Raw genomic sequence first — 49,659 nt, 5'->3', positions numbered from 1 at the left:
CGGAAGATAGTTTCTCCATCGATTTGCCAGCAGCGGCGTTGTTAAGGCCCATGTTACGGTGAGTGTTCAAAGCTGTAATATTGTGGTTTATACGCATTGTAATTTCCTCCTTGAAATGGTTATTTAGTCCCACATCCATGTGGTAAGCTTTATGTAGTTGCCCCAATAAGCCCTATGTCTATTATCGGTGTTATTCCGCAATTGTTTATAGCTAAATTTATTCTTTTTTCATTTTTTTGAACTGATTAATGAGCTCGCTGGCAGTAATACTCGATTTTTCTGCGTTTTGATTCATGCTCTCTACTGAAACATAGAGCTCCTTACGCAAGATCCCTACTTCTCCCGGTGCTTTTATCCCAATCCTCACCGTATCCCCCGTTAGCTCCAATATGCTTATTTCAATATCATCACCTACGAGTATTGATTCGCCTTTCTTTCTCGTCAATACAAGCATATCATTCTCCCCCTACCGATACGCGTTTAGAAAACAACGGTTGATGAATAGAATAGCCGCCATTCGGCAATATATACTGCATGCCTGTACGATCCGTTGTATTAATAATAATAGGCGCAGCCAAATTCATCGTTGCAGCAGCCAACTCACCCTGGACATTGATTATGTTATAGACCTGAATCTGTTCCTTGCTATGTAGACTCATCGCTTCTATCAATTGTTCTGGCAGGTCAAACTGATATTCATGGAAAAAATCAAAAGGAGAAGCGATAATAAAGGCCAGGGCCCCCTCCTCCACTGACTGCAGATAATGGAATGGACTCTCCTCTATAACGACAATCGTATAATTCTGATATTTTTTAAAACCTGGCATGCCTCCAGAAAAGGTAATCACCTTTTCTTCTTCATATTCCAATAAACCAAATCTGCTTGTTTCGAATACCATGATGTTCACGCTCCAATTATGTATTTACTAATAGAAGAAGCTACAGCATCGTTACCGATTCCATAGCTTCATTATATACCATATCGTTATTTCATCTATTTGAGCCGCTTATACTACCGTAAAAAATCGACCAAGGATTTACTAATGACCTTCGCACCCACGGAAAGAGAAGCCTCGTAAATAGTTTGACTCGTTGTAGAATCAATCAGCACCTGCTCCAAATCAGCATCCTCAACTTTAGATTGCATATCCGTTAGGCTAAGCTTGAAATCCGCTATTCTGGCTTGCATCAATTCAACGCGATTGGCCTTGGCTCCGATTTGAGCACGGCCATTTAACATCCTATCGTAGCTACTCTCAATATTCGGAATTTCAGAAGAAATACCATTGTAATTTCCGTTATTTAATTGAGTGGTAATGCGATCAATAACTGCAAATACATTATCTGCTGCATTAGCGGCACCGAATACATCATTGCCTGTAAGGCTAATTCCTATCTTCACGTCAGTACCCACTGAATAATTAACAGATGTATTATCCGTTACGATCGCTTTTGCATCAAAAAGCGGATTAGTCGTATCATAAGGTATTCTATCGAACATTTCTCCGTTAAATATATACTTTCCGTTCATTTTACTATTGGCAATATCAATCATTTGATTTTTCAGCTCTGCAACTTCACTTTTCACAGCATCAAGCGCTTCTTGCGGATTGGTACCGTTAGAAGCCTGCGCTGTTAATTCCTTCAATCGTTGCATGATATCCCCAGCCTGGTTGATAACTGTATCCGTAAAATCAAGCCATGATGCAGCCTGGCCTGTATTTTTCTCGAATTGCTCGTTACTTGACAGCTCTGACCGATAACGCAAGGAGTAAGTAATACCTACCGGATCATCTGATGCTTTGTTTAGCTTAAGTCCTGATGATGCTTGCTGCTGAATAGAAGCCATCGACTTTAAGTTCGTGTTGATGTTGCGGGAAAGCTGCGAGTGCATCATTCCCTGCGTAATTCTAAGCGCCATAACGAAGCCTCCTGTTTATAGATATATACGATCGAATGATATAAAGTAAGCTCGTTAGATATTCATAGAAAGATTAACGGCCTACTGTACCTGTGCCATTAATCAACTTATCCAGCATTTCGTCAAAAGTCGTCATAAAACGTGCTGCAGCCGTGTAGGCATATTGATATTTAATCATATCCGACATTTCCTCATCCAATGAAACGCCGCTAATCGACATCCTACTGCTATCTACTTGAGCCAATTGCGCTTCTGCATTCGCGTTATCCCGCATGGCTGCTTGGCTTTTGACCCCCAAAGCACCAACTACGGCGCTATAGAAATCACCAACTGTAGCAATCTTCACTGTTCCGCCCGATGCAGTCTCATCGAATGAAAACTTCGAATCCGATAATTGTCCCATCAGAAGAGCTAAGCTATTATTACCTTTTACTACTGTCGCTACGCCGTTCACCGCAGTTGTTCTCATCGAAGATGCAATTTTATTGGAATCGACTGCAATGCTAGCATTCAACTGTATGCTTGCAGCCGTAATCGTAGTCGAACCATTCTTCATTGTAAAAATATCTTCGCCTACCGTCGCTGGATCCGTTAGCGTGTAGCCGAGCTTATGGAGACCATTAATACCTTTTACGATCATCACTTGGTCTGTTGCGGTAGGAGTCGTTGTTCCCGGCAGAACGGAGCCAGCAGGTATCGTTACTTCGACGTCACCATTTGCAATGGTATTTGCTAGTGTGTCCAACTGTTGTAAAAACTCGCCTACATCATTCAACGAGGTATACATACCATGCACTTTACCGCCTGTTAATGTCCCACCGGCGAAAGCCGTTGCAAGCGTTGCAGGAGTCAATGCCGTGGAAGCCTCTCCCTCTACTAGCGGAGCTCCTCCCATTGTAATCGAATAGCCATCTGCTGTTTCCACAACATTAACATTCACAAGATTGGAGAGCTGGTCAGTGAGATAATCACGTTGATCCCGTAAGTCATTTGCATTATCGCCGAGCGACTCAATTTTTTTAATTTGTGCATTCAGCGACGCAATTGAGTTTGATAACGTATTTGCTTCCGCTGCTGTTGCATCTATATTCGAATTCAGGTCATCTTGCAAGTCAGTCAGCTGACCGCTCAAGCCATTGAACGTATCAGTCAGTGCCTGTGTGCGTTCTACCAAAATCTCTCGGGCAGTTACGTTCTCTGGATCTTTACTTAAATCAGACCATGCATCCCAGAAACCAGATAACACCGTTCGGATACTTGTTTCCGATGGCTCGTTAACAAACGACTCAAGCTTGCTTAACGTGTCCGCTTGTATGGCAGTGCTGCCTGCAATATCAGATTGCTCACGATATTGAGCATCCAAAAAAGCATCCCGAATTCGTGTAATCGACGTATATTCTACACCTGTTCCCAATTGTCCTGGGGCATTTGATTTAGACATGCCATACGCTTCAATTGGTCTCGTAGCTACCATAGTGACCTTTTGTCTAGTGTATCCAGGTGTGTTGGCATTTGATATGTTATGGCTAAGCGTACTTAAAGCTACCTGTTGGGTGATCAAGCTCCGCTTAGATGTTTCCAAGGAATGAAATGTTGAGGTCATCGGCTTGCCTCCTTCTTAAGCTCTGCTGTCAAAAATTTTATTCCTTCTATTGCCGGCTTGTTGATTCATTGGATGCTTGTATACGAGATCCTCATTGGGGTCATCCACCATTAAACCAATCGAAAAATCTAAGAAATCAAGAGACTGCTGGATGAGCTGCTGGTTCAAATCGTTGGTTTGCTTTAACTCAGTCAACAATTTGGCAAGCTTTCCATGCATGAGCGTGAGCTCTTCTTTCTCATTCGGAATGGTAACCGCTTTTATTAGCTCTGAAAGTACGCCGCTTCGGATTCGAAAACCGATTTCTTTAATGTAACGAACCGTAAGAAGAACTCTTTGTTGCTCTAGCTTTTCCGCATTTGCAGCCAGTAACTTTTCCTTCTGGGTAAGAACATTCAAAGGAAGTACATCATTCTTCATAATTAGAGCCTTTTTCTTTATCTCTATTTCAAGAAGCTGCTCATAGAGCTTGTACTGCTGCTGAAGAGTATCTATGATTTGAGAAACAGACATTCTTCTTCACCCGTTCTATTCTGATTGTTTTTTTCCGAGATAAGGAAGAAGCTTCTCAGCGATTTTCCCCGCCTCCACATGATATGTGCCTGATGTTACTGCGTTCTTCAGCTCTTCTATATGCTTGATTCTGTCCGCTCCGCTTGCTTTGCTCGTCGTGAGTAACTCCTTAGCAGCAGCAGAAATTTGCACCTCATCCTTCTGTTTCGCTTTATCCGAAGCACCTACACGAGCATCCTTTTGCTTTTGGTAAGGATTAACTCCACCGATCCGATTCGTCTCATTTATTTTCATCTTATCCACCTCATTCATCTACAGGAACTAAAAAAGCCGATTACCTTTACAAGTATTATCGGCTTCAGTCAAGTGAAATTTTATAGGCAAGGAAATATTAGCAAAAACTCATTTATTATCTTTGTACCTGTCGAGCCCTTTATATACGCCAGTCGGATTATAGGCGCCCTTAAGATCTTCTTTTCTTGCGATATCCTGAAACATCTGCTTTTTGTCTTTCTCAATTCGCTGGCGGCAGTTTTCGCACAGATTTTGCTCCCGAATCAGGTTGCCACATGACTCACACGGGTACGACATATTCGGTGCGTTCATAATTGAGATACGGCCTTCGCGTATAAACTTCGTTATTTGCTTGACGGATACGCCCGTTGCATCTGCTACCTCTGTTATAATAGAACCTTTGAATTCACGCAAATAGTTTGCGCAAAGTTCATACTCTTTATCAATATCACGCACGCATGACGGGCATACGTCTCTAAAGTTTTTGGCAAAAAGCTTTCCGCAGCGAGGACAATTATCCAAGTTCATCGCTCTGAGCCCTCCTTTTATGGTCAAACAAATCAGTTATTACCATTATTCTAATCGAAAGCGCCGACATTTTCACTATGAATCTATTTGCATGAGTTTGGGTCATCATATATTCAGGAGCGTGCCCATGTCAAAACATAAATCTCAATCGGTAAAACAGCAGCCTTTAACAAAGCCTGCGAACACGCTTCTGCGGTGCTTCCAGTCGTATAGATGTCGTCTATCAAAAGAATCCGAATTATACAGCTGCTATGAATGGCCTGCAGATGAGAGTAGTCCTTCGGCTTTTGAAGAGTTGCCATTTCAGCTGCTTGCGCATTAAACAGAGATCGCGTGTCACGCTGCCTTTCTGCACGGCTTTTGAAGCTTTGCTTCTCTGTATGGCGCGAACGACTCAACAGCCGCAAGAGCGGGAGGTTAAATCGTCTTGCTATCCCGCCTGCCAGCTGCTCAGCCTGATTAAAACCTCGCTCGATCTCCCGCTCCGAGCTGACCGGTACATAGGAGACAGCGTGCCAGCAATCGGAGAAACTTGAATTGAACTTCATATTCGGGCTGCGGGCGATACTTGTCCTCTGCATGATTTCAACCGTCATTGCTTCAAAAGCGGGCAGAAGCATGTCGGCAAGCAGCGGGGCTAGCCGTTCATTTCCGCGGTATTTATATAAAGCAAGCATTTCCCTCATCGCAGGGCTGTAATGAACCGCGCTGCGGTTGAATTGGAATGCGCCATGCGGACTGCGGATGCAGTCCTCGCATGGAACTCCCCGCCCGCAACGAGTACAGGCGATGCGGGTAAGCCATGGAATTGCGGAGAGGCATGCTCCGCAAAGGGACTGCCGAAGCTGAGGAGTCAGCTTCGCTTGGTCTATGCTGCCCGCGCCGCGAGCAGCGTATTGCGGTTTGCCGCATAGGAGACATGCGGCAGACGTTGGCGCGAGCAGCTGCGCGCCTGCGGCGAAGGCGGATTGCAGCCGCCTGAGCCAATCTAGAGGCGAGACGGTCATCGGTGCGAGCCTCCTTTGCCGCTGGGGAGCAGATAGCCCTGCTTGCGAGCCATGCGGTTCATGGTTTGGATGTGGCTGACGGCTTGCTGCTGCGGCCGATTGCGCTCCCGGCTGCAGAAATAGACGCTGCCGAAGGGATCATCCACCGATCTGCCCGCCCTGCCCGCCATCTGCACCAATGAAGCCTCGTCAAATAGACTTCCGTCTGCATCGAGGATGTAGACATCGCTTTTGGGAATCGTGACCCCTCTCTCCAGAATAGTTGTTGTGACAAGCACTCGAATATCTCTAGCGCGGAAACGTTGTACTTTATCCGTACGCTCTGCGTCCTGCGAAGAAGTAGCCGATACCGCTAAACAAAATAAAGCAGCCCTCAGCAGCACGGCCATCGGTTCTGTTTGTGCAATTTGCTGCACGAATACAAATAGCTGGGCTCCTCGGGAGAGAGAGTCCTGCAAGGCGGATAGCAGCTTTGCAGGCAGCCTCTTCTGCTGCAGCATTTGCTTTACTGTCGGCGTCTGGAGCAGCTTAGGCACTGGCAGCGGATGGCGATGATACCGCACTGGGACTCTTGCGTGCGGCAGCCTGCCTCGCTTGGCTGCCCGCTGCAGCTCGCTCGGCGGTGTAGCGGATAGTAGCAGCCGCGCCGCGCCTGGCGCGCAGCTTTTGTCAGCTGCATAGTGCAGAAGGGGATCGCCGGCAAAAGGAAATGCATCCAGCTCGTCGACGACGACTAGATCAAAGCCCTGATAAAAACGAAGCAGCTGATGCGTGGTAGCCAGCGTTATATCGCCGCATTCCCAGCGCTGCTCGCTGCCGCCGTATAAGGTAACCACGGCTGCGCTTGGGAACGCTTTGCGTATTCGGGGATCGAGCTCAATGACGACATCACGGCGCGGCGTTGCGATGAGCACCTTGCCGCCCCGCAGCAGAACGGACTCTACTAGAGGGAATATTATCTCGGTTTTGCCCGCTCCTGTTACGGCCCACAGAAGAAACTCTCTTGGTCCCTCCTCTCGCCCTTCTGGCTTATTATCCCTGCCCACATATGACGCCTCAACAAACTGCAAAGCTTTCGCTGCCGCTGCTGTCTGCGCAGGACTAAGCTGCCATTTGTCTAACCGCTGCTCATGGGACAGCACCCTGCGCCCCCTCGCATCGCTTCTCTCCGCTCCATGAAGACCCGGGCGCTGCCCTGTAACCAGCAGCTCGCATTCCCGGCTCCGCCCCATCCCAATGCACGCCGTGCAATAGGCGCACACCCTCCCGCACGCAGCGCATGCCGTGCGGTGCATGGCCGCCTCACCGCTCCCGCAGCGCAGACATCTGCGCTCGCGCCTGCGGCGTCCCTGCGCACCCGATCGCCCGCCATCCGCGGCGGCGATCGATCCGCCCAGGCGCACCTGCCCGAGCAGCGCGGCAAGCTGCAGCATTTCGCTCCAGCCTGCCGCGGCGCCGGGTCCGCCCGCGCCGGACAACAGGGCGTGCGCTTCACTGCGGAGCAGCGCACGTCCCTGCAGCATAGACGCGGCGCACTTCGCCCCCGCCGCGAGCCCTTCCAGTTCCGCTCGCATCCCCCTGCTTTCACCCCACTCTATTCTACCGCCCACTCCTCCCCGCTCCCCTCGTTCCGCCCACTCATTCACCGCTCCTCGTTCTCTTCGCCTCGCCAAAATGTCGCCTTCTTCGGCCTCTCCCTCCCAACCACTCGATTCTTTCCGCACCCACCGCTCCGCTAAACGCAGCAACCCATCCTCTCCCAGCTTCGCAAGTTTCTTTTGCTTACTGCCAAACCGCAGCCAGCGCCCGAGCCCTGCGTTCTCTTTCCCCTCCTGTGCTATTTGTTTAGCCTGCTTGGCACAGGCAATGAGCAGCTCTATCGCTTCATAGCCATCCCCACAGCTCGCTTCCATTTTCACCTTTACCGCTTCTCTTTTTCGTTTGCCTTGTTGACCGACAGCAGCTTTCACACCGCTCCGCTTAAACACGACAGACTCCCACAGCTCAACAGCCAAACAAGCATCGCCAAGCGGCAGCTCCTCCCTCAGCAGCCAGCCCCATTCTCCCTTATCCTTGTTCAGGCAACCAGCCCCGCCATAATGGCCATCCATCCAAAAATGCCTATCGATCGCAGCATGGATAGACATCTCTGCCTGCCAGCCTCCGCGTGTCATAACCACATAGATCTGAGCCTTCATTCCTTTTCTCCCCCTACGCTTTTCGGCTGAGCATTCAGCGTCTTTTCCATCCATTAAGGCTCGTCTACGCGCCTATAGCGAACAAAAAAAAGCACACCCGATGACGCGCAGCGCGTCATCGGGTGTGCTTCACCCAGAATATTCATTTGCAACAATCATATCCTAAAATGGCATTTTGGACAAATCCGCTGGGTTTTGCAAATCAATCAACACGGCATGGTCCGCTTGCGATACGACGCCTTCGGCTTGCAACAGCCACAATAGCTGAGTGCCATCCACATCCTTCGCCTGTGAGCGCTTACGATCTGAATTTTCGCTATCTGAGTCCGTTGCCTTGCTATGCACCTGAACCACTTTGCCGTCTCTGGAGAAGCGATCGACAATGGCCAGCGTTTCATCGGTTATCCCCTGATCAACAATGGTAAGCCGTATATCCTTGCCCATTCTCCTCGAAAAAGAAAACAACGACCGCATATACCATTCCATATTTTTTTGCCGAACGTCCGCCACCAGCACAAAATGCTTGCTAGCCTGCTTCCTTCCTCGCCAAATGCGAAAAGCCAGATGCACCGACAAAGCAGCCAAAGCATAACAGCCGATGACCAAAAGTAAAACCTCCAACATGGCGGCCACCTCCTCTTGGTGACACTATATGCCGGGAAGAGCCCACTGGTTCCGCCAAAAAGGACAAGATTTCAAAATGGGTGCAGCGCCTCAAAAGTCCTACTCTCAAGGTTATTAATAGTCAAATTCCGACAAAGAAACACCCTTGAGCAATTTACAATATATGTTATCATTTTATTACGTAGACTTGCATATATAAGATATGCGTGAATATGGAAAGGAAGCGGTGATTGACGCTTATTAGATTATCCAGGGAAGCGATGAAGTATAGTCTGTATGTGGACACTTGGATTATATGGAGCGAGTAGTGTAACCGGCCCTCTTAGACCCTACTACTTATCTAAGAGGAGAGTGAATCATGCGTTATTTCAAAAAACAAATGTCATTAAGCTTAGCCATTTTATTAATTTTTTCGCTTGCACTGGGTTCTATTGCCATGGCAGAAGGAGATAACAGCGGCAGCCCTTCCGGGGAAGAGCCTTCCACGGAGAACAGCTGCCAAACCTACTCCTCAGATAGGGAGCATATTACCGCTAGCCACGCCAACATCGTTGACAATGGCAACGGTACGGCGACAGCGACTTTTACCACGACGCAGGATTGCGTACGAGTCAGCTTCTCCTCCTATGCAGGTCCAGCGGATTGGAAGCCAGGTCCAGGTGAAACCACTATACCTTATCTCAAGCAAGTCCATTTCGATGGGCAATCCATCATATATCCGAAAGCAGGAAGCTATGCCATTACGGTCAATCTTCCCGCTTGTCAGCCTTACCAGCTTGATATTTACAGCGGGGACCTGCTCACCCAGCTAGGGGTAGGCGCTCACGGCAACAAGATTAAAGCTTGGAAGCTTAAGCTAACGAGCACCTGCGCAGGCAGCCTTATTATCAATAAACATATCAATAACATTGAAGGAGCGCCCCATGCCGGCATTGCCTTCGAGCTATGGAGCAATGACTCTCTATTCCGAACAGGAACGACAGACGAAAGCGGCATACTGGAGTTCAAGGATCTGCCGATTGGATCTTACGTCCTTAAGGAGTTAACATTAACCGGATTCACAACCGATTTGACCGCCAGCCAGCAAATTGAGGTTACAGCTGCTTCCAGTGCGTTAAAGGTTGTCATCAACACGCCGAAGCTGAAGCTAGATACTGCCTGCTCAGCCGATCCAGAAGCTACAAGAAGCTGGATCGTAACGAATGAAAGCAATATCGAGGTGCCGTTTATATGGGAAGTTCCCGGCTCGAATCAGACAGGCGACGGCAAAATTCCAGGCAACACCTCGGTAACCCTATCCACTTACGCAGTTCAGTCCCATTCAGGAACGTTTGTCAAAGCAGTCAGCACGAATCCGAATACGCTAACCATTTCGTGGGGCAATGAAAAGGAGCTATCGCTCGTAAACGATGGCGAGGCTTGTACAACGCCGACACCAACGCCGTCGACGTCGCCTACTCCTACGCCTACTATTACACCAACGCCTACAGCTTCTGCAACTCCTGACACTTCGCCTACACCATTCTCGACACCTGAGACTACTCCGACCGTAACGCCTTCATCAACGACAACACCGACGGTATCTCCAACGCCTGAGGAAACGGATATTATCGAAATCGAAGATGATGAGCCGCCAGTTGGAGGGGTTGACGATGGTCAGGAGATTGACTCCGCTACCGATACCATTGTTGATGTGAATGATGAACAAGTTCCGCTCGATACATTACCGAAGACAGGCGACACTAGTCCAATTCCGTATTATCTTATCGGCGCATTTGCATTGACAGCTGGATTCATTTCCATACGCAAACAAAAGCAGAGTAAATAACGCTTATTTGCAAACTATCTAGCTGCCAGCTCATTAGACACAGAAACCCCCGCAATCGAGAAGATTGCGGGGGTTTTCTCTATATGTAAATCTAAATGCGATTAAAGCTACAACGTAACCCAGCCATATTTAATCGACTGAATAACAGCTTGCGTACGATCATCAACTTCCATTTTTTGCAAAATGCTGCTCACATGGTTTTTGACTGTTTTCTCGCTGATAAACAAAAATTCGCCGATCAGCTTGTTGCTTTTTCCTTCGGCCATCAACCTTAAAACCTCAGCCTCTCGGCGTGTTAACGGGCTCTCATCGCCAGCAACGAATTTCACGCCCGGCTCTTGGGCTGCTGCTGCGCCTGAAACGATTCCCATCTCGTCCAAGTAAGTCATGCGGCGAAGCTGATTAATAAGCTTGCCCGTTACTTTAGGATGGATATAGGCATGGCCTTGAACGACGGAGCGAATAGCGTTGATAAGCGATTCTGCCTCCATATCTTTCAGCAAATAGCCGGTAGCCCCTTTTCGAAGCGTTTCAAACACATAGCTCTCATCGTCGTGGATAGATAAAATGATAACCTTTACATCGGGAAACAAGCTCTTCAACCGCTCAGTCGTCACGACTCCGTTCTCGATTGGCATATTGATATCCATCAAAACAATCTCAGGAATCGTATGATTGCAAAACTCCATGACTTGAATGCCGTCCCCGCACTCGCCGATAACTTCAAGATCGTCTTCCATATTTAGAATTCGTTTAAGTCCTTCGCGAAATAGCTGGTGGTCATCCGCAAGTAAAATTTTGATTGTATTCATACTGCTTGCAGGTCTCTGGATCATCAACATCTTACTCCTTTCTAGATTCGGCAGTAGTAGGTATATCTATTACAATCTTCGTCCCTCTACCAGGATTTGAGTCTATATCCATCCTTCCCTCAATCAGCTCAATCCGCTCTCTCATTCCAACCAATCCAAAATGTGCATTTCGGGTGGCATCCTGCTCGATTAACTCACTGTGAAACCCAACACCGTTGTCTTGTATAATTAGCGAAATATGCTGTGGCTGATAGTTAATCTCGAGCTTAATGTGAGAAGCGCTAGCATGCTTCAACGCATTCGTGAAAGCTTCTTGTACCAATCGGTATATCGCCGCTTCCATTGCTGAGGGCATTCGAGCGTCTTTGCCAATCAGCTCGAATACGGTATGTATTTTTGTTTTCTCTTCAAAATCCTGTGTAAACTTTCGCAGCGTCGGAACAAGTCCCAGATCATCCAAAGCCATTGGACGCAAATTGAAAATGATTTTGCGAATTTCCTCCAGCCCCGAGCGAACCTGCCCTTTCAAATCTACTAATTCTTCCTGCACCATCACAAATTCCTGCTTGATAAGCATTCGTTCTGCAATTTCTGTTCGAAGCACGATATTGGCGAGTGATTGAGCTGGTCCATCATGAATCTCTCTAGCAATGCGCTTGCGCTCTTCCTCTTGGGCCAATATGATCTTCAACCCTAGCAGCTGCCTGGTTTTGGCTGACTCGATGATTCGGGTAACCTGGTTCAGATCTCCCGCTAAATACTCAAGCACGACATTTATTTGCGACGCAATCGTCTCTGCGCGCTCAATGGAGTTCTCTACATTGCGTACACGCTTCTGCAAATCATCCCGCCTTGCCTTCAGATAGGATTCCTTCTCGCGGTATACCATCAGATCAAGCTGAATTTGCGTTGCCTTCTCATAGGCTGACTTAATGTCATCCTCCTTGTAGCGTACAAAATCCCGGCTAACCTCCGTCAGCCTTATCCGCGCACGGCGATATTCTTGCTCGAGCTGATCAACCTTATCAATCGTCTTCACTGTTTCTTGAAGCACGATTTCAAGCTCCTGCTCCAGCGATTCTAGCTCCGTGCGCGCTGACTCACATATTTCATAAATTTGATATTTGCTGTCTTCCATGACCTCGATTGCATTTTTAATGACTCGATTTATATCGCCTGTAAGGTGGTCCACTGTAGATCGGCAACCTTTCTGTATTAAAGGTTAATCTACTCTATCATACCACAGATGGGATATCTTTCGTCCATCGTTAATCGATGGTAATCTTTTTCGTTTTCCCGTCGTAGCCCACCTTTAGACCTAGTTTTTCCGAAAATAGGCGTACCGGTATCAAGGTGCGATTATTCCGAACAATGGGCGTCACCTCTGAGGTTTGCTTCGCGCCATTTAGAATAAGATCCTTTTTACCTAGTGTCATCTCCATCAGTTTATTGCCGCGAAGCACCGTCACCTGACCCGTCTGTCCATTGAACAAAAGCTGGGAGCCCATGGCGTCCGACACAAACCTAACCGGCACATAAGTGATCCCGTTAAGCACGAGAGGTGCAGAGTCCAGCTTCAACGTTTTCCCATTAACTGCAGCCGTCGTATTGCCTACAGTCATTTCGACCTTTGTCTTCGTATCAACCGTTACTGAAGGCGGATATTGGAGCTTCATATTATCTAGTCCAATTGAACCTACTGGCAGCCGCTCATCTTGGCCTTCCGCAATGGTAACCACATAAATTCGCTTAAGCTTTACGGGAAATTTCATCCCTGCCGATGATAAATTCACCTTAACGTTTTTCCATCCCGTGAAGTCAAGCTGCTTGGCTAAGTCTAGTAGATGTGCTTTTCCATCTGCATCAATGAACTCTGCACGCACCCAGTTCAGGCTGTTGTCACCGAAAAGATCTATCGTCATGGAGGTAGGCGAGCCCTCTATCGCACGGCCATTTGTATTAAACACGGCGTACAATGCCTTTGTTCCCGAGCCATTCGTGAAATCGTAATCCAATCGCAAAGCTTTGGGCGAGGCTTGTCCAGCAAAATCGGAGACAAGCTTCACACCGCCTGTCGTCGTATCCACAGGAGTGACCTGGGACGTGATCGGATAAGCTGTTTTTTCGAAATCCTCGAAGGTGCTGACCGCTTCCCCTTGCGTAAACGGAATCATGGCCGGATACCCGTCATAGCGGGCAATTGCATAACCGGTTGTTGTTCCGGCATTTACCGATTGTACGGTTATGTTGTCTCCAGAAACCGCTGCGGTAAATCCAATAAACTCCCATTTCACGGAGTCAGCGCTGAGCTTATGCGTGCTTCCGTTTTTCAGCTTAATGGTCAGCGGAGCTGTAATGGTCGCTCCTTTTGCCAATACGCCTGCCGTCGTGTCAATGGAGAGAGAGGCGATTTGTTCCTGTCCAATTACTTCAATATCCTGCTTGGTTGTAATCGCTCCAGCCTTCACGCTAAGCGTCGCTTTGCCCGCTTTCGCAGCCGTAAACTCATTGCCATTGAAAGTGCCGACAGCCTTGTCAGAGGTCCATACCGCCGATGAATTGTCTACATCATACGGATTGTAATAAGTATCATATCCCTTCAGCGAATAAGACGACTTTTGACCTATAAGCATCACGTTTGCACCGCTGACATTTATGCCTTTTAGTGTGCCTTTTGGAGCAGAAGTAAAGACGCCAATTCCGTTTGCGACACTTCTTTGCGTGGATCCATATTGCGTAGAATGGGCAAGCTGCAGGGCATAATTGCCAAGCGGACGTTCAATCATCGTTGTTGAGCCGCCGCCGTCCAGATTGACCCCTTTAAAAACACCCAGCTGCAGCATGACTTGCTGAAGCTCCTTTAAGCTTAATCCGGTATTTCCGTTAAAACGCTCGCTGGTGATCAAATATACTTTAGAGCCATCCTTTGAGTAGCCAACGCCCGTTCTGGAAGTATATGACGATCCGCTAACGCCTGTAATATCACGCGAGAACGGTGCGGCTGCACCAGCATTAACGAGCAGCGTATGACCGCCAGCCATCATCTCAAAAGAGGCAGGATCAGCCTTCGCTCCCGTTGTCTGGGATACGAGTGAGTAATCTGCTTTAATCGGCTGACCGATCTGCAAATGCTCCTTCACGTAAGTCGCGGCAGTGCCGTGCGTGCGAAGGATGTAGCCGTCTTCAGGCGCTTTGCCTGCGATTGCTGCGTCGATGGATATCTCTTCAATTATTCCGTTGCGTACAAGGACTTCCGTCGGCGTAGAGCCCGAATTTTTGGGCCGCTCGGTTCCTCCCCATGCACTCGTATAGATATACATCTTATTCACATGGCTGTAGCTTGAGCCTGATGTCTCAGGAACATACGCCGACTGGTTTACTCCCTCCAGCAGGAAGGTAGAGCCATCCGCCGCCGTAACCATGCCTTCGAAGGAATAGTTGTCGATCATCGGCTTCCGTTCCTTTGTTACCGAGAACGCGTACATCCCCTTCAGCTTGGATGGGCTTGACATAAACATGCCGCTTGCGATTTGGCCTCCCATCGGCGCGCCTTCATTGCCCATGACGAATACATCCGCATTGATGGCCGCTACCGCTCCGTTTTCCTTTGACATATTTAGTATCGTGTTGACTTGTCCAATGCTATTGTTTTTTCCGCTTATCGCATTTAAGGATACATACGGATTCGATAGATCGATTTCTATGACATGCACGTCAGTTTGAACCTTAGAGCTTCCTCTTGTTGTATGGAATACGTAGTCTAAGCGCTTGGCTCCTGCTGTAACAAACGATTGCTGTGACAATTTAAGCACTGGGTCGCTTGCCGCAGCCGCTGTTGTTGCGATAACGGACTTTTGCCAGCCTCCTGGCAGTAATGAAGCAACAGGCTGCGCCAGCAGCGCTCCGCCCAACATAACGATAATAATCCGTTTCCCCAAACCTTCTGACTGCCGTTCTTTGTTCTTTTGAGCCTTCTTAACCATTAGATTTGCAACTCTCCCATCCATTAATCTAATAGTTATAGACTACAAAAATGATAGAAAAGTTACGTCTGATAGAAGACTGCTATCGCTTTTTCTTGACTGATAGATATATGCTATGTAATAAAGATACAAAAATGCTCCATTCATCCGATCGATGAATGGAGCTTCCTCGTTTTGTTATGGGGTCAAAAAATTCACTTTCTGCAGAAGACGCATAATCATTATAGTGCCCTCTGCCCGTGTTGCATTTGTTTGCGGGCTTATCGTTGTTGCTGTTTTTCCACCAATAATACCAAGGTGGATCGACTTCGCAACGTCTTCCTTTGCCCACGCGCCTACCTTGCCGCGATCTGAAAACTTTTGCAAATACGAGGCGCTGGATTGTGGAAGCTGTACGGTAAGACCAGCTACTTTAGCCGCCCTGATCATCATAACCGCCATTTCTTGGCGCGTGATCGAACTGTTAGGCTTGAATGTTCCGTCTGTATTGCCTGCTATAATGCCTGCAGCCGATGCGGCTCCAATGTAAGCACCCATGACGGTATTAGTGTTTACATCCTTGAACTTGCCTGCTGCGGATCGGTTGCTGCTGAGGCCAAGTCCCTTTGCGATATAAGTGGCGAATTCGCCTCGAGTCATGTTTTTGCCTGGCTCAAACTTCGTCGCTGAGCGCCCTTCGACAATGAACTTGCGCGACATGATATAAATAGAGCTTGCTGCCCAGTGCTTGGACAGGTCCGAGAAGCTCGCGGCGTTCGATACGAGCGCGTATGCGCTGTTGCCTTTGCGCTTGAACGTAGCTGTTGTCTTGCCGCCGCTATTCACAAATACGGTCGGTACATAAGAGATCCCGCTGGTTGTCGGATCAAACCATACGACCGAGGCATTGCTCGAGCTTACGGCTTGATACGTTTGAAGCGTTCGTGACACATATCCATTGAAATCGTTAAGCGGCTTCTGAACAGACCCGCTCACTACCGTAACATCGAAATGATAGGGACCTGCAATTAAATTCGCATTTAAACTATTTATCTTGGCGTTAATGCTGCTCGTCAGCGTGGACAAGCCTTGGTCAATACGAATGAGCAGCTGGCCCGCAGACCCGTTTCCCCCAAGCAAGGTATTGATCTGGGCAATGTCAGTCGCGTTTAATTGCAGCTCATACGTTGCATCGCCGAACTGAACCGCGAATACCGACTTGGCGTTTATCCGGTAAGCCATATCAAGCGTGCTGACCGGCACTGATACGATGGCAGCGCGCTCCGTTGCTGGCACCTTAAAGGATACGCGCGGAACCGTAATGCCTGCTGTGCGTGCCGTCTGGAAGGCTGTCAATACGATATCATTCGATAAGGTATAACGGTTCGCTTGTACGCCTGCCGGAGACGAGTCCACCGTAACAGCGGCTGCTGATGTTTTTAAGCCGATTCCGCCGCCCTCTGACTCTTCGTAATCGCCTGACAAACCATCTAAAATGGTGGTCTGGTTCGCGGCACTTGCATTGGAGAAGCTGTTTATCGTATTGCCGCTATTCGTTCTAAGACCTGTACCGCTCGAATAATAGGTGATTGTAACGGTTTCTCCAACGCCAATAGGAGAAGCTAGCTTTAAGACTACTGTAGATCCCCCGATATCCACACGGGACACCAATCGAGTAGCATTATTCGCATAGACGAGAAACTGGGATGTTGACGGGATATATCCTCCGTTCAACGATTCTGCGAACGTTAATGTGATCGTAGTGCCTTTTGCAATGATTCCGTAAATGGAACCGTTTTGCCCGCCGCTGCTTCCGCTGCCGGAAGTCATATTCGTAAAGGAAGGCGCAGCATTTCCGGCAAGATCTGTGATTAACGCCATTGCTGCCAAATAGGAGACCGATACCACTTGCCCACTTGAAATAACAGAAGAAAGTGTCAATAATACCGTATCGCCAGAAATACTGACTTGAACAACCGAACGTACGATATTCTCAGCCATAACATTGAATTGGCCAACCGTAGGCACACTTTGTGCATTTAGCGCTTTGTTGTATTTCAAGGCAACGATATTCCCCGATACACTTATTGATTGCAAAGCCGGCTTCCCTGTGTCCGGCACGCTGTTTACGTTGTAATTGCTGAAGGCAGCCAAATAGTTGCCTGCCTTATCGCGTACAGGGTAAGAGCTCGGCGCATAGGAAATGGAAACATTCTCGTAGTTCTGAATCGATCCATTAATAGTTAGCAAAATATTGCTGCCCGTGCTCGCGATAGAAGTAGTCGCATAGCTCACATTGCCGGCTTTAACCGTAAACTGCATATAAGCGTAACTGTTTACCGCCAGCAGCTCTTTGTTGAAGTTTAGAGTTATTGCGCTGCCTGAAGCGGTGCCTCCTGTTACGACCGGCGGTGCAACATCGGTAGCCCCCGCCACATCTTGATTAGAGAAGCTCACGGCTTGATTCCCCGATTTATCTTGGATAAGCCCTACAGCAGCTTTCGAATAAGACAGTTTTACCTGCTGTCCAGATACGATTGGACTGGAGAGTGTCAGATATACGGTTTCTTCCTTTACTTGCACGCCTATAATTGAACGAGGCGCACCGTTTACGGTCGCATAGAAGCTTCCTGTCGAAGGCACGGCATATTCGTTAAGATCTTCATTATAGGAAATCGAGATCGTTGAGCCGCTCCAAGCAAACTTGCTTGCGACAGGCGCAACTATATCCGAGCCAAATGTTTGAAAGGTCCACTGATACTCGTTTAGGATTCCAGCAAACGTATTTCCAGCTAAGTCAGTGACAGAACTTGCATCAATGGATACATAATATTTCGTATTCGACTCGAAGGCTCGTGTTGGCGTTATGATCAACGCATTATTGTTGTTTCCATCTACATAGTAATTAGCAGGAATAGGCTGCAACAGATTATTGCCAATTGGATTAAAGGAGATGGACCCTGCGTCTCCTTTTTTAATTGCCTCGCTAAATGTTGCGGTGAAGGCTTGGGTAAGCCCAACGGATACAGCGTTGTTAACCGGCGTCAATAGAGACAGCGTAGGTCTAACCGTATCCTGTGACACGGTAAAATACCAAGATGCTTCTGTTAAGATGCCAGCATAATAATTTCCGGCTGCGTCTCGTATTGAACGGTTCCCGATTGTGACATAATACTTCGTATTATTCACAAATGCTTTCTCTGATTCACCGACAATCGCTTTATTCGCATCGATCGTTAACTGATACGTGCCGCCGCCGGTCACGCGCTCGGAAGTGATTGGAATCGACCGGAATAAACTGCCCGTTGCCGAATCCCGGATTTCAATGTTGCCGCTGCTCGGAAATACCGGCTCATTAAACGTAATTTGCAATAAAGAGCTGAGACTTGTAATTGAGCTGCCTGATGCGGGCGCAACGACAGTTACGGCAGGCGGCGTAGTCTCATTGCCTGGATCGGTGCTGAAGTTCCACACAGACGCTCCAGAAATGCCGTGGTACCATTGGTCGCCGCTTGGATCAGGCTGGGTAAAGGCACCTGCATCGATTAATACATAATAAGCCGTATTCGCTTCCAGATTAGTGCTTGGAATAATCTTAACGGTGTTGTTCTCGACGACGATTCTGGAGGAAAGCGCACTGAAGCGCTCGAAAGTCGTATTATTGCTAATTCTACGGATTTCGACATTTTTATTTGCGCGTGCTTGCACGTTTTTATCGAATGTTATCGTGAGCGCTGACTGAATAGGCACTGAAGTTGCGTTATCAGCAGGCACGAATGGCGCTGCTACATTCACTGGCGCCGCAGCTGTCGTAAAGCTCCATGAAGCTCCATTGTAAAGATTCCCGGCCGCATCTTGGAAAGCCGTGTTTGGAACTATAATTGTATACGCCGTGTTCGGCTGTAGAGCTGAAGGCGGCTGTATCACGATTTGATTGGTCCCGCTGCCTCTTACTGCGTTGGAAGTAACGGCAATCGTTCGATTGTCCTCCGTCGAGTTGATTAATACATTTCCGCTTGCTACATAGATGGGTTCATCGAATGTGATGATAATCGGTGTAGTAATGGCTGCCGAAGTTCCAGTTGGAGCGAGCGCCGTATGATTGGGCCTTGTCGTATCAACAGCCGCGACGGTTCTAAAATTCCAGCTGCTTGCGCTAATCATTCCTGCGAAGCCGGCTCCATTAGATTGATTAATGAATGCCCCGGCATCAACCAGGATATAGTAGTTCGTATTTAAAGCAAAATGATTAGTCGGGTCTATAGTGACGACACGTTGAGATGAATCAATCGATATGCGGTTTGAGGATAATGGTATGCTCTCCACTAAATTGCTCGTTGCATAATCATAAATGGAAATAGCCGTTGAGCCTGAGCCTTTACTAACATTTTCATCAAAAGTCATCTTAAGGTCGCCTGAGATGGATACATTAATTAGATCATCTGCCGGACTGAGGCTTATGACGGCCGGACCTGTTGCCGCTGCAGACGCTTGCTGCGGTTCTGATCCCCAGCCTGCAAGACTTAGTTGGAGCAGCAGCATAATGGCAATAAATGATGAAAGCTTGCTCGTTCGATTCATTTCAATTCACTCCTCAAAAAATTACATTCGTACCTTATTTGTCGGTTGTTTCACATGAAAAATTTAGGTTAAACTACTTTTTTGTACCGCATGAAAATAAAAAAAGCCGTGTACAAAGCAGACTAGCTACTTTGTACACGGCTTTTGGCGCCTGTAAAGGCCATATAATTATTATCCTGCTTATACGCCGCTTTGAACGCCAGCGTCTGCTTTAAGCTTCTCTGCTTTGTCTACGCGCTCCCAAGGGAGGTCGATATCCGTACGGCCAAAATGTCCGTAAGCAGCGGTTTGTCTATAAATAGGGCGACGAAGGTCAAGCATTTTGATAATGCCTGCAGGACGAAGGTCAAAGTTGCTTGTAATCAAGTCTACAAGCTTGTCTTCGCCGATTTTGCCTGTTCCGTAAGTGTCCACATTGATGGAAACCGGTTGAGCAACACCAATGGCATAAGCCAATTGGATTTCGCATTTGTCAGCCAGGCCTGCAGCAACGATGTTTTTAGCTACATAACGCGCCGCGTAAGCCGCTGAACGGTCAACCTTTGTAGGATCCTTGCCAGAGAATGCGCCGCCGCCATGACGAGCATAACCGCCATACGTGTCAACGATGATCTTACGGCCTGTTAGACCAGCATCGCCTTGTGGTCCGCCAATAACGAAACGGCCAGTCGGGTTAATGAAATATTTGGTTTCTGCATCAAGCCACTCTACAGGAACGACCGGCCTAATAACATGCTCAAGAATATCCTGTTGGATTTGCTCCAACGTAATCTCTTCCGCATGCTGCGTAGAAACAACGATCGTATCTACACGCAATGGCTTACCATCTGCATATTCAATCGTAACTTGCGTTTTACCATCTGGACGAAGGTATGCAAGCGTCTCGTTCTTGCGAACTTCTGACAAGCGACGAGCAATGCGATGTGAAAGCGCAATTGGAAGCGGCATAAGCTCAGGTGTTTCGTTCGTTGCAAATCCAAACATAAGACCTTGGTCGCCTGCGCCGATATCTTCGTTTTCTTGCTTCATGTCTTTGCCGTCACGCGTCTCAAGCGCTGCGTTAACACCTTGTGCAATATCAGCTGACTGCTCGTTAAGCGATGTCAATACTGCACATGTGCTGGAGTCAAAGCCGTATTTGGCACGTGTATAGCCAATTTCTTTAATGGTGCGGCGTGCAATTGCTGAAATATCAACATAATCTGCACGGCTGCTAATTTCACCAATAACTAGAACAAGTCCTGTTGCTACTGAAACCTCACATGCAACACGCGCATGAGGATCTGCTTCAAGAAATGCATCCAAAACAGCATCGGAGATCTGGTCACAGATCTTATCCGGGTGGCCTTCAGTAACGGATTCCGATGTGAACAAGTGGCGTCCTTTAACCGACATTCGTATCAACCTCCTACAACCTTAGTATGAAATAAGTGCGGACATTCTACACAAAAAATGAACCTTTTCCCGAAGGAAAAGGTTGTTTGACAACTCTTCTAAAACAGTATGATACCGAAAATGTCGCTTTGTGTCAATGGACGCCACGTTTTTAACCAGTTATTGGTATCCATTTAATACAGATTCAGCTTGAGCGATCAACCGTTTTGTAATCTCGCCTCCGACAGAGCCTGCTTGACGAGTAGATAGAGCAGACCAATGCACGCTATGTCCGCCGCCAGCGCCCGCTTGCTCTCCCAACTCTCCAGCAAATTCCGAATCAGCTCCGGTACCTGCAAAGGCTCCCGAAGTTAATCCAAACTCTGCGGCAATTTCATATTTTAATTGGTTTAATGCAGCTTTGCTTGTTGGAACGACTACTTTATTCGAACGACTCATGAATAACACCTCCATATGGATACGAACACAATCCTATTCTGCGCCCATCTCCATGTTTTGAAGCGTATAATCTATTGTCAGCTCGGGTAAAATGTAGCTTAATCATCCATATTATTGCAAAGTATAGCTGCCTTTAACTAATACGGTCAGTCCATTTTTCTGATTTGGGTCCGGCAATATGCCCCGTCCCGCGCGAGGGAATAACAGCAAGTGGTTGGTTGGAACCGCTTTGCCCTTTGTTAGATCCGTTCCGCCAGTCAAATCTGCTATTCCGCTTGCATCAGAGCTATACGCTATCGCTTTTCCAACGCGCACAATGACCTCTGTGCCTTGGCCAGCCATTAATGTTTTCCCCACGGGCACCGTTACAACTTCTAGCTGGGAATCGACAGCAGGCGTTGTTCCGCCCCCAGATGAGCCTCCGTTATTATTGCTAAGCAATGCGTCTACATAGCTCTTTGTAACAACTGGATCCTCCGCTGAGCCCGGAGTGAGCGCATTGGATTCTGCTTCAAGAGGCGAAGCAAAATTCACGCCGACCCACACTCCAGCTCCTATCAATACAGCCGCAACAATTCCACGTGCTACATTTTTTTTCACTAGTAACTCTCCTCTCTATCATGCGTCTCCTATTAGGATACTAGATTGAAGTAGGAGAAACCAGTTTTCTTATGAATAATTATTCAGCAATCCAGTTTGTTACCATAGACCATTGTGTGGGAACACTTGCTAGTAATTTTTTATTCCCGTTGAAGGTTTCATAAACGTTTAATGTATAGTTATCCCACACAGCTAGATCTTTAATTTCTTCTTTAATCTCACTATAATTTTCACCGATTTTCCACTTAATACTACCCTCAACATTACCCTCGAAAGAGATTGTTTTAGAGAGCAGAATTTGGTTCAAATCTTTTCGTTCCAATTCCAATGTAAGCTGCGATTGTGAATAGCTTGCATAATCATTATTTTTCTTAACTTTACCACCTATATCAGCATCCAAAATATGTCCATCCATAAATGCATTATAATAATTCATTTCAATTGTGTAAGGCCCTACCTCAAGCTGTTTGAAACTTGATGTTGCTTCTTTCTCGTTAGGAAGCGACAGTTGAACCGCACGTAAGTATCCTGTTGGTTCACCTGTCCCTTGAATCAATCCATTTTCATTGTAAGCCTCCCCTAAAACAAGCTTAATACCGGTTTTATCAATACCTTCAGGAAGTTCTGTCCACACCATCATTTGTTCTTTCTTAGTTGGATTAATAAGTACATTAGGTTTTTGAACTTTTGCATCAAAAATGCTCCCATCTGCTGTTTGGAAATAGCCTGACCATACTGGTAGCGCACTACTTCTATTTTGTTTATTTGTAACATCTACAAATACGACGAATGTATCATTTTTCGTGCCTGTATAAGTTCTTACATCTGTTACCTCTGCAGCAAAAGGTACTCCATTGCTTTGTTGTAAATACGTAGCACCTTCTGCTATAACAGAAATAGGTGTAACATTGGACTTCGTTACTTCAGCAACCTCAATTGTTGTATCATTTTCTTTTTCACTTAATTTCAAGTTAAATTTTTTCCATTGATACGCATAAGGAATCGAGCCCACATAGCTAACTACTGATGAACCACCGGGAGCAATACCGAGATCACCATTATTTTTAATCAGTTTAGTTGCAAGCTTTATATTTTCATCAATCGAGAATAAGCCCGTTAAATCTGGTAACGGCAAGTTTACTGATTCCTTATTTCGAATAACCAACTCAGCTACAACCTGATCTTGATTGTTTAGTGGTAAACGTTGAACATTTTTTAATTCAACCTCATAGGTTCCATCATCATTCGTAAATGAAGCTTTAGCAGTTGTTGTTGTTGTCGTTAATTTAAATGGAGCTTCAAGGATTACAATGGGTAACTCTGTTTTCGTAGTTTCAGCTGCACCTATGCCTTGTGTAACTACAAGTTTCCATCCACTTGTTGCTACGCTCGTCGGTATGTTGCCTGTTAAACGAACAGAATTCAACACGGTAGGTTCCAATGTAAGGGTTTCATCCGTTTTATTTCGTAATGCTAACTTATATAGTCCTGATGGTGTTTGCACATAATAGCTATACTGCGGGAGTGCAACGCCAAACTTCCCATTGTTGCGCGCTACAAGAGATACATTAAAAACGTAATTTTTATCTTTTTTGGTTGCATTAATTTGGTCAATTCTAACATTTACGTTTGAATTTCCAATCAAAATAGACTTGTATCCACCAGCTTTGACATGATTAGAAAATCCTTTTGGGAAAGAATATTGTGCTATCGACCTTTCATATCCTGATACGGCAAAGTCGAATTTTATTATATTTACTACTAACTGATCCAACGTCATTTTCGAGCTTACCTCGCTGTAAAAGGTTAACGTTGTAGTCGCCTTAGGCAAAACCTTCTTTTTCTTATCTGCGTCCAGCAAGGTTAACGTATATTTGCTTCCTCCTTTCGATTTTAAACGCGCCCAATAATCGACAAGGTTAATAGGTGTACTGTCACCGTTATAAAATGTAAAAGTAAAGCTTGCAGTTGAACCACTGGCGCTCGGCACTAGATTAGCATCTGTTAATTGAACATAAGATGCCTTCGATAGAGATACCTTTTTAAAAACGTTTGCTGTTGTTGTTGCTGCATGCGATTCAGGCATCGCCGTTACAAATACGATTAGGGCAATTAATACAAAAACGAGCTTATGAACTCTACTAAAGCTTCTTGGATTCATCTGATTCACTCCGTATCTTTTTGATATACATAATTAGACGTAAGAAACGTGCTTTAAGTTTCTTGTTTACATTAATTTGTTTCACATCAACTCCTTAAACCATAAATATTTAAACAGTCCTATTTAAAAATATAACTGCTCCATATGAACAGAGTATGAACAAAAGAAAGGCCGTCACATACGTGACGGCCTTTCTTTGTAAAGTTGATAATGAAGTTAAATTGGTAAATACTATTTCAACAATTTAACAACGACTACAGCCGCTTCAGTGTAAGTTCCGCCAACTACGTTGTCAGAAGCTACTACATAAAGGTTGAAGTCAGTACCGATTACTCCACCAACAACAGCAGAGATAGCACCGAAAGTATCGATGATCACTTTACCGTCTTTATCTACTGAGTAAACAGTAGTTCCAGGGGAAACAATGTAATCTTTAGCTGTTCCACCAACAGTAGCTTTGAATGTGCTGTTTGAAGAAGAAACATCTGTCAGAGCAGTTACATTCGGTGTTGCGTTGCTAGCACCGTTGTATTTACCACCAACAAGGTCAGTCAAAGTTACGATTTGGTGTTTAGCAGTTGCAGTAATATCATCGTAAGCAGTTTGCGTTACAGCAAGTGGAGTTTCAGTACCTTTTACATTCAATGTTACGAAGTAAGAAGTAGTTGAACCCGATGCAACAGAATATTTCGATACATAAGTACCACGTACAGTTGTTTCAGTGTTAGCAGCATCAGAATCAGATACCAATACTACCAAATCAGCATTTACGTTGTTACTGTTAAGAACAACAGCGATTACGTCATTTTTAGTAACTTTAGCAGCAGTTGCAACGGACACAACATTGTCACCACGATTCGAAGCATCCAAGTAAACTGTGTTGCTGTTTACATAGTATGTCGAGTTTGTAGTAGTAGCAATTGTAGTTGCAGTTACATCTTTAACAATTACGCCAGTAGCTGCAGAAGTAGAAGTTACTGCCGCTTTAGTAACTTTACCGTCAGAGTTGTAAGTCAACTTAACGATCGAGTTATCAACGATATTACCAGTAATATCTGTAGGTTTCAAATAAACTACAACATTTTTGTTTTCTTTAACTGAGAATACTTCAAGTTTAGTGAAACCAGGTTTCACTTCGCCATTCTCAATTACAGAAACGTTTGGAACAGCAGTTTCAATAGCAACTGCATAGTTGCTCGATGTATTAGCAGAAGCTGCTTTTGAACCAGCAATTTTACCATCTTTGTTCAAGAGCAAAGTGTACTCCGAGTTCAAAGTTAGAGCAGTAGCAGAACTTGTAGCGAACAAGTCTTCGTATACTTTACCAGAAACAGTGTAGTAGTATTTGCCGCCTTCAACTTTAACTTGCTCAACTTTACCTGTTACAGTTTCGCGAGTAGCTTCAAGGATAACAGCAGATGTTCCGCTCAATACGAAACGAATTACGTCATTTTCTTTCAGGTCTGCTGCAGATGCAACAACTCCGTTAAGTTTAACGCTAGTTGAATCTTTAATGCTTACAGAAGCATTAGTTGCATAGTTAACGCGAGCATCACGGAAAGAAGTTTTTGCTTCGTAACCAGTTACCAATTTGTCTTCAGTGTAAGTTACAACTGATACGAATTGAACTTGACCATCATCGTTCAAGAACAATGTAGCTTTTTTAGCAGCAGCAAGGTTTGTTCCAATTACTTGATTTACGAAGTTATCTTGGAAACCAAGGTACTTGCCAGTGCCTACTGTTGTGTAGGATTTGCTGTTTTTGTCAACAATGTAAGTGTTGTAACCTACAGTGTCTGCAGTTGCATCATTTTCAATTGCAACAATTTTGTCAGATGCTTGAGCATCAGTTACTGCAAGAACTTGTTTTTTGTCTTTTGTTTTAACAACTGTAACTGTGTGACCAACTAGATCAGCAAGAGCTTTTCCGCCAGTTACAACAAATTTGTCAGAAGTTTTAACAAGAGCGCCGTCAAGAGAAATTTCTTTGTCGCTAGTAAGTGTTGCAGCGGATACTACGGCTTTCGATGTTTCACCGATTTTAGTAACCAGTTTGTCACCATAAGTAACAACATCACCGTTAGTGCCTGTGTATGTTACTGTTTTAGCGTTAATTGTGTTAGAAGTCAATCTAGCAACAATACCGCGGTTAGCTGTTGTTCCAGGCGTAATGTCTAGGCCTTCGAACAAGCTGCCATCTTTAGTATCTTGTGCTGCAAGAAGGTAGTTGTACGGCCATGCGCCGGACAATTGGCTTTCTTTGTAGCCCAATGAACGAACTAGGATAGCTACAACCTCTTCAAATTTAACGCTATCGCTTGGACGGAATTTACCGTTGTAACCAACGATGTAACCTTTAGCAGCAGCTGCGTTGATGTAGCCAGTGTACCATTGGCTAGCTTTAACGTCAGTGAATGCTGGTTTAACGCTTGCCATCAAGTTTGCAGCACCTTCGTTACCAGAAGCGATAACGATGATTTTTGCAAGCTCTGCACGAGTGATTTGGTTCTCAGGTTTGAAAGTACCATCCTCGTAACCTTGGATAATGCCTAGTGCTGTTAGTTCTTCTACTGATGATTGTACTGGTTTACCTACAACATCAGAAGGTGTTGCTGCAAACGCTGGAACGGAAATTGGAAGCACTAGCGCTGTAGCTAGTACAAATGCTGCTATTTTTTTCTTCATAACCTTTATTTCTCCTCCTCTAAATACGTGCGGTTGTTGAGAGTTTTGTTTAAATAGTGAATTGCTCTTTTCCCTCATAGCCGATTCACCCCCTTTCCAGAGTTGAGCATAGATTTGATATAAATGATGTCTACGTTCATGATAAACCCATTTGTAAAATCATGTCGTAGAAACTTGTAAAAAAAAGTTATAAATTGCTAGAGTCGCGCCACCACTATAATATTATACAATGGGTGGGCCGTACCGTAAAGAGGAAGTTGTGAATTCATTCCAATTCCTTTCCAGCAGCAATAGGTCCATCGCATCAAACCAAGCAATTGTTACAACGTCATGTATTTAAACGCACGCTGTAGCGAAAAGTTGCGATGTTGCGGAAAATAATTTAAAAATTTATTTTTGCGGGGTTTGTGACTCATTAGACATAATGCCCGTGCCTACTGAGTACTTGGTTAGTATAGCTTGTTTTCATAGAAATCGTCGATGTCAAACATTTTCCATGGATAATGTTTCACGTTGCCCATAAACAAAAGCAGAACGGCATGTTGCCGCTCTGCTTTTGTTTATGTTACTGACTATAGATTTTAGGCAATTTCTTCAAATCAGCCATTACTCTTGCAATGATGATTGCAGCATCGCTGCGGAGCAGCTTAGCTTTAGGGTTGAATACAGAACCACCCTTCGGATTACTCGGATCAATGAGCGATCCTTGGATAAAAGCCTTTTTCTGAATAGCGATAACAGCTGGAATCGAATAATAATCAAAGCTGCCCGAATCCTTATAGGTTTTGTCTAGAGCAGCCTTGGCTTTCTTCGCATCTGTCTCTAGTTTAAGATTCAACGCTCTAGCCAGTACAACCGAAGCATCCTGACGGGATAAATCAATATCTTCATCGAAGAAACCTGGTCTTGTTCCGCGAACAAAACCAGCACGCGCTGCTGTCTCAATATAACGATAGTCATAGATGGCGTTCGCGTTGCTTGCATTGGTGATTGTCTCTGGATAGTAAGAGAAGTGCAAATCTCCGCCATAATTAAGCGGTGTATCCAAAGCACGAATGATCATACGAGTGAATTCACCTCGCGTTACATAGCGGTCTGCGCCGAACACGCCAATTGGATCGACTGCATTCATTACGCCTTTTGAATAAATAGCTTCCATTGCTTCTCGTGCATAAGGATGATCGTTAATGTCATTGAAGCCGCGTGTAAGCTTCACAGCGACATAATAACCGAATTTCGTGAAAGGAACGGTGATCGTATGTTTTTTATCGTCTACAACGCCACCGATATTTTCCCATGTGCTGTTGTATGGATCAAATCGGAATACGGTAATCGTTGTGCCCGCACTTTGCGATACGTTCGAATCATAAGTCAAAGTCAGTTTGCCTGGCGCAGTCGGCGCCAGCTCAAGTCCGAACTTATTCCAGCGTTTTGCGAAGCTGTCCGTTGCTTTGCCGACCACGTTAGGGAATGGGAATGGATCCGCTCCCGTCGTAACTGGGTCAAACGTAGGCGAGCTTGGGTCTGGATTATCGGCTTGTCCGCCATCTATCCAGAAGAGCGGGCTTGCTTTGATAAACTGTCTAGCTTGATCCTGGAAACGATAGCCGATATGAAGATTACCTTCGGCTATGCTGTTTGCTGAATAGTTCGGCGGTTGGCTTTCAAATTCATGGCGATCAACGATTCCATCATTAGGGTTAGCAATCGCGAATAGAATATCATTATCGCTATATACTTGTCCCGAATAATTCGTTGAAGAATTGTAAGATGGACGAACTAGCTTACTGTTCTTAGCAAATGCAAGAACTAGGTTACCGTCAAAAACTTTGTGCGAGCTTTGCATTTTTTCTAAGTATTGCGCACCTGGGATATTGGCCGGCTGATAAACAATATTAAAGAAATCGGTAATTTTATCTTGCCCGCGGGTAATCGTGAACGTAATCTTATTCGCTTTGTTCGGTTTTAATTCCTTAACCGTAATGCTAAAAGCATCAATATACTGCGGTGTACTTTGACTATAATCAATGAATTTGACTTTTTTAGCCACTTCTTTACCGATTAGCAGCGTTTCTGCTCCTGGTGAAGCAATAATGACCTCGGTATAGTTCTGATTTGTCGTACGCTCCTCCACTAATGGTGCAAGGATCGAATACGGAATCGATGTCGCATCAATTTCCATACGGTAGGTTGCACGAGGTCCTGCCTCACCGCTATTAAAGACTGTCATTACATATACTTGTGAACTTCCATCTTCAGGCATCTTTTGATTGATGATTTTGAAATAGAAGTATTGGCCGTCTACATCATAGAAGAAATCAATTTTAGCGTCAGGCGTGGATACGTTTTTATCGATATTATTCGAATCCAAACCAGAGTTATATGGTTGTGTCGCATATGCAGGCAAGGGAACGCCTTTTTTAGTCGGAGTAAATTCCCTCGTTAGATCCCACTTGATATCCGTGCTCCAGTTCGGTGAAGAAATCCTAACGATGTACTGCCCTTGCGTTGTGTTTAGATTGGTATGACCTGCAGCAAAAGTTGTCTCGCCACCCAAATCGATGAAGTCAAATGTTCCGTATACATTCAAGCGAGCTTCTTTGGTTGTATAGATGCTTCCTTGCTTAGGGAAATTCGCATCATTTGGCAATGGCGTTGATAGATTTGCACTGTATGGATACACGCCATCTGTGTTCGGGGCCGGAATAACTGGCAGATTGGTTGGCACCACGTTAAATTTAAATGTATTCTCATAGGTATTCTTCGTTGTGCGGAATACGAATTTCACTGTATTCTCGCCAGCTTTGTTCAAAATATTAAATATAGACTCCGTAGTCCCCGTAGGTTTAAACTTCGTTTGACTCACATTCGCTTCAAGTGGAATCTCTACATTATTAATATACAAGAAGACCGATTGTTGTGCTGTTGTCGTCGCTTTGTATATGACGTCCGATTGGTTGGCCACGTTAAACAATTGACCATTGAAAAGACCAAGCTTGTTCAATAATACAAGCGGAGCATCCCGAACCGAATCGTATTCGACTTTCATTCCTTCAACCAATGTATCGAACTTTACATAAGGTCCATACAGTAGTTTCGCAATTACTGTTTTCACTTCAGTAGAACCGGTTTTCAGTTTAAAGGATAAAGAATTCGTTCCAAAGGTTGGCAATTTATTAACTTCAATAAACGCTCTTAGAAAAGGCACGGATTGATTATTAATCGTACGGTATACAATTTCGGTGTGGCTATTTTGTGTGAAGCCTGCTGTAAGATCCGAAGCTGGCTTGTTATTTAGCAATAAAAGATCGGTATATGGCCCGCTGCCGTAATTCCCGATTAATACTTCAACGCCCATAGGCATTGCGTAAACATTCACACCGTCTGCAGGAATATCCGTGCTTTGAAGACCTTGGAGCTGACTTGCTGACGTCATGGATGGGTCATAGCCCGATAAGTAGTTGATATCGTAGATATAAGCTAAAGAACTGTTGCGAATAACAAATGTTTTCCATTCTGACCCCTGAAGAGCTGCTCCATTCGGAGCTAATAAACGCAATTGATTGGTTTGATCATAAGTTAGTGCCGGTAAATTATATTTGTAGGCTACTGTAATAAATTTTGTTGTACTATCGATGGCAGTAGGTGTAAACGTAATGGAAGAAGCAATCGGGCTGATAGTCGTAGAAGTGCCGGAAGTGCCAGAGCCCTGTTTCAATTCCATACTTAAAAGAGGTCGGAGATTCGCTGCTGTAACCGGAATCGTTGCACTTGGGTTCGTTCCAGTTAAATCATAAAGCGGCAGCGGCAATATAACATTGCCTGTTACTTGAATCGAATCAGCCGTAACTGCATTTGTGGAGAAATTCAAATTCGGCTCCAACGCAACTGACTGCGATGTTGTTGCCATTTTCAGATCATAAAAAGTGACCTCACCATTATAAAAAGCAACCTCGCGTGTCGTCTCCACGATTTGCCCGTTATTATGCACCTTCAGGATGATCTTGTTCAGACCCTTTTGGATACTAAGCAAAGAAGTGCTGAACCGGCTATCGCTCGATGTTGTCGAGACATTGAAATCATAACTTCTGTCATTAATGACAACCGTTATTTTCTGAGCGTTCGGCGCTTTACCAGAAATAACAATTTCACCGGTTTGTTGAACAAGCGGTGCTGTTGAATACAACATCGTTGGCTGGTCTTCTGGCATTACATAATCTTTGTTCTCGAAGGTAGCTTTAAGGTCATAAAGCATAGGGCTGTTGCGGTATTCAATATAGATGGATTCACTGACAGTAGACGCGCCGGCAATCCCTTTAAACGTAATTTTGTTCAAGCCTGGGAAAAGTGTGAGATTGGAGATCACGATGCTATTATCTCCCGTTGAAGTAGATATACCCGTTGTAATTTCCTCGGTTTTATTTACTTCTGTTTCTTTCGCGCCATTCCAAGTAATTTGCTTCACATTGTAGCTGATTGAGTTGCCTACTACGCCGTTAATCGTCCCCTCAATCTTTACAGACTGGCTCGATACAATACGTGCGCTACCCGGTGCTGCATTCTCATTGGAGAATAGAAAATAAGAACCTGCGGCATTCGCCACCTGCGACGAGCCGAACGGCGGCAACAATGTAATCAACAACGCCAACGTTAGTGCTAATGAAAGTAATCTTTTCAAAACAATGTTCCTCCTTTATGTATATAACGAGCATGGTATTAGAATGATAGTTGGACTGACGACTTAGCGGCTTACTTGTGAATAAACCTTCCTCCCTTTTCCTCTTTAGCCAGTTATCGGATGCTTTGCAGTTAGACGCGCTGACCGCAGAAAAGTTCTGTATTGTTGTTATCGGCTTCCAAGTCCTATTTTTTTAGTGAAATGAGCATTTAGACGCAAAAAAAGAGCTCCGTTTCCCATTAGGGATTCGGAGCTCTTTCTTATTTGGAACGGGATTCGGCATCAAGCTTCAGCCTGAGCCTCATTCGGCTTAAGAAATTGATAAGCGGCCTGCGCGTCTTGTCTACGATTCCGGTTACCTCCGCACCGATCTGCAGGAAAAACATCAGCATGCAGATGACGGCGAACGTAATCCAGTTGGCGGCACTCGATTGCACGACAGCCGATTGGACAATAGCAAGCGCGCCAAAGATGGCCGCTATTCCCCAAATAATCAAAACCGTACGGCGATGGCTGAAGCCTAAATCGCGAAGCCTATGATGCAAGTGACCTTTATCCGGTGCGAATATCGGCTTCTTGTTCACCCAGCGGCGAACGATCGCGAAGAACGTATCAAAAAGCGGTACTCCGATAATAAGCAGCGGCGTTACGAACGAAACGATCGTTACTTGCTTGAAGCCAAGCATCGACAGCGTCGCAAGGCTGAAGCCGAGAAATAGCGAGCCCGAATCTCCCATGAAGATTTTGGCCGGATGGAAGTTGAACACGAGAAACCCGACAATTCCTCCAAGAAGAAGCGTGCTAAGCAGAATAACAGGCTGGAAACCCATCAGCGAAGCCATGACAACGATGGTCGCTATCGCAATGCCGGATACGCCTGCGGCAAGCCCGTCCAAGCCGTCAATCAAATTGATGGCGTTCGTTACGCCGACGATCCATAGAATCGTAAGCGGAATGCTGATCCAACCGGCAATCGGCTGCATCGTTTCGCCGAACGGGATGTTCAGCAGGTCGATCTTCACATCGAAGACGAAGACGACCACGCAGGCTGCGGCGATTTGGCCGAGCAGCTTCACCTTCGCTGACAGCTCGAAGCGGTCATCGAACGCTCCTAGAATAATAATCATCGTACCGCCCACAAGCAAGGCGTTAATCATATTTGAATCTTGCGGTCTTAGAAGGCCATCCGGTATAAATGGCGATAAGAGAAAAAATGCGCCTACAAATGCAATATAAATAGCTAGACCGCCAAGACGCGGCATAATGCGCGTATGTACTTTGCGGTGGTTTGGTTTGTCTATCGCGCCAACTTTGAATGCAAACTTTTTAACAAGCGGCGTCATCGCAATGGCAAGAACAAGAGCGATTATGAACCCAATTGAATACAGCAAGCCTACCGGCATGTGTGCAACTCCCCTTTTCTTTCTACCGAAGTGAATTATACTCCGATTGAAAAAGAAACTCCAACCCCGTTTTCAACCAATTTAGCCGATTTTAACGAGAATATCATGGTGTAATCCGAGGTTTTGTTACGTTTTCTTTGTCGCGGAGCACTTTCACTACGAATTTCGGCAAAACAAGCATTCTTTTGTAGCGTTTCGGCTCTTGCGCCAAGCGGTAAAACCACTCCAAACGAAGCTTCTGAAAAATCATCGGAGCCCGCTTTAGCTTGCCTGAAACGACGTCAAAGCTGCCGCCGACGCCCATAATTAGCGGCACGCCGAGCTTTTGCTTGAATTTCACGATCCATGGCTCTTGCGTATCCGCGCCTCGCGCCACGAATAATAAATCAGGCGCTGCCTCGCGAATCTCCGCTACCACTTCCTCGTCCTGCTCTGGACCAAAAAAACCGTTCCGATAACCAACAATTTTCACCTGAGGGTATTGCAGCTGGAGCTTCTCGGCCGCGGCTTCAATAACCTCTTGCGAAGTACCCAGCAAATAGGCTTTCCATCTACGCTTCTCGCCTTGCTCAAGCAGACGGTGCATCAGGTCAAATCCTGTGACCCGCTCGGCAACTGGAGTTCCAACGTATTTGGCGGCCCATACAACTCCGGCTCCGTCGGGCACGATAAGATCGGCCCGGCGGATCATAGCGCTGTAGGCTGCACTCTCAACTGCTGACATAATCATGATCGGGTTAGCGGTAATCACATGCGTGATCTGTCTTCCCTCAATCGCTTCTGTTAAATATTGAACCGTTTCGTCCATGCTCGCCTTGGAGAATGGTATGCCGTATATCGGCACTGTGGGTAATTGTTTCGACAAGAGGAACTCACCTCGATAAAGTATGACGCAGATAGCCAACGATTTGTTGCGCCGGTTCTTGCGATTGTTGTCTCAATAGGTCGATCGCTGGCCCATGCTTCGCCTGCCATCCAGCTTTATCTGCAAGGAGGAGGCTTGCCGCTTCCGCAAACGCCTCCGGATCAAGCTGTTCCGTAGAGCCGATCGCCTTAAGTCCCAATCGATTCAGAAAATGATCGATTTTGGGATCGTAGGAGAGGCCAAGCATGGGAACCATCTGGCCTGCGGCGTAGATGAGCGCATGGAGGCGCATGCCGAGCAAAGCGTCGCAGCGGCTGACCTCAAGCAGCATCTGCTGCGGGTCGTCGCCGGGCGCGGCCAGCTCGGCGGTGGAACCGTTGCCGAGCCGGCCGCGCAGCCGTTCCATCACCTGCTCCGACGTTTGCGCGTCGGAGGGGGTGTGGAACGGCAGGAAGCGCAGCCGGACAGGCATGCGGTTCGACAGCGCGATCAGCGCTTCGGCGGCGCGGGCCATATCGGCGCCGTCGCTGCGCCAGTGGCGCAGCGAAACCCCGACGAGAGGCGGCTGAGAATCAGCTTGTCCCGCCGCAGAAGCAAGTGTACCAGCGGGAAGCGGCAGGCCCATAACGGGATCGGGTACGATGTCAATCTTATCCGCCTGCACACCAATTCGCGCCAGCAGCGCGGCAGACTCGGCATCGCGCACCGACACATATGCGCTTTTTCTCATGACGCCCTTGATCATCGGATCCATCCAACGGCGATTCACGGGCCCGATTCCTTGCGCATATACAAATGTCGGTTTACCGAGCAGCTGTGCCAGCTTCATGACTCCCGTGTAATAGGGTATCGTCTTCGTTCCGGTCGCATCCTGCAGAAGGCTGCCGCCTCCGCTAATTAAACCGTCACTGCCCTTGATGGCGTTCCATAGATCGGCAGGATGCATGCGGCGCACGCTTTCAACGCCATACACGCTGCTTGTCGAAGCCGGATCAGCCGACAGCACGATCGGCTGAATCTTGATTTCTTGAGCCGTGCCTTGCTCCTCTAACGCAAGCAATATCGACCTGAGCACCGCTTCATCACCGCTGTTGCGAAAACCGTAATAACCAGATATCACTAAGCGACGAACTTGCGGATGATTGCCGGTGCCCATTTACGAATTGCTCCTTCCACTAGCTGCCAAGCTAAGATCAAAATACATCCAATAATCATACCTGTACCTAAACCAAGCAGTACGCGAATCATTGAAATGTAGAGCGGCGTATGGAGATGCGCGAACGTATCGACCATCGAAAGCTGCCCAATCGAACCAATAATGATAAGCAGCCATGCTGCGCGGTATCGAAGCGACAAGAACAGGCCCAGCAGCAGCAAAGGATGCGCCAGCAAAAATTCTTTGAATCTTGGTCTCACCCCGAAGGTGGACTCCAAGAAGTGTCGAATGACCAGCTCTAGCGAAGAAACTTGACCGCCATTACCCGTACGCGACAAATAGTAGTAGCCAACGATGCCGACTACGCCTGCAACAATAATCCAAGTCAATGTAATCGGCTTCGAAATAAGCCACTTCACTCTGCCCACCGACATTTGGCTGTTGTAGAGCAGAACATAGACGGCTACCAGCGCGATTGGCGCAAGATGAAGCAGACTTACACCGCGGAACTGCTCCAATACTAAATTATAAGTAATGTTATTCAACAAACCGAATACAATAGGTACGGCCGTAAGCGATATTAGTGTCGCTACAATAAACCAATTCAGTGCGAGGCCGAAACGACGGCCGGTAGACAAAGTCGGGAACAGCCACTTCATACGGCTAGCGCTCTCATATACAGCACCTGGCTGCTGAGGCGTCTGGCCTTGCTTGCTGCGGCCGATCGACCAATTCGCCCCCCCAACCACGCGGCGATCACCAACGGTGCGGGAGTATATCCGATTCATAACCCATACGAGCGCAAGGGTTGGAGCAGCTATAGCCGCGCCTAGTGCAAGTCCCTGCTCCATTAGCGAGCTGTTCAGCTTGTATAAGCCGGCGCTTCCGAATAGTCCAATAATAAAGACAGGAATATAAATACCCGGAAGAAACGCTCCGATTAATAATGCAATCAATGCGATAGCACCAGCAGCAACGATCGCCCTAACCGGCTTATTCCAGGACGGCTGTTCATAATCGAATGCTTCAGGCGTGCCGGGATTGAAGCCTGCCTCAGAAAGCCGTTCAACTATGCCGTTTTTCTCGTTCATCGCTTCAGCAAGCCTGTCCAGGGAATGGACGATTTTGGCTTTATCCGTATTCGACTGCGTCGTGCCATTCAAGAAAAACATGCGAATATTGCGATCCTTCGCTGCCAATAGGAATCGATCGGCAATGGCCTCCGGAGTCATCGTCATGCCGTCGTTCTCTGACAAGGAATAAAGTCTGACTACATTATAGTTTGTAATATAAGCTAATTTATTTAAGCCTTCCTGCGGTTTTTTCAAATTTTCTATAGCCGCAAGGCCAAGTTCGTATTTTTTGAGAAGCTCGCCGAATTGATACAAGCTGTTATCCATCGCCTGATCCGATGCGCCTTTTACTTTATCGCCATCAAACAGGACTCGATTCACGCCGTACGACTTCAATCTCGCAAGCATTGCATCCGTTGCATCTTGATCATAAGGCTTCACACGATCTGAATAACGCGGCAGTATGCCTAAGCCTGCATCATGTATAGCTCGCAGGGACATCGGGTCAAAATCCATCGTTTTCATAATCGCTTCGGCAATTGGAATTTCAACAACCATGCCGTTGCGACCGCCATATGACCAATCGCTGTACACGGCTTCAGAACGATCCAGCGCTTCGCGCACGATCGGACCAATCATCTCTTCCTCTTCAGGACCGCTAAATAAAATATAAGTAAAGTTTTGGCCTACCTGCTCGAATTTGCCTTGCAGAAGCGCAGCATCCCGAGAGCTGTAAAAGGTCAGCCTGCCGGACAATTGCAGCTCTTTGAGCGAGCTTTCATATACCGCCATCGTCGTGATTCCCGATTCCTTCAGCATCGCAAGCTTCTCCTGCAAAAAGGCCTGAGGCCTTGCCTGCCGTTCAGAAACCTCTACGATGTCCCGGTAATCAAACACATACTCCACTTGCTTAGACGACTTTTCCATTTCCATCCGAACGGCGCCGAGCGGCAAAGCTGCCGCCACCCCTAGTAGTGCAATGATCCATAGTACGAACCTTGCGCGCCGATTCCATTGCTGCCAACGTAAAAACACGTCATTCCTCCGTTCTAAACAGGTTGATTGTCGTTCTATTCGCTACGGTCTACCCGTTCCATTACGGAGGCTTTCAACGTTTCCAGCGCAGCAGCGGCAGATTCCTTCGACTCGCCTTTCACCGCGAAATAAACTTTGATTTTGGGCTCTGTGCCAGAAGGGCGCAAGCAGAACCAAGAGCCGTCTTCACGCAAATATTTCAATACATTCTCCGGACGCAAGCCGTCATGGCCTTTGCCGTAATCAAGTACTTGCGTCACCTTGACGCCGCCGATTTCAGTTGGGGGATTAAGGCGCCAATCATCCATAATCGCTCCGATTTTTTGGACCCCGTCGAAGCCCTTAAGCGTACGCGACTCCAAGCCCTCCAAATAAAAACCGAATTCCGCATATAGCTCCAGCAAAACATCGTACAATGTTTTCCCTTGACTGCTATAGTATGCCGCAGCTTCGGCAATCAATAACGCAGCAACGATCGCATCTTTGTCCCGCGCATAGGTTCCTGTCAAATACCCATAGCTTTCTTCATAGCCAAACAAGAATGAATGCTCGCCTGTCTGTTCGTAGCTGGTCATTTTTTCACCGATGTATTTGAAGCCAGTGAGCGTATTTTCCACCGCAACGCCGAAAGAGCGTGCAATATCGGCACCCAGCTCACTAGTTACGATTGTTTTGATGACAACGCCATTATCGGGCAGCTGTCCGCGCTCCTTTAATTGGCTAAGCACGTAATGCACCATCAAAGCTCCGGACTGATTGCCGGTCAGAACAACATACTCTCCGTCATTGTTTTTGACAACCGCGCCCATGCGGTCCGCGTCTGGGTCCGTACCGATAATAATATCCGCATCCACCTGCTGCGCAAGCTTAATCGCGAGCGTAAACGCTTCGCGTTCCTCAGGGTTTGGCGACTTTACCGTGCTGAAGTAACCATCTGGCTGCTCTTGCTCCGGTACAATATGAACATTCTTGAAGCCAACCTTCTTCAGCACCTCACGGACTGGCATATTGCCTGTCCCATGCAGAGGAGTGAACACCACGCTAATCTTTTCGCCGATTTCGCTTTGAATCAGCTCAGCGTTCAGGCTTTGAGCCACCACGGTATCAATAAATTGTTGATCCGCTTCATCGCCTAGCCAGCGCAGCAAGCCCTTTGCCTCTGCTTCTTCGCGGCTAAGTGTTTTCACTTCATCAAAACCCGCAATTCGGCCGATCGCAGCAATCACTTGCTCCGCTTCTTCCGGAATAAGCTGGCAGCCATCTGCGCCGTAAGCCTTGTATCCATTGTATTCAGGCGGGTTATGGCTTGCCGTAATGACAATTCCGCTCGATGCATTCAGCGAACGAACTGCAAAGGAAAGCTGCGGTGTCGGACGAAGCGCCTTGAACAAATACGTGGTAACGCCATTCCCTGCAAGCACAAGCGCCGCATCAAGAGCAAACTCGGGCGAATTATTTCGGGAATCATGAGCGATGACAACGGAAGGAGCTTCCCCTCCTTCTTTGGCGCCAGCTAATAGCCAATTGGCAAGCCCTTGTGTCGCTTTCCCAACCGTGTAAGCGTTCAACCGGTTTGTGCCTGCGCCCATGACGCCACGCAAGCCGCCTGTACCGAATTCAAGATCGCGGTAGAAACGGTCCGTCACTTCCTTCTCATCGCCAGCAATTCCGCGAAGCTCTTCCTTCGTTGCAGCGTCAATAAGCGGATCATTAAGCCAAGCCTCATACTTTGCGGTAACAGCAGCATTAGTTGATTGGGTCATATGTATCAGCCTCTTTCATTCATGAGTTTTATTGTAGAAAGGAATTTATGAAGGATTAGATAAAGCAAACATGAGCTCGCCTTCGGCAACGATTTGATCGCCAACTTTTGCTGTCCCTTGCCCTTTTCCGATCGAGCCCTTAAGCCGCGTGATTTGCACCTCAAGCGTCAATGTATCGCCAGGCTTTACTTGTCCCCGAAAACGGAAGCCGTCAATGCCTGCAAAAAAGCCGAGCTTGCCTTTGTTCGCTTCAAGCATAAGCATTGCTACCGTACCTACCTGTGCCAGTGCTTCAACAATAAGCACGCCTGGCATAACAGGATAGCCGGGGAAATGTCCTACGAAATAAGGTTCGTTCATCGTTACGTTTTTGAGACCGACAGCTCTTACGCCCGGCTCCACCTCTAGAATGCGATCGATCAACAGAAACGGAGGGCGGTGCGGAATGATTTCTTGGATTTGATTAATGTCCAGCATAACAAAAAAAGCCCCTTTCGATTAGTAAAGTAGTATAAAAAGTGCCATTATGTACGACACTATACATATCCATCATAAAACTGCAGTTTATGAAGGTTAAGATAAGAGGCTTGGCTGCTTGGACCCGAAGTGTCCTCCGCCAAGCCTCTTTGTTCGTATATAAGCATTTATACGGATATTCTTATAAATGTACTTATATAAGTCCGCGAAACGAGCTGTCGCCGCCGTAGGTAAGTACACCCGCTTACGCTTGATATGTAGATGCCTCAGAAGTTTACGAATGTCCGGCAGGCGTTTCTGCCAGCGGCTTATTCAATGACTTAAACATTGCGATATAGACAATGGAAGTCACGAATGAGAACGCAATTACTGCCCACAAATACGAATGCGCATGTGGTGCCTCGAAGAAAATAAGCATGATCGCCGCGTAAAACAACACGGTAGTCAGTTTGCCCATCCAGTTGGCAGGCACGGTCTTTTTCCCGCGAAAATGAAAAAACATTCCCCCAGCTATCATGCCCAAGTCGCGCAAAAACATCGCTGCAGCGGCAGCCCATGAAATATGGCCGGAAATCAGCAACGATACGATAACTGTAATGAGCATCAGCTTGTCAGCGAGCGGATCAAGCATAATTCCGACCATTGTGACCTGGCCGCTTCTACGTGCGATGTAACCGTCCAGAATATCAGTAACACCCGCGGCAACCATAATCAGAAATGCTGGAATCATATGTCCTTTTATGAACACCGCTATATAGACGGGGATCAAGACAAAACGCAATGATGTTAAGAGATTCGGCAGATTCAAACTTTCACGCTCCTCTACCTGTAACGAACTGTCCACCATGGTTCCCAACTATTATACAACTACCATCCGTAAAAATAAAACCATCCTTGCGCCGCAAATGCCAAGCTTCCTTTAAAACGGACTTCTTTCCTATAGGTTTACAAAAATTAAAATAACAGTTTTTCCCTTTGTTATTCACTTTCCCCCTCTGGTTTCCGTTATTAATAGAATAACAATTACTTTAAACCAGAAAGGACAGGGATGTAGTGAATTTAAGTTTACGCTTTAACATGTCGTTCAAAGAAACTCGCAGGTGGCTGGCAGCCGCGCTTGCATTTGCCATGATCATGACCTCGGCAGCGGGCGTTGCGTATGCAGCTGAAGATACGGTAACTAGCATAGAATTCTCGTACGATTCCGACGATTATGACAACAATACATCGTCACTAAAAACATTCGTTGAGGATGACAAAGTTAATCTAACCGTATTTGCCAACATTTCCGGCTATTCCAACAAGAAGGAAGTTACTTCAGACGTAACCTGGAAATCATCCAACACTGCGCTCGTGAAAGTAGAGAAAGGCGTATTAACCGGCGTTGGCAAGGGAACCGCGACGATTAGCGCTACTTATAAAGGCTTTACCATTTCGATAAAAGCAGCATCTGATTATGTGTATGATTCCGTTACGCTTATGCAGAACGACGGAATTACCGCTCCCGTGTCCAAGGACATCGAGATCGGCCAGCCGCTTGCCTTTGCATTGAACGGAACCAAAGGCTCCAATACCAAAACGGTTACCACCGATGCAGTATGGTCAACCTCAAACTCCGCAGTTGCGAATGTAGATGAAGGCGTTATTACCTTGTTAGGTGTGGGAACAACGACGATTACCGCCAAGCTAAAAGGCAAATCTGATTCGATTACACTTAATGTTACTTCGCCTTATAAATCCATAACCATTGATTCCGGAGCTTCCGGCAATTTGGTTCAGCTTGAAATTGGCAGTGACGACACTGTGTTAACTGCCTCTGCCGCTCCAAAAACTGGCGGTACAGAACCGGTTACGGACATAGCCAAATGGGTAAGCGCCAACGAAAAAATCACAACCGTCAAAAAAGGGGTTGTAACACCGGTCAGCGCCGGGAAAACGACGATCACCGTCTCCTACAAAGGCGTGTCAGCAACGATTGATGTTGTCGTTCGTGCAGCTTATCAATCGATCAAGCTGTCGCCTGAGAAGGAATATCACATGCTGCTGCAGGATTCGCCTCTCCAAATCAAAGCAGAGGTACAAGACAATAACAGTACGATCACAACTGTAACTGACCTGGCAGAATGGACGTCCTCGAACGTCGTTGTCGCTACCGTATCTAAAGGATTGGTGTATCCGAAAGCTGTTGGTACGACAAAAATCACCGCAAGCCATAAAGGCGTTAGCCGCAGCATCGAAATTACTGTCTATCCCAGCATATCCGAGCTGAGCATAGACAGCGAGACCATTGACGGCTATAAAGACATCAGCGGCGATCTGCCCAAAGTGATGGCAACTACCTTTGATGGGACAAAAATAGACGTCTCAAAAATCGTGGTTTGGTCATCCTCAAGCGAGAATATCGCAATGATTAAAGACGGTCAATGGACAGCAAAAGCACTAGGCGAGGCTACTCTTACAGCTTCACTGCAAGGCTATAAAGCGGAAGTGAAGCTTACTGTTCACGTGAAGCCGCTCAAGCTGATCGCAGACGTGAAGGATCTAAGCATTATTTTAGGAAAAGATACACCGCTGCCCACTGTAAAAGTGATCAACGAAGATGGAGAAGAAGAGGATGTCTCCAGCAGAATCAAATGGAAAACGACTTCAGAGGATATTGTCATTAAAGAAACCACGATGAAGGGATTGGATGTAGCGAGCCTCACGTTAACCGCCACATACCTAACCAAAAGTGTATCCGTCAAGATTAAAGTCGAAGAAGAAATCATTAAGCTTGTTGTTGATCCCATCTCCATCGAACTATATCCAGGAAAAACCAAATCGGTGAAGGTCACAGGCTACTATAAAAGCGGCAAGCAGATTTCACTCGGCTCCAAAATGAATTGGGAAGTCGGCAATTCGGGCGTAGCAACCGTCAGCACCACGTCCGTAAAAGGCGTTGCAGTCGGAACAACTAAAATTACCGGCTCTTATCAAGGGAAAATGGTTACTGTGCCCGTCGTTGTCGTGCCGAAGCTCAAATCTCTGCTTCTTTCCAGCAAATCGGTGCAGCTGAGTGCAGGCGGAACCTATTCCGCTAAGCTTCAGGCTAACTTCACGACCGGAAGTCCGGCCAACGTTACGGAGAACGCGGTTTGGACCTCCTCCAAGGCAAGTGTCGCTACCGTCATTGATGGGAAGATAACAGCGCTCAGCAAAGGCTCAGCCTCGATTAAAGCCACTTACGCAGGCAAGAGCGTAACGATACGAGTAACCGTTAAATAATGAACAAGGGCTGTCCCTGGGCGCTGAATGCAGCCTCGCGCCTATGGGACAGCCCTTTCCTATGAAATAAGGGTCATCCTTGAGGCGGACTTTGCCGCTTCAGGGATGACCCTTTTCAATTGGATTAAGATTCCGCAAATATTAGATCATAGAGATGCTGCCACGTTGCCCAGCTGAATACATCTGCCTCCGCTTGTTTGCCGACCACGACATAACCAATATAGAGACCTGCCACCAGCATAATAATCATAATGACTGGGACGATGCTTTTACGCAAAATCCACAGCAGTATACTCAAGCCTTTGGAGCGTTGCTTCTTATCATTCTTATCAGAGCTTTTGTCCGCCTTCACGCGAGTTTCACGCTTCTTCCTGCCGGACCTGCCCTCTTCCGCTGTACTATTGAACCCGCTTTCCTCGCGGTCCATTCGTTCATCGGCCATACTCATCACCATCATCCTATCTTTATGCGCGAAGCCCGTTCGTAAGGCTCATCATCGTATCGCTTGACGATAACGCTCTGGCTGCCAATTGATAAGCGCGCTGCACATTAATAAGCTCGGTCATCTCATCCGTCAGCTGAACATTCGATTGTTCCAGATAGCCTTGGCGCAATACGATGTTATTCTCCGAATCCGGCACAATCTGCTGAACAACATCTCCAGCGTCGATGCCGCCGGCGACAACAAACAAGTTATCGGAGACTGCAGTCAATGCCGCAGGACGGGATGCTTGAAGCAGCTTGATGCTGCCGAGTTCAATCGTTCGATGTGAAGACACGCCAAGTACGGTTCCGTCCGGGTTAACAAGAAGCTTGTAGCCCTGCGGCACTGCAATGTTGCCTTCTACTACGTTGCCCGTTAGAGGATCACGTACGTTAGCCACAACCGGATACCCGTCTTCCGTTGCCAAAATCGTATCATCGTTTGCCCCTATCGTCAACTGAAACGCCCCATTGCGCGTATAGGCGCGGTTGCCCGCATCGTCCACTTCCACCTCAAACAAGGCGTTGCCTTCGATGGCCATGTCTGCTTCTTTGTCCGTTAATTGCATGGGACCTTGCGATAAATTGGGCTGCACCATCGTCATGCGAGAGCCCCAGCCTTGCGTGAAATCCATCGGCGTTTTCCGCCCTGGCTGACTGAAAGCATCCGGCTGGTTCCTAAGGTTTGTCAGCAAGTCCTCAAAAGTAGCTTCCTTGCGTTTGTACCCCACCGTATACACGTTTGCTAAATTGTCGGCTAGAAGATCAAGCTTTTGCTGGAGTCCGTTCATCGACACCATCGCGTTAATCATTGAACTGTTCATGTATTACACCTCCGCTGCTTAACCTGTTGTTATACGCGACCTACATCGTTTACAGCCTTGCTTAAGCTTTGATCATAGAATTGTATGACCTTCTGATTCGCTTCATACGCGCGAAGCGCAGACATTAAGTCAACCGCCGCTTGAGCAGCATCTACGTTCGAGCGCTCGATGTAGCCCTGCCTTACTTCGATACGCTCCCCAGGAACGATTGCGACCGCTTCGCCTTCCTCATCCCCGAAGCGGAAGCTGCCGTTCCCTTCGCGGATCAGCTGATTCGGATTGTCCACGCGGCTAATCAGCAGCTGCACGCCGATGTCCTGCCCGTCTGCATCCACGAAGCGCTGATCGCTCGTCAGCATCAACCGATCCAGCCCTACGCCCGCAGGCATCTGGATGGGCTGTCCATCCGTACCGAGCACGCTGGAGCCGTCGCTGCCCATGAGAAAGCCTTCTTCTGTGAGCGTAAATTTACCGCCGCGCGTGTAACGCACTTCGCCGTTTTGATCCTGCAAAGTAAAGAAGGCTTGCGGCTGATACGTGACCTCGCCATTCGCATCCACATATTTGCCGGAGGCGTCGAATGACAGACCATTCAGCTCAATGTTGGAGAGAAGCGCAAAGTCGGACGAGTTATTCGTCTGCGTCAGATCGCCTTGCAAATGGATGGACAAGCTTTCCTCAGCAAAAACGCCGTTTGTCAATTTTCCGATTTGCTTGTAATTCTCTTGTCCCGCTCCCGTTAATGACAGCATCATTTCCGGAAACGAACGAGTCACCGCATTCGTCTGTTTATAACCGGGCGTGTTTATATTAGAAATATTATTCGTTACCGTATCATGTCTGCGCTGCTGTGAAATCATACCCGATGCAGCTGTATACAAGCCTCTTAACATCGCTGTTACCTCCCCAAATGCTTCCAAACGAACTTACTATATATGTTATCGGCTGGAAGCAAGGCTGCCTGAATAGCTTGTCCATGCGACCTATGACTCATTTACGCCTCGGCTGCGCCCCCCTAAGGCTCCCTACCCGCGCAAATGCTATTGTTTTCGGTCGCTTCTACCTTTGCTTCTTCCCGAGCTTGTCCAAGTTATCGAGTAAAATGCCTGTACCTTTTACCACACAGTGCATAGGATCCTCGGCAATAAGCACCGGCACCTTTAACTCCTCTGCAAGAAGCGCATCGAGGCCGCCTAGCAAAGCCCCGCCGCCGGTCAGAATAACCCCGCGGTCAATAATATCAGCCGACAGCTCCGGCGGCGTGCGTTCAAGCACGGCTTTGGCTGCGGATACGATCGTCATAACGGAGTCCCATAGTGCTTCACGCACTTCTCCCGAGCGGATTGTAAGCGTAAGAGGAAGACCCGACACCATGTCACGGCCGCGAATATCAATCTCTTCCTGACGACCGCCCTCAAGGACTGTGCCGATCTTGATTTTAATATCCTCGCTTGTTCTCTCGCCAATAAGCAGCTTGTACTTATTTTTGATAAACTTCATGATCGCATCGTCGAACTTGTCCCCTGCGACTTTAATGGAGGAGGAAGTAACAACATCGCCCATCGACAACACGGCAACGTCCGTTGTTCCCCCGCCAATGTCAACAACCATATTGCCGCTAGGCTGGAAAATATCCATGCCAGCTCCGATAGCGGCAGCTTTAGGCTCATCCTCAAGAAACACTTCCTTCGCGCCGCTGCGCTCTGCAGCTTCACGAATCGCTTTTTGCTCAACTGACGTAATGTTGGTTGGCGCGCAAATAAGAATACGGGGACGGCTAAACCACTTCCGTCCCTCAACACGATCAATAAATGCCTTCAACATAATTTCCGTTATCTCAAAATCGGCAATAACGCCATCACGCAGCGGTCGAATCGCTATGATATTGCCAGGCGTGCGGCCCACCATGCGATGCGCTTCTTCACCTACAGCAAGGACGCGCTTCGTATCGCTTTCAATCGCAACAACTGAAGGTTCATCCAGCACAACGCCTCTACCTTTCACATGAATAGACACATTGGCCGTTCCAAGATCAATCCCAATATCCTTGCTCAACATAAGGCTTAAGTCCCCCAACGAATAATAATTACAAACGTACGTTTGGTTCCCTTGACACAGAAACCGCTAACGTTTATTATTCGCCAAAAAAGACAAATTTCCTCTATAATTCGAGAAAAAACTTCATAACTTCCCAGCAGCGAGCACTTCCCGCTTCTTCGTGCTCGTTTTCTTGTATTTGATCTTAGTCGCTTCTCCTCCCCTCAAATGCCGAATCGATTTGTGGTACTCGAGAATGTGCTTAACCTGATCGGCCAAATCGGGGTTTATTTCAGGAAGCCGCTCAGTCAAGTCCTTGTGTACCGTGCTTTTGGACACACCGAACTCTTTTGCGATCGTTCGCACCGTGTGCTTCGTTTCTACGATGCAGCGGCCTATTTTAATGGTTCGCTCCTTAATGTAATCGTGCACGTTCCCGCCTCCCTACTCGAGATAGTTTGGTACATTATATGAGTGGGCCGGGTATATATTCGTTGTGGTCAAGCCTGACAGGCCGGAATGTGAAAAAATTTTCATAAAAACGTAAAACAGGCAGGGATTTGCTCCCTGCCTGTACGTCTAAAGTCCTATTTTTCAAAAAATTCTATTCTGCAATCAAGGAGCTCGGGTTAATCGGCTTGCCATTGTTGCGTGTTTCGTAATGCAGGTGGATACCAAGGTCGCGCTCAAGGTCGTTACGACCTGCTTTGGCAATGACTGTGCCTTGCGTGACATCGTCGCCTTCTTCAACAGCAATCTCGGTTACGCTTTGGTACACAGTAACCAGACCGCCTTCGTGCGTAATTTCAATGACATTCCCATTGGTCGGTTCTGTTTTCACATAAGTAACCTTGCCGGAGAGTGCCGCAAGCACGTCGAAGGTTTTGCCGCTTGGATCAACGAAGTCAACGCCCATATGCGGAGTGAATGTATCTCCGATCTGTACGAGAGCTGCCTCGCGTTCTTCATCAGATGCTTTCTCATCATAGAACGGCAGCTCTACCTGCAGCGCTTCTATGCTTGCTACCGGCCACTTGATAGCCTCGTTGCCTGCGATAACCTCAACAGCCTCGTCACCTTTGCCTTGCGTTTCAGTCGTACCCTCTTGCGAAACTTCAGTAGAATCGGCTTTACCTGTTGTAGGAGTCGTTTGATCCGTTCCCTGATAGATCCACATTAAGGTTACAATAATTGCTGCCGCGGCCATGAAGATTGCTGGAGAAACCCATCGCTTTGCAAAAAGGTTCTTCCATCCACTGCTAGATTTGGCGGCAGACGCTCCTCCCAGATTCGTTTTGGGAGTTTCTTCTGGTCTTTGCTTCGGTTTGCTTTGATTTTGATCATTCATTTTCTATCACCTCACTAGCCATTGTTGCCAGATCTGCTAGGTTTATACGTGAGGCAATCATGAAATATTGAAAGAGTTCAAATTAGAAGCGTCCAGCGAGTATTTCCGAGAATTTGGTTACTTGCTCTACTTGAACGCTAGAATAGTAATGTGCCACAATTTCATCATCACTCGCGCCTGCTTTGGCCATACCATTGGCTCCCCATTGGCTCATTCCAACGCCGTGCCCGTAGCCGTAAGTCGTAATTGCAATAGACCCGTCTTCCATACGCCATGTGAATTGAGAGGATGCAAGGCCTAGCTTCTCTCTTACTTCCCGCCCCGTGAAGGTCGTTCCCCCTATCACGATTTTGCTAATCCGCTTGCCTGCCGTCTTCTCTACTATACGAATGTCCGATTTGGCAGAGCTTTTTTTGGATATTCCCAGCTTGCGAAAAAAATCATCTAAGGTTAGATTGACCGTTTCCTTGTATCTTGGAGATATCGTTTCATCCCACGGGCTTGCCACGCTTCGCAGGTAGGGAATTTCTTGGTTCCAGTAGTCTTCCGAATTTTCGGTATACCCGTTGCTCGTGGAGAAGAAAGCTGCATCAATGGGATCGCCTTTATAGGTAATCACTTTCCCTCGCGTCTGAGCAATGACAGAATTGAGCTTCTGCATGTGCTTTTTAAGATCTGCTTCAGGCCATTTCTGCGCCAGCTCCGCAAGCGAAACATAAACCTGATGATCGGTCGTATCCGTCACGTCTGCGCCCTTCGCAGGAACCCCGCTATTATCCCCGTGAACCATTCTTCTCATGATATAGGTCCGTGCAGCAATGGCCTGCGCCTTCAACGCCTCAAGCTCGAACTCGATAGGCATTTCCGCTGCTACGACCCCTCTGACATACGTTTCTAACGGCACATTTTCTACTCGCTTTTCCTTAGCCAAATAGACATGCACAACGAGTCCGTCAAGTGTGCTCGGATCTTCCGTTCGCGCATTGCTGTCAGCAGAAAGAGTCGGTTTCTGTGATTTCACTTCATTAGAAGGGAACCGACTGCCATCCGCTTCCAGCGGACCTGGAGCAGGCAGCTCCGTCTTCGATCCCTGTTGTACGGCAGCAGCTTGCATTCCCGGAGCTGCGCGCGCGTCCTGCAGTTCAAGCAGCGAGAGCCTTATTAAAAGAACAGAAGCACCCAACATAGCGCCAATTGCAAATAAAGCCAGCCAACTGCTTGTCCGTAATCGATCGACCGCGGAAACTATTGAAATCCTCCCTATCCTTCGCTTCATGAGCTCTCCTTCCATTTTGACCGGCAAGAAAGATAGGAAAGGAACAACTATTCCCCTCTCTCTCAAACCGACCCTAATGGTTTATTCTATGAGTGCGAATGATAGGGTAGAACTCCCAAACGTCTAATCATGGCGAAGGGCGTCAACAGGCCGCAGGCCTGCCGCTTTATTTGCAGGCAAATAACCGAATATGACACCGACAAGCGCAGAGAAGACGAATGCCAGCCACACCGTATCTATCGGAACCTCCGTCTCCGTTTTCATAACCATTCCTATAATAAAAGAAGCGATGTAGCCGAGCCCGATGCCGAGTGCTCCCCCAAGACCGCTTATGCATACGGCCTCGACGAGAAACTGGAATAGGATATCCCGTTTTTTCGCCCCTAGCGACTTGCGTATGCCGATCTCTCTCGTTCGCTCCGTGACGGATACGAGCATAATGTTCATGATGCCGATACCGCCCACAATCAACGAAATAATAGCTACATAGATGAGCTGCCTATTCATCGTCTCATTCACCGAATTAAGCGTCTCCATTGCTTCCTCTTGATTAAGCACCCGGTAAGCATTCTCATTTCCTCTGAACTTCTCATAGAGAACCGCTTCTACTGCAGTAACCGTACGATCCATGAGGCTCGTTTCCGATACGGTTAAATGAATTGTAGATACGCCGCTTGTTTGAAATACTTTTTGCGCGGTCGTTACGGGAATTAGAATTTTCTCGTCGTTCGAGCCTGTCAACGAGCTGCCTTGCGATTCGAGCAATCCGACAATGGTAAAATGATACCCATTGATCGTAATTTTTTTGCCAACTGCGGCAGACGGAT

37 protein-coding genes, 1 pseudogene and 1 riboswitch (1 of these 39 cut by a window edge) are annotated in these 49,659 nt (G+C 46.9%); of the genes and pseudogenes, 2 read left to right on the top strand and 36 right to left on the bottom strand.

Features of this window, described 5'->3' with window-relative positions; translation table 11 throughout:
• From FHS16_RS31935 to FHS16_RS23005, 11 genes and pseudogenes are all read right to left on the bottom strand, one after another.
• Positions 1–97, bottom strand: a pseudogene (locus FHS16_RS31935) (flagellin); the annotation flags it as partial.
• A 120-nt stretch (positions 98–217) separates the two neighbouring features.
• Positions 218–454, bottom strand: coding sequence for a carbon storage regulator CsrA (csrA, locus tag FHS16_RS23050; RefSeq protein ID WP_183568397.1), 237 nt, complete (start codon positions 452–454; stop codon positions 218–220).
• 1 nt (position 455) lies between these two features.
• Entirely contained in the window at positions 456–899 is a 444-nt protein-coding gene (fliW, locus tag FHS16_RS23045) for a flagellar assembly protein FliW (RefSeq protein WP_183568394.1), read from the bottom strand.
• Positions 900–1,012: 113 nt separating this feature from the next.
• On the bottom strand, positions 1,013–1,921 hold the full coding sequence (gene flgL, locus FHS16_RS23040) for a flagellar hook-associated protein FlgL (protein WP_183568391.1): 909 nt from the start codon (positions 1,919–1,921) through the stop codon (positions 1,013–1,015).
• A gap of 73 nt (positions 1,922–1,994) precedes the next feature.
• Positions 1,995–3,524, bottom strand: coding sequence for a flagellar hook-associated protein FlgK (flgK, locus tag FHS16_RS23035; RefSeq protein WP_183568388.1), 1,530 nt, complete (start codon positions 3,522–3,524; stop codon positions 1,995–1,997).
• 15 nt (positions 3,525–3,539) lie between these two features.
• Positions 3,540–4,037: a flagellar protein FlgN gene (locus FHS16_RS23030; protein WP_183568385.1), complete on the bottom strand. Its 498-nt coding sequence runs from the start codon at positions 4,035–4,037 to the stop codon at positions 3,540–3,542.
• A 15-nt stretch (positions 4,038–4,052) separates the two neighbouring features.
• Positions 4,053–4,331 carry a flagellar biosynthesis anti-sigma factor FlgM gene (flgM, locus tag FHS16_RS23025; RefSeq protein ID WP_183568382.1) on the bottom strand — a complete coding sequence of 93 codons (279 nt, stop codon included), beginning with the start codon at positions 4,329–4,331 and terminating at the stop codon, positions 4,053–4,055.
• A gap of 108 nt (positions 4,332–4,439) precedes the next feature.
• Positions 4,440–4,859: a TIGR03826 family flagellar region protein gene (locus FHS16_RS23020; RefSeq protein WP_183568379.1), complete on the bottom strand. Its 420-nt coding sequence runs from the start codon at positions 4,857–4,859 to the stop codon at positions 4,440–4,442.
• A 113-nt stretch (positions 4,860–4,972) separates the two neighbouring features.
• Positions 4,973–5,866, bottom strand: coding sequence for a ComFC family protein (locus FHS16_RS23015; RefSeq protein WP_183568376.1), 894 nt, complete (start codon positions 5,864–5,866; stop codon positions 4,973–4,975).
• Positions 5,863–8,064, bottom strand: coding sequence for a helicase-related protein (locus tag FHS16_RS23010; RefSeq protein WP_183568373.1), 2,202 nt, complete (start codon positions 8,062–8,064; stop codon positions 5,863–5,865). Before FHS16_RS23010 ends, FHS16_RS23015 begins: the two co-directional genes overlap by 4 nt.
• Before the next feature lie 162 nt (positions 8,065–8,226).
• Entirely contained in the window at positions 8,227–8,688 is a 462-nt protein-coding gene (locus tag FHS16_RS23005) for a hypothetical protein (protein WP_183568370.1), read from the bottom strand.
• Positions 8,689–8,932: 244 nt separating this feature from the next.
• Positions 8,933–9,016: riboswitch (cyclic di-GMP riboswitch) on the top strand.
• A gap of 30 nt (positions 9,017–9,046) precedes the next feature.
• Between FHS16_RS23005 and FHS16_RS23000 the strand changes: the two genes are divergently transcribed.
• Positions 9,047–10,516 (top strand): SpaA isopeptide-forming pilin-related protein, encoded by a 1,470-nt coding sequence (locus FHS16_RS23000; protein WP_183568367.1) that lies wholly within the window; start codon positions 9,047–9,049, stop codon positions 10,514–10,516.
• Positions 10,517–10,623: 107 nt separating this feature from the next.
• Here the strand turns inward: FHS16_RS23000 and FHS16_RS22995 are convergent, their stop codons facing one another.
• The 17 genes from FHS16_RS22995 to FHS16_RS22915 all read right to left on the bottom strand — a co-directional run bounded on the left by FHS16_RS22995 (position 10,624) and on the right by FHS16_RS22915 (position 40,408).
• Positions 10,624–11,352 (bottom strand): response regulator, encoded by a 729-nt coding sequence (locus tag FHS16_RS22995; RefSeq protein WP_281379167.1) that lies wholly within the window; start codon positions 11,350–11,352, stop codon positions 10,624–10,626.
• 7 nt (positions 11,353–11,359) lie between these two features.
• A complete protein-coding gene (locus FHS16_RS22990; protein WP_183568364.1) occupies positions 11,360–12,520 on the bottom strand; it encodes a sensor histidine kinase in 1,161 nt (386 codons plus the stop codon).
• A gap of 76 nt (positions 12,521–12,596) precedes the next feature.
• Positions 12,597–15,311, bottom strand: coding sequence for a stalk domain-containing protein (locus FHS16_RS22985; protein ID WP_183568361.1), 2,715 nt, complete (start codon positions 15,309–15,311; stop codon positions 12,597–12,599).
• A gap of 177 nt (positions 15,312–15,488) precedes the next feature.
• Entirely contained in the window at positions 15,489–19,871 is a 4,383-nt protein-coding gene (locus tag FHS16_RS22980) for an Ig-like domain-containing protein (RefSeq protein ID WP_183568358.1), read from the bottom strand.
• Positions 19,872–20,051: 180 nt separating this feature from the next.
• The gene (gene metK, locus FHS16_RS22975; protein WP_183568354.1) at positions 20,052–21,266 is read right to left on the bottom strand and encodes a methionine adenosyltransferase; all 1,215 of its coding nucleotides are present in this window, start codon (positions 21,264–21,266) and stop codon (positions 20,052–20,054) included.
• A 159-nt stretch (positions 21,267–21,425) separates the two neighbouring features.
• Positions 21,426–21,704 carry an alpha/beta-type small acid-soluble spore protein gene (locus FHS16_RS22970; RefSeq protein WP_183568351.1) on the bottom strand — a complete coding sequence of 93 codons (279 nt, stop codon included), beginning with the start codon at positions 21,702–21,704 and terminating at the stop codon, positions 21,426–21,428.
• Positions 21,705–21,815: 111 nt separating this feature from the next.
• The gene (locus FHS16_RS22965) at positions 21,816–22,304 is read right to left on the bottom strand and encodes a hypothetical protein (protein WP_183568348.1); all 489 of its coding nucleotides are present in this window, start codon (positions 22,302–22,304) and stop codon (positions 21,816–21,818) included.
• A 79-nt stretch (positions 22,305–22,383) separates the two neighbouring features.
• Entirely contained in the window at positions 22,384–24,465 is a 2,082-nt protein-coding gene (locus tag FHS16_RS22960) for a hypothetical protein (protein WP_183568345.1), read from the bottom strand.
• A gap of 231 nt (positions 24,466–24,696) precedes the next feature.
• Positions 24,697–27,228 carry an S-layer homology domain-containing protein gene (locus FHS16_RS22955; RefSeq protein WP_183568341.1) on the bottom strand — a complete coding sequence of 844 codons (2,532 nt, stop codon included), beginning with the start codon at positions 27,226–27,228 and terminating at the stop codon, positions 24,697–24,699.
• Between the two features lie 487 nt (positions 27,229–27,715).
• Positions 27,716–31,828, bottom strand: coding sequence for an S-layer homology domain-containing protein (locus FHS16_RS22950; protein WP_183568338.1), 4,113 nt, complete (start codon positions 31,826–31,828; stop codon positions 27,716–27,718).
• A gap of 260 nt (positions 31,829–32,088) precedes the next feature.
• Positions 32,089–33,231, bottom strand: a complete 1,143-nt coding sequence (locus tag FHS16_RS22945; protein WP_183568335.1) for a glycosyltransferase family 4 protein — start codon at positions 33,229–33,231, stop codon at positions 32,089–32,091.
• A 103-nt stretch (positions 33,232–33,334) separates the two neighbouring features.
• A complete protein-coding gene (locus FHS16_RS22940) occupies positions 33,335–34,096 on the bottom strand; it encodes a WecB/TagA/CpsF family glycosyltransferase (RefSeq protein ID WP_512699004.1) in 762 nt (253 codons plus the stop codon).
• Between the two features lie 7 nt (positions 34,097–34,103).
• Entirely contained in the window at positions 34,104–35,252 is a 1,149-nt protein-coding gene (csaB, locus tag FHS16_RS22935; RefSeq protein WP_183568332.1) for a polysaccharide pyruvyl transferase CsaB, read from the bottom strand.
• Positions 35,216–37,360: a DUF5693 family protein gene (locus FHS16_RS22930; RefSeq protein WP_183568329.1), complete on the bottom strand. Its 2,145-nt coding sequence runs from the start codon at positions 37,358–37,360 to the stop codon at positions 35,216–35,218. The genes csaB and FHS16_RS22930 overlap by 37 nt, the downstream gene beginning before the upstream one ends.
• Positions 37,361–37,395: 35 nt before the next feature.
• Positions 37,396–39,123 (bottom strand): phospho-sugar mutase, encoded by a 1,728-nt coding sequence (locus tag FHS16_RS22925; protein ID WP_183568326.1) that lies wholly within the window; start codon positions 39,121–39,123, stop codon positions 37,396–37,398.
• 45 nt (positions 39,124–39,168) lie between these two features.
• A complete protein-coding gene (gene fabZ / locus FHS16_RS22920) occupies positions 39,169–39,600 on the bottom strand; it encodes a 3-hydroxyacyl-ACP dehydratase FabZ (RefSeq protein ID WP_076336337.1) in 432 nt (143 codons plus the stop codon).
• A gap of 274 nt (positions 39,601–39,874) precedes the next feature.
• A complete protein-coding gene (locus FHS16_RS22915) occupies positions 39,875–40,408 on the bottom strand; it encodes a CDP-alcohol phosphatidyltransferase family protein (RefSeq protein ID WP_183568323.1) in 534 nt (177 codons plus the stop codon).
• Positions 40,409–40,653: 245 nt separating this feature from the next.
• On the opposite strand from FHS16_RS22915, the gene FHS16_RS32495 reads away from it, so the two are divergent.
• Complete coding sequence (locus FHS16_RS32495; protein ID WP_183568320.1) at positions 40,654–42,864, top strand: Ig-like domain-containing protein; 2,211 nt, start codon at positions 40,654–40,656, stop codon at positions 42,862–42,864.
• A 124-nt stretch (positions 42,865–42,988) separates the two neighbouring features.
• Here the strand turns inward: FHS16_RS32495 and FHS16_RS22905 are convergent, their stop codons facing one another.
• The 8 genes from FHS16_RS22905 to FHS16_RS22870 form a co-directional block, all read right to left on the bottom strand.
• Positions 42,989–43,312, bottom strand: a complete 324-nt coding sequence (locus FHS16_RS22905) for a DNA-directed RNA polymerase subunit beta (protein WP_183568317.1) — start codon at positions 43,310–43,312, stop codon at positions 42,989–42,991.
• Positions 43,313–43,328: 16 nt separating this feature from the next.
• Positions 43,329–44,171, bottom strand: a complete 843-nt coding sequence (locus tag FHS16_RS22900; protein WP_183568314.1) for a flagellar hook-basal body protein — start codon at positions 44,169–44,171, stop codon at positions 43,329–43,331.
• 29 nt (positions 44,172–44,200) lie between these two features.
• Positions 44,201–45,064: a flagellar hook-basal body protein gene (locus FHS16_RS22895; RefSeq protein WP_183568311.1), complete on the bottom strand. Its 864-nt coding sequence runs from the start codon at positions 45,062–45,064 to the stop codon at positions 44,201–44,203.
• 166 nt (positions 45,065–45,230) lie between these two features.
• On the bottom strand, positions 45,231–46,229 hold the full coding sequence (mreB, locus tag FHS16_RS22890) for a rod shape-determining protein MreB (RefSeq protein WP_183568308.1): 999 nt from the start codon (positions 46,227–46,229) through the stop codon (positions 45,231–45,233).
• A 123-nt stretch (positions 46,230–46,352) separates the two neighbouring features.
• Complete coding sequence (gene spoIIID, locus FHS16_RS22885) at positions 46,353–46,640, bottom strand: sporulation transcriptional regulator SpoIIID (protein WP_053373789.1); 288 nt, start codon at positions 46,638–46,640, stop codon at positions 46,353–46,355.
• A gap of 172 nt (positions 46,641–46,812) precedes the next feature.
• Entirely contained in the window at positions 46,813–47,556 is a 744-nt protein-coding gene (locus tag FHS16_RS22880) for a M23 family metallopeptidase (protein WP_183568304.1), read from the bottom strand.
• An 82-nt stretch (positions 47,557–47,638) separates the two neighbouring features.
• Positions 47,639–48,832: a stage II sporulation protein D gene (gene spoIID, locus FHS16_RS22875; RefSeq protein WP_246431908.1), complete on the bottom strand. Its 1,194-nt coding sequence runs from the start codon at positions 48,830–48,832 to the stop codon at positions 47,639–47,641.
• Positions 48,833–48,955: 123 nt separating this feature from the next.
• Positions 48,956–49,659 carry the 3' portion of an ABC transporter permease gene (locus tag FHS16_RS22870; RefSeq protein WP_183568301.1) on the bottom strand. 487 nt of this gene lie beyond the right edge of the window, so only the last 704 of its 1,191 coding nucleotides appear in the window; its start codon lies beyond the right edge, outside the window; the stop codon is at positions 48,956–48,958.

Source organism: Paenibacillus endophyticus (assembly GCF_014192395.1).
Lineage (GTDB): Bacteria > Bacillota > Bacilli > Paenibacillales > Paenibacillaceae > Pristimantibacillus > Pristimantibacillus endophyticus.
This window is presented reverse-complemented; position numbering and strand designations above follow the sequence as displayed.

Bases quoted from the DNA above. Each gene is read 5' to 3' on its own strand.
- FHS16_RS22925 (WP_183568326.1), bottom strand. From the start codon at position 39,123: ATGACCCAATCAACTAATGCTGCTGTTACCGCAAAGTATGAGGCTTGG.
- metK (WP_183568354.1), bottom strand. From the start codon at position 21,266: ATGTCGGTTAAAGGACGCCACTTGTTCACATCGGAATCCGTTACTGAA.
- FHS16_RS23000 (WP_183568367.1), top strand. From the start codon at position 9,047: ATGCGTTATTTCAAAAAACAAATGTCATTAAGCTTAGCCATTTTATTA.
- FHS16_RS23015 (WP_183568376.1), bottom strand. From the start codon at position 5,866: ATGACCGTCTCGCCTCTAGATTGGCTCAGGCGGCTGCAATCCGCCTTC.
- FHS16_RS22960 (WP_183568345.1), bottom strand. From the start codon at position 24,465: ATGAATCCAAGAAGCTTTAGTAGAGTTCATAAGCTCGTTTTTGTATTA.
- flgK (WP_183568388.1), bottom strand. From the start codon at position 3,524: ATGACCTCAACATTTCATTCCTTGGAAACATCTAAGCGGAGCTTGATC.
- mreB (WP_183568308.1), bottom strand. From the start codon at position 46,229: ATGTTGAGCAAGGATATTGGGATTGATCTTGGAACGGCCAATGTGTCT.
- FHS16_RS22895 (WP_183568311.1), bottom strand. From the start codon at position 45,064: ATGTTAAGAGGCTTGTATACAGCTGCATCGGGTATGATTTCACAGCAG.
- FHS16_RS23030 (WP_183568385.1), bottom strand. From the start codon at position 4,037: ATGTCTGTTTCTCAAATCATAGATACTCTTCAGCAGCAGTACAAGCTC.
- flgM (WP_183568382.1), bottom strand. From the start codon at position 4,331: ATGAAAATAAATGAGACGAATCGGATCGGTGGAGTTAATCCTTACCAA.
- FHS16_RS22900 (WP_183568314.1), bottom strand. From the start codon at position 44,171: ATGAACAGTTCAATGATTAACGCGATGGTGTCGATGAACGGACTCCAG.
- FHS16_RS22880 (WP_183568304.1), bottom strand. From the start codon at position 47,556: ATGAATGATCAAAATCAAAGCAAACCGAAGCAAAGACCAGAAGAAACT.
- fabZ (WP_076336337.1), bottom strand. From the start codon at position 39,600: ATGCTGGACATTAATCAAATCCAAGAAATCATTCCGCACCGCCCTCCG.
- FHS16_RS23010 (WP_183568373.1), bottom strand. From the start codon at position 8,064: ATGAAGGCTCAGATCTATGTGGTTATGACACGCGGAGGCTGGCAGGCA.
- FHS16_RS22945 (WP_183568335.1), bottom strand. From the start codon at position 33,231: ATGCCGGTAGGCTTGCTGTATTCAATTGGGTTCATAATCGCTCTTGTT.
- FHS16_RS23005 (WP_183568370.1), bottom strand. From the start codon at position 8,688: ATGTTGGAGGTTTTACTTTTGGTCATCGGCTGTTATGCTTTGGCTGCT.
- flgL (WP_183568391.1), bottom strand. From the start codon at position 1,921: ATGGCGCTTAGAATTACGCAGGGAATGATGCACTCGCAGCTTTCCCGC.
- FHS16_RS22980 (WP_183568358.1), bottom strand. From the start codon at position 19,871: ATGAATCGAACGAGCAAGCTTTCATCATTTATTGCCATTATGCTGCTG.
- FHS16_RS22985 (WP_183568361.1), bottom strand. From the start codon at position 15,311: ATGGTTAAGAAGGCTCAAAAGAACAAAGAACGGCAGTCAGAAGGTTTG.
- csaB (WP_183568332.1), bottom strand. From the start codon at position 35,252: ATGGGCACCGGCAATCATCCGCAAGTTCGTCGCTTAGTGATATCTGGT.
- spoIID (WP_246431908.1), bottom strand. From the start codon at position 48,832: ATGAAGCGAAGGATAGGGAGGATTTCAATAGTTTCCGCGGTCGATCGA.
- FHS16_RS22905 (WP_183568317.1), bottom strand. From the start codon at position 43,312: ATGAGTATGGCCGATGAACGAATGGACCGCGAGGAAAGCGGGTTCAAT.
- FHS16_RS23020 (WP_183568379.1), bottom strand. From the start codon at position 4,859: ATGAACTTGGATAATTGTCCTCGCTGCGGAAAGCTTTTTGCCAAAAAC.
- FHS16_RS22995 (WP_281379167.1), bottom strand. From the start codon at position 11,352: ATGATCCAGAGACCTGCAAGCAGTATGAATACAATCAAAATTTTACTT.
- FHS16_RS22955 (WP_183568341.1), bottom strand. From the start codon at position 27,228: ATGAGGGAAAAGAGCAATTCACTATTTAAACAAAACTCTCAACAACCG.
- fliW (WP_183568394.1), bottom strand. From the start codon at position 899: ATGGTATTCGAAACAAGCAGATTTGGTTTATTGGAATATGAAGAAGAA.
- FHS16_RS22970 (WP_183568351.1), bottom strand. From the start codon at position 21,704: ATGAGTCGTTCGAATAAAGTAGTCGTTCCAACAAGCAAAGCTGCATTA.
- csrA (WP_183568397.1), bottom strand. From the start codon at position 454: ATGCTTGTATTGACGAGAAAGAAAGGCGAATCAATACTCGTAGGTGAT.